This window comes from Arthrobacter koreensis (assembly GCF_035792275.1).
In the GTDB taxonomy this organism is placed as follows: domain Bacteria; phylum Actinomycetota; class Actinomycetes; order Actinomycetales; family Micrococcaceae; genus Arthrobacter_B; species Arthrobacter_B koreensis_A.
Genome location: NZ_JAMWKK010000007.1, coordinates 113,848 through 171,056 on the forward strand (window position 1 = coordinate 113,848; position 57,209 = coordinate 171,056).

At 65.6% G+C, this 57,209-nt stretch carries 50 protein-coding genes and 3 tRNA genes (1 of these 53 running past the window's edge); 31 read left to right on the top strand and 22 right to left on the bottom strand.

Annotated features, from left to right (window positions below):
- The first annotated feature begins 30 nt into the window (after positions 1-30).
- From NGB94_RS09125 to NGB94_RS09145, 5 genes are all read left to right on the top strand, one after another.
- Positions 31-1,017, top strand: coding sequence for an ABC transporter substrate-binding protein (locus NGB94_RS09125; RefSeq protein WP_325790306.1), 987 nt, complete (start codon positions 31-33; stop codon positions 1,015-1,017).
- 39 nt (positions 1,018-1,056) lie between these two features.
- Positions 1,057-1,845: an ABC transporter permease gene (locus NGB94_RS09130; protein ID WP_325790307.1), complete on the top strand. Its 789-nt coding sequence runs from the start codon at positions 1,057-1,059 to the stop codon at positions 1,843-1,845.
- A complete protein-coding gene (locus NGB94_RS09135; protein WP_325790308.1) occupies positions 1,842-2,615 on the top strand; it encodes an ABC transporter permease in 774 nt (257 codons plus the stop codon). The genes NGB94_RS09130 and NGB94_RS09135 overlap by 4 nt, the downstream gene beginning before the upstream one ends.
- Positions 2,605-3,519 carry an ABC transporter ATP-binding protein gene (locus NGB94_RS09140; RefSeq protein ID WP_325790309.1) on the top strand — a complete coding sequence of 305 codons (915 nt, stop codon included), beginning with the start codon at positions 2,605-2,607 and terminating at the stop codon, positions 3,517-3,519. Before NGB94_RS09135 ends, NGB94_RS09140 begins: the two co-directional genes overlap by 11 nt.
- A 157-nt stretch (positions 3,520-3,676) precedes the next feature.
- Complete coding sequence (locus tag NGB94_RS09145) at positions 3,677-3,835, top strand: hypothetical protein (RefSeq protein ID WP_325790310.1); 159 nt, start codon at positions 3,677-3,679, stop codon at positions 3,833-3,835.
- A 26-nt stretch (positions 3,836-3,861) separates the two neighbouring features.
- Here the strand turns inward: NGB94_RS09145 and NGB94_RS09150 are convergent, their stop codons facing one another.
- The 5 genes from NGB94_RS09150 to NGB94_RS09170 form a co-directional block, all read right to left on the bottom strand.
- Entirely contained in the window at positions 3,862-4,806 is a 945-nt protein-coding gene (locus tag NGB94_RS09150; protein WP_325790312.1) for a serine/threonine-protein kinase, read from the bottom strand.
- Between the two features lie 169 nt (positions 4,807-4,975).
- Positions 4,976-5,776 (bottom strand): alpha/beta fold hydrolase, encoded by an 801-nt coding sequence (locus NGB94_RS09155; RefSeq protein WP_325790313.1) that lies wholly within the window; start codon positions 5,774-5,776, stop codon positions 4,976-4,978.
- 3 nt (positions 5,777-5,779) lie between these two features.
- Positions 5,780-6,109 carry a biotin/lipoyl-containing protein gene (locus NGB94_RS09160; protein ID WP_091603573.1) on the bottom strand — a complete coding sequence of 110 codons (330 nt, stop codon included), beginning with the start codon at positions 6,107-6,109 and terminating at the stop codon, positions 5,780-5,782.
- The gene (locus tag NGB94_RS09165; RefSeq protein ID WP_325790314.1) at positions 6,102-7,139 is read right to left on the bottom strand and encodes an alpha-ketoacid dehydrogenase subunit beta; all 1,038 of its coding nucleotides are present in this window, start codon (positions 7,137-7,139) and stop codon (positions 6,102-6,104) included. Before NGB94_RS09165 ends, NGB94_RS09160 begins: the two co-directional genes overlap by 8 nt.
- Positions 7,132-8,175 carry a thiamine pyrophosphate-dependent enzyme gene (locus NGB94_RS09170; protein WP_325790315.1) on the bottom strand — a complete coding sequence of 348 codons (1,044 nt, stop codon included), beginning with the start codon at positions 8,173-8,175 and terminating at the stop codon, positions 7,132-7,134. Before NGB94_RS09170 ends, NGB94_RS09165 begins: the two co-directional genes overlap by 8 nt.
- Before the next feature lie 911 nt (positions 8,176-9,086).
- On the opposite strand from NGB94_RS09170, the gene NGB94_RS09175 reads away from it, so the two are divergent.
- The 8 genes from NGB94_RS09175 (at position 9,087) to NGB94_RS09210 (ending at position 18,395) form a co-directional block, all read left to right on the top strand.
- Positions 9,087-9,584 carry an Lrp/AsnC family transcriptional regulator gene (locus NGB94_RS09175; RefSeq protein ID WP_325790316.1) on the top strand — a complete coding sequence of 166 codons (498 nt, stop codon included), beginning with the start codon at positions 9,087-9,089 and terminating at the stop codon, positions 9,582-9,584.
- A gap of 106 nt (positions 9,585-9,690) precedes the next feature.
- Positions 9,691-10,419, top strand: coding sequence for an NUDIX hydrolase (locus NGB94_RS09180; protein WP_325790318.1), 729 nt, complete (start codon positions 9,691-9,693; stop codon positions 10,417-10,419).
- 1 nt (position 10,420) lies between these two features.
- On the top strand, positions 10,421-11,728 hold the full coding sequence (gene nadA, locus NGB94_RS09185) for a quinolinate synthase NadA (RefSeq protein ID WP_325790319.1): 1,308 nt from the start codon (positions 10,421-10,423) through the stop codon (positions 11,726-11,728).
- Entirely contained in the window at positions 11,725-13,356 is a 1,632-nt protein-coding gene (gene nadB, locus NGB94_RS09190; RefSeq protein WP_325790320.1) for an L-aspartate oxidase, read from the top strand. Before nadA ends, nadB begins: the two co-directional genes overlap by 4 nt.
- Positions 13,357-13,376: 20 nt before the next feature.
- Positions 13,377-14,324: a carboxylating nicotinate-nucleotide diphosphorylase gene (nadC, locus tag NGB94_RS09195; RefSeq protein ID WP_325790321.1), complete on the top strand. Its 948-nt coding sequence runs from the start codon at positions 13,377-13,379 to the stop codon at positions 14,322-14,324.
- Between the two features lie 14 nt (positions 14,325-14,338).
- Positions 14,339-15,493 (top strand): cysteine desulfurase family protein, encoded by a 1,155-nt coding sequence (locus NGB94_RS09200; RefSeq protein WP_325790322.1) that lies wholly within the window; start codon positions 14,339-14,341, stop codon positions 15,491-15,493.
- Between the two features lie 50 nt (positions 15,494-15,543).
- Positions 15,544-16,908: a M20/M25/M40 family metallo-hydrolase gene (locus tag NGB94_RS09205; RefSeq protein ID WP_325790323.1), complete on the top strand. Its 1,365-nt coding sequence runs from the start codon at positions 15,544-15,546 to the stop codon at positions 16,906-16,908.
- The gene (locus tag NGB94_RS09210; protein WP_325790324.1) at positions 16,908-18,395 is read left to right on the top strand and encodes an MFS transporter; all 1,488 of its coding nucleotides are present in this window, start codon (positions 16,908-16,910) and stop codon (positions 18,393-18,395) included. The genes NGB94_RS09205 and NGB94_RS09210 overlap by 1 nt, the downstream gene beginning before the upstream one ends.
- Positions 18,396-18,400: 5 nt before the next feature.
- Here NGB94_RS09210 and NGB94_RS09215 read toward each other — a convergent pair whose 3' ends face one another.
- The 5 genes from NGB94_RS09215 to NGB94_RS09235 all read right to left on the bottom strand — a co-directional run bounded on the left by NGB94_RS09215 (position 18,401) and on the right by NGB94_RS09235 (position 26,784).
- Positions 18,401-18,901: a MarR family winged helix-turn-helix transcriptional regulator gene (locus tag NGB94_RS09215; RefSeq protein WP_325790325.1), complete on the bottom strand. Its 501-nt coding sequence runs from the start codon at positions 18,899-18,901 to the stop codon at positions 18,401-18,403.
- A 4-nt stretch (positions 18,902-18,905) separates the two neighbouring features.
- Positions 18,906-20,018, bottom strand: a complete 1,113-nt coding sequence (locus NGB94_RS09220) for an LLM class flavin-dependent oxidoreductase (RefSeq protein WP_325790326.1) — start codon at positions 20,016-20,018, stop codon at positions 18,906-18,908.
- 188 nt (positions 20,019-20,206) lie between these two features.
- On the bottom strand, positions 20,207-23,353 hold the full coding sequence (locus tag NGB94_RS09225) for an efflux RND transporter permease subunit (RefSeq protein ID WP_325790327.1): 3,147 nt from the start codon (positions 23,351-23,353) through the stop codon (positions 20,207-20,209).
- A gap of 167 nt (positions 23,354-23,520) precedes the next feature.
- The gene (locus NGB94_RS09230; RefSeq protein WP_325790328.1) at positions 23,521-25,017 is read right to left on the bottom strand and encodes a malate:quinone oxidoreductase; all 1,497 of its coding nucleotides are present in this window, start codon (positions 25,015-25,017) and stop codon (positions 23,521-23,523) included.
- A gap of 96 nt (positions 25,018-25,113) precedes the next feature.
- The gene (locus NGB94_RS09235) at positions 25,114-26,784 is read right to left on the bottom strand and encodes an ABC transporter substrate-binding protein (protein WP_325790329.1); all 1,671 of its coding nucleotides are present in this window, start codon (positions 26,782-26,784) and stop codon (positions 25,114-25,116) included.
- Between the two features lie 134 nt (positions 26,785-26,918).
- Here NGB94_RS09235 and NGB94_RS09240 point away from each other — a divergent pair, with 134 nt between their 5' ends.
- On the top strand, positions 26,919-28,640 hold the full coding sequence (locus NGB94_RS09240; protein WP_325790330.1) for an ABC transporter ATP-binding protein: 1,722 nt from the start codon (positions 26,919-26,921) through the stop codon (positions 28,638-28,640).
- Between the two features lie 88 nt (positions 28,641-28,728).
- On the opposite strand, the gene NGB94_RS09245 is transcribed toward NGB94_RS09240, so the two are convergent.
- The 3 genes from NGB94_RS09245 to NGB94_RS09255 form a co-directional block, all read right to left on the bottom strand.
- On the bottom strand, positions 28,729-29,670 hold the full coding sequence (locus tag NGB94_RS09245; RefSeq protein ID WP_325790332.1) for an ABC transporter permease: 942 nt from the start codon (positions 29,668-29,670) through the stop codon (positions 28,729-28,731).
- Positions 29,667-30,671: an ABC transporter permease gene (locus NGB94_RS09250; protein ID WP_325790333.1), complete on the bottom strand. Its 1,005-nt coding sequence runs from the start codon at positions 30,669-30,671 to the stop codon at positions 29,667-29,669. The genes NGB94_RS09245 and NGB94_RS09250 overlap by 4 nt, the downstream gene beginning before the upstream one ends.
- A gap of 95 nt (positions 30,672-30,766) precedes the next feature.
- Positions 30,767-32,461, bottom strand: coding sequence for an ABC transporter substrate-binding protein (locus NGB94_RS09255; RefSeq protein ID WP_418910629.1), 1,695 nt, complete (start codon positions 32,459-32,461; stop codon positions 30,767-30,769).
- A 218-nt stretch (positions 32,462-32,679) separates the two neighbouring features.
- Between NGB94_RS09255 and NGB94_RS09260 the strand changes: the two genes are divergently transcribed.
- The 4 genes from NGB94_RS09260 to NGB94_RS09275 all read left to right on the top strand — a co-directional run bounded on the left by NGB94_RS09260 (position 32,680) and on the right by NGB94_RS09275 (position 34,012).
- Positions 32,680-33,072 carry a hypothetical protein gene (locus NGB94_RS09260; RefSeq protein WP_325790334.1) on the top strand — a complete coding sequence of 131 codons (393 nt, stop codon included), beginning with the start codon at positions 32,680-32,682 and terminating at the stop codon, positions 33,070-33,072.
- A 133-nt stretch (positions 33,073-33,205) separates the two neighbouring features.
- A tRNA-Lys gene (locus tag NGB94_RS09265) sits at positions 33,206-33,278 on the top strand.
- A 198-nt stretch (positions 33,279-33,476) separates the two neighbouring features.
- A tRNA-Lys gene (locus NGB94_RS09270) sits at positions 33,477-33,549 on the top strand.
- A gap of 202 nt (positions 33,550-33,751) precedes the next feature.
- Positions 33,752-34,012 carry a hypothetical protein gene (locus tag NGB94_RS09275; protein ID WP_325790335.1) on the top strand — a complete coding sequence of 87 codons (261 nt, stop codon included), beginning with the start codon at positions 33,752-33,754 and terminating at the stop codon, positions 34,010-34,012.
- Positions 34,013-34,014: 2 nt separating this feature from the next.
- On the opposite strand, the gene NGB94_RS09280 is transcribed toward NGB94_RS09275, so the two are convergent.
- Entirely contained in the window at positions 34,015-34,920 is a 906-nt protein-coding gene (locus tag NGB94_RS09280; protein WP_325790336.1) for a DUF1206 domain-containing protein, read from the bottom strand.
- A 78-nt stretch (positions 34,921-34,998) separates the two neighbouring features.
- A complete protein-coding gene (locus tag NGB94_RS09285; RefSeq protein ID WP_325790337.1) occupies positions 34,999-35,505 on the bottom strand; it encodes a MarR family winged helix-turn-helix transcriptional regulator in 507 nt (168 codons plus the stop codon).
- Between the two features lie 146 nt (positions 35,506-35,651).
- Between NGB94_RS09285 and bcp the strand changes: the two genes are divergently transcribed.
- From bcp to NGB94_RS09300, 3 genes are all read left to right on the top strand, one after another.
- A complete protein-coding gene (bcp, locus tag NGB94_RS09290; RefSeq protein WP_325790338.1) occupies positions 35,652-36,119 on the top strand; it encodes a thioredoxin-dependent thiol peroxidase in 468 nt (155 codons plus the stop codon).
- Between the two features lie 53 nt (positions 36,120-36,172).
- Positions 36,173-36,257: transfer RNA gene (locus tag NGB94_RS09295), tRNA-Leu, on the top strand.
- A gap of 75 nt (positions 36,258-36,332) precedes the next feature.
- Positions 36,333-37,298, top strand: coding sequence for a 2-hydroxyacid dehydrogenase (locus NGB94_RS09300; protein WP_325790339.1), 966 nt, complete (start codon positions 36,333-36,335; stop codon positions 37,296-37,298).
- Here the strand turns inward: NGB94_RS09300 and NGB94_RS09305 are convergent.
- Positions 37,295-37,735 carry a hypothetical protein gene (locus tag NGB94_RS09305; RefSeq protein WP_325790340.1) on the bottom strand — a complete coding sequence of 147 codons (441 nt, stop codon included), beginning with the start codon at positions 37,733-37,735 and terminating at the stop codon, positions 37,295-37,297. The two genes, NGB94_RS09300 and NGB94_RS09305, sit on opposite strands and share 4 nt — an antisense overlap.
- A 159-nt stretch (positions 37,736-37,894) precedes the next feature.
- Here NGB94_RS09305 and ilvD point away from each other — a divergent pair, with 159 nt between their 5' ends.
- From ilvD to metG, 8 genes are all read left to right on the top strand, one after another.
- A complete protein-coding gene (gene ilvD / locus NGB94_RS09310) occupies positions 37,895-39,598 on the top strand; it encodes a dihydroxy-acid dehydratase (protein ID WP_325790341.1) in 1,704 nt (567 codons plus the stop codon).
- Between the two features lie 440 nt (positions 39,599-40,038).
- Positions 40,039-41,943 (top strand): acetolactate synthase large subunit, encoded by a 1,905-nt coding sequence (locus NGB94_RS09315; RefSeq protein WP_325790342.1) that lies wholly within the window; start codon positions 40,039-40,041, stop codon positions 41,941-41,943.
- Positions 41,944-41,948: 5 nt separating this feature from the next.
- Positions 41,949-42,461 carry an acetolactate synthase small subunit gene (ilvN, locus tag NGB94_RS09320; RefSeq protein ID WP_091603654.1) on the top strand — a complete coding sequence of 171 codons (513 nt, stop codon included), beginning with the start codon at positions 41,949-41,951 and terminating at the stop codon, positions 42,459-42,461.
- A 46-nt stretch (positions 42,462-42,507) separates the two neighbouring features.
- Positions 42,508-43,533, top strand: a complete 1,026-nt coding sequence (ilvC, locus tag NGB94_RS09325; RefSeq protein WP_194782432.1) for a ketol-acid reductoisomerase — start codon at positions 42,508-42,510, stop codon at positions 43,531-43,533.
- Positions 43,534-43,692: 159 nt separating this feature from the next.
- Positions 43,693-45,288: a phosphoglycerate dehydrogenase gene (gene serA / locus NGB94_RS09330; RefSeq protein ID WP_325790343.1), complete on the top strand. Its 1,596-nt coding sequence runs from the start codon at positions 43,693-43,695 to the stop codon at positions 45,286-45,288.
- Positions 45,289-45,456: 168 nt separating this feature from the next.
- Entirely contained in the window at positions 45,457-46,167 is a 711-nt protein-coding gene (locus NGB94_RS09335) for an ABC transporter ATP-binding protein (RefSeq protein WP_325790344.1), read from the top strand.
- A complete protein-coding gene (locus NGB94_RS09340; protein WP_325790345.1) occupies positions 46,164-47,525 on the top strand; it encodes an FtsX-like permease family protein in 1,362 nt (453 codons plus the stop codon). Before NGB94_RS09335 ends, NGB94_RS09340 begins: the two co-directional genes overlap by 4 nt.
- A 74-nt stretch (positions 47,526-47,599) precedes the next feature.
- A complete protein-coding gene (gene metG, locus NGB94_RS09345) occupies positions 47,600-49,159 on the top strand; it encodes a methionine--tRNA ligase (protein WP_325790346.1) in 1,560 nt (519 codons plus the stop codon).
- Positions 49,160-49,249: 90 nt separating this feature from the next.
- Here metG and NGB94_RS09350 read toward each other — a convergent pair whose 3' ends face one another.
- The 6 genes from NGB94_RS09350 to NGB94_RS09375 form a co-directional block, all read right to left on the bottom strand.
- Positions 49,250-49,759: a hypothetical protein gene (locus NGB94_RS09350; protein WP_325790347.1), complete on the bottom strand. Its 510-nt coding sequence runs from the start codon at positions 49,757-49,759 to the stop codon at positions 49,250-49,252.
- Positions 49,760-49,897: 138 nt separating this feature from the next.
- Positions 49,898-52,411: an ABC transporter permease gene (locus tag NGB94_RS09355; RefSeq protein ID WP_325790348.1), complete on the bottom strand. Its 2,514-nt coding sequence runs from the start codon at positions 52,409-52,411 to the stop codon at positions 49,898-49,900.
- Between the two features lie 2 nt (positions 52,412-52,413).
- Positions 52,414-53,184, bottom strand: coding sequence for an ABC transporter ATP-binding protein (locus NGB94_RS09360; RefSeq protein WP_325790349.1), 771 nt, complete (start codon positions 53,182-53,184; stop codon positions 52,414-52,416).
- Between the two features lie 69 nt (positions 53,185-53,253).
- Positions 53,254-53,568, bottom strand: a complete 315-nt coding sequence (locus NGB94_RS09365) for an MmcQ/YjbR family DNA-binding protein (RefSeq protein ID WP_325790350.1) — start codon at positions 53,566-53,568, stop codon at positions 53,254-53,256.
- Between the two features lie 14 nt (positions 53,569-53,582).
- Positions 53,583-54,305, bottom strand: a complete 723-nt coding sequence (locus tag NGB94_RS09370) for a response regulator transcription factor (RefSeq protein ID WP_325790351.1) — start codon at positions 54,303-54,305, stop codon at positions 53,583-53,585.
- Positions 54,306-54,310: 5 nt separating this feature from the next.
- Complete coding sequence (locus NGB94_RS09375) at positions 54,311-55,573, bottom strand: sensor histidine kinase (protein ID WP_325790352.1); 1,263 nt, start codon at positions 55,571-55,573, stop codon at positions 54,311-54,313.
- Between the two features lie 189 nt (positions 55,574-55,762).
- On the opposite strand from NGB94_RS09375, the gene NGB94_RS09380 reads away from it, so the two are divergent.
- Positions 55,763-56,827 (top strand): 3-isopropylmalate dehydrogenase, encoded by a 1,065-nt coding sequence (locus tag NGB94_RS09380; RefSeq protein WP_325790353.1) that lies wholly within the window; start codon positions 55,763-55,765, stop codon positions 56,825-56,827.
- 64 nt (positions 56,828-56,891) lie between these two features.
- On the top strand, positions 56,892-57,209 hold the 5' portion of the coding sequence (locus NGB94_RS09385) for a branched-chain amino acid aminotransferase (protein ID WP_325790355.1). It continues 789 nt past the right edge of the window; 318 of the gene's 1,107 nt are visible here — the first part of the coding sequence; its start codon is at positions 56,892-56,894; the stop codon falls past the right edge of the window.

Here is a 57,209-nt window from a genome sequence, read left to right on the forward strand (position 1 = left end):
CGGGGTTCCACCGTACAAGGAGCGCTTTTAGTGAAACGCAATGCCCCCGTCCTCCTGGCCGCAGCGGCCGCTTTGACCCTCAGCGCCTGTGGAGGCGGATCTCTTTCCGGTGACGAGAGCACCTCCGGTGCAGAAGGCACCTCCGGGCTCACCACCCTTTCCGTGGGAATCATGCCCATTGTCGACACCGCACCGATCTGGCTGGGCAAGGAACAGGGTTTCTTTGAGGCAGAGGGCCTGGACCTGGATATCCAGACCACCACCGGCGGGGCAGCCGCTGTCCCCGGCGTGGTAAGTGGGGACTTCGATTTCGCCTTCGGCAACGTCGTCTCCGTCATGGTCGCCAATGACAAGGGACTGGACATCCAGCTCGTCTCCAACGGCAACTCCACAACCGGGGACACCTCCTCGGACTTTGGTGCCGTCGTCGTTCCGGCCGGATCCGATATCCAGGATGCCGCAGATCTGGCCGGCACGACCGTCTCCGTCAACAACCTCTCCAACATCGGAGACACCACCATCAGGAAGCTCGTGGAGAACGCGGGCGGTGACCACGAGAGCATCAAGTTCGTCGAGGTGCCGTTCCCCGATGCCCCGGCTGCGATTGAATCCGGCCAGGTCGACGCCGCCTGGATCCTGGATCCCTTCCTCACCCAGGTCGTCGAAGACGGCGCCCGGGTCATTGCCTACAACTTCGCCGAAACGCACCCGAGCCTGGACATCAGCGGCTACTTCACCACGTCCTCCTATATCGCGGAGAACCCGGAAACCGTTGAGAAGTTCACCCGGGCCATGAAGAAGTCCCTTGAATTCGCTCAGGAGAACCCTGACGCAGTGCGGGAAATTGTTGGCACCTACACCAAGATCGACGAAGAAATGCGCGGCAAGATGGTTCTCCCCGCGTTCCATGCGGACTTCGACCGTGAAGGCCTGACGATCCTCGGCGAAGCCGCAGCGAGCTATGGAACGCTGTCCAAGGCTCCGGACCTGGACGCTATGCTGCCGGCACAGGACTAGCAACGCACCCTCCGCCCGGTTCGAGAAGAACGAGAGCATATGAAATCCGCTAAACGTCTCCCCACGGGGCCGTTGCTGGGGCTGGCAGGAATCCTCGGGTTCCTGCTGACCTGGGAACTGATTCCGCGACTGGGAGTGGTCAACCCCCGATTCCTGCCACCCGCCAGTGAAGTGCTGGGAGTCTTCATTAACAACCTGGGCCTCGGAGCGTTCTGGGCCGCCGTGGTGGACACCATGACGGGCTGGTTCCTGGGCCTGCTGATCGCCACGGTGGCAGCAGTGGTCCTGGGCCTTGTGATCGGCTCCAGCAACTTCCTGCGCAAAGCCACCAACTCCACCATTGAGTTCCTCCGCCCCATCCCCTCGGTGGCACTGATCCCGCTGGCCGTGCTGCTGTTCGGGTTCCGGATCGAATCGACGCTGCTGCTGGTGGTGTACGCCTCCTTCTGGCAGGTCCTGATCCAGGTCCTGTACGGGGTCGCGGATGTGGACCCGGTCGCCAACAACACGGCCAAGAGCTTCGGCCTCGGCCGCCTGGCCCGGATCCGCTACGTGGTGTGGCCAACCACCCTTCCGTACCTGATGACCGGGGTCCGGCTTGCCGCGGCTGTGGCGCTGATCCTGGCCATCACCGCAAGCCTGATCATTGGGTCGCCCGGACTCGGCAAGGAAATCGCCAACGCCCAGTCCGGCGGCGCGATCGCGCAGATGTACGCGCTGGTCCTGACCACCGGTGTGCTTGGCATCCTGATCAACATGGGCATGCGCGTCATTGAGCGCCGCACCTTGTCCTGGCACAGCTCGGTCCGCGGGGAGGTAGTGGTATGAACACGCTCAAGAAAGCCGGCTACCTGGTCGGGCTCCCGGCGCTGCTGATCTTCATCTGGTGGTTCAGCACCCAGGGCAGCACCAACTTCTTCGTCCCGAAGCCGGGAACGCTGGTTGAGAAGTTCGTGACGGTCTGGACCTGGGACCGGATCATGACCGATGTGCTGCCCAGCCTCATCCGGCTGGTAACCGGCATTGTGCTGGCCATCATCCTGGGCACCGGACTCGGCATCCTGGTAGGCACCACCCGCTGGCTGCGGAGCCTGCTCGAACCCGTGCTCGAGTTCTTCCGGGCCATTCCGCCGCCCGTGCTGATCCCGGTGCTGATGCTCCTGATCGGCATCAACGACCAGATGAAGATTGCGGTTATCGTCTCCGGCTGTATCTGGCCGGTGCTGCTGAACACCATCGAGGGTGTCCGCGCCGTCGACGGCGTGCTCAGCGATTCCGCCCGCACCTTCCGCATCGGCGGGTTCGCCAGGCTGCGCTACCTGGTGCTGCCCAGCGCCAGCCCGCAGATCATGGCCGGTATCCGCCAGTGCCTGTCAATTGGCCTGATCCTCATGGTCATCTCGGAGATGTTCGCATCCTCCGAAGGCCTGGGCTTCACCATCGTCCAGTTCCAGCGGTCCTTCGCCATCCCCGAGATGTGGAGCGGCATAGTGGTCCTTGGCCTGATCGGCGTCGCCATGTCATTTTTGTTCCAGTGGTCCGAACGCCGCATCCTCGGCTGGTACCACGGTTTGAGAGAGGTAGAACATGCAGAGTAATCCCACGGAGGGCCAGGTCCAGCCGCTGCTGTCGGTCCGGGGCGTCCAGAAGATCTACAAGGTCGATGCCGGGGAGATCGAAGCTGTCCGCAACCTGACTTTCGACCTCCGTCCCGGCGAGCTCGTCTGCCTGGTGGGTCCCTCCGGCAGCGGCAAGACCACGCTGCTGAAGATCATCGCCGGCCTGATGGCCCCCACCTCGGGCGAGGTTGTCCTTGCCGGTAAGAAGGTCACCGAACCGCCGAAGGACATGGCAGTTGTTTTCCAGGAATACGGGCGCAGCCTTTTCCCCTGGATGACCGTCCGCGGGAACGTGGAGCTTCCGCTCAAGAACGCCGGAATCGCCAAGGCAGAGCGCAACCAGCTGGTGGACAATGCGCTGGAAGCCGTTGGCCTGGCGCACGTTCCCACCAGCTACCCCTGGCAGCTGTCCGGCGGCATGCAGCAGCGTGTGGCGATCGCCCGCGCCGTCGCGTACCAGCCCAAGGTCCTGCTCATGGATGAGCCGTTTGCCGCCGTGGATGCCCAGACCCGTGCGGACCTGGAAGACCTGGTGCGCAGCGTCTGGGAGAAGCTGGGCGTGACCATCCTGTTCGTCACGCACGACATCGACGAATCCGTGTACCTGGGGGAGCGGGTGGTGGTCCTCTCCAGTTCACCGACCGTGGTGCAGGAAGACATCGTGATCGACCTTCCGGAGAAGCGCGACCAGCTCACCACCCGGTCGCTTCCACGCTTCGTGGAGCTGCGCAACCACGTATATGAGCAGATTCAGATTGCAAAGCAGAACAAGGGGCAGGCAGCTCCTGCGGCTTCGGCCGCTCCGCGGACCACTGTCCCGCACGTTCCGGCGACCACCCACGGGGTGCTGGCTGACGGAGGCGGCGCCGGGGACGGTTCCTAGGCCGCAGCCCGTACGGCTGCAGTACAGGGCCGGTGGTTTCCTCCTTGGGGGGAGGAAACCACCGGCCCTGTGCTGTATGCGGCAGGTGGCCTAGTATCGAAAGTCAGGCGCCTGCGGGCCGGACTGGTCCGCAGGCCACCCAAGGGGAGGAAAGACCATGGCTGATGCAGGCAAGGGAACACCCGAGGAGCAGGACAAGAACGACGGCGCCGGGGCGGAGGGCACCATTCCTGAATCAGGCGACGGCGTAGCTGCAGCGAGCACCGAAGAGGCATCCAACTTCGAACCCGAAGAAGATACCGACTCCGGTTCCTGACGCGCCGCCGGAACCGGAGGGCGGGCCTAGCCCAGGCTGGGTGCGTGCGTGGGCGGCAGCGGGATGTAGATGTTTCCCGTTGTCACTCCGCCGGTGCAGACCTCTTCAGCGTCGGCGTCGTTCTCGGCGGTCTGGGGAACAGCTACTTCCGGTTCCGCGGCGAGTACCCGTAGCGCGGCGGCTGCCTCATGGGCAGCAGGGCGGGCGTCGGGAAGCCGGTTGGTCATGGCGCGGAGCAGTTCCACCCATTCAGTCCCGAGGGATTCGGGGATTTCGGGGTCGCGGAGCAGACGGGCAACAGCGGCCTCCACGATCGGGCCCGGGAAGGCCTTTTCGCCGGTCAGGGACTCAAGGAGTACGAGGCCGAGGGAGTAGATGTCAGTGGACGGTGCAACCGTTCCACCCTGCGCCTGTTCCGGGCTGAGGTAGTTGGCGGTGCCGATCGTGGCACCGTGGGCGGTGGCGACGGTCGCCTCAACGAGGCGCGCAATGCCGAAGTCGGTCAGCTTCGGGTACAGCCGCGAGTCGTGTTCCTGGGGGTAAAGCAGGATGTTGGCGGGCTTCACATCCCGGTGGATGACGCCTTTGGAATGGACGTACGCGAGGGCGTCGGCCAGGTCTGCTCCCAGTGAAGCAACGGACACTGCCGGCAGCGGCCCCGACTTCAGCGTGCGGCGCAGGTCGGGGCCGTCCACCAGTTCCATGACCAGGTAGTTCAAGACCTGGCCGTCCTCTGCGTGGTGCAGTCCGGCGTCCAGCAGGGTGACCAGTCCGGGATGGTTCAGGGTTGCCAGCAGCAGTGTTTCAGTGTGCTGGCGGCGGTAGTCGTCATCCTCCTGGACCGAAGGCCGGAAGATCTTAACGGCGACGTCGCGGCCCAGGTTCTCATCCACCGCCCGGTGCACGGAAGCAGCGCCACCGGTGCCGATCAGGTCGGTGGTGCGGTAACGCTGCCCCAGGAATAAGTCCACGGGCGTCCTCACTTAGGGTTTGAACTGCGGGGGATGGAACATGGACGGATCTGCACAAAAAATACAAAGCACACTTAGTAATCTCACTTCAGTGTACGGACTATTTGATCCTATCCTGCGCCGACACCCCTTCAGTCCAGTTTTTGCCCGCCGTAACCAAGTCTTGACCTCAGCGGCCCGGGGCGGAGGTGCCCAGGAACTCCACTGCGGCGTTCTTGAAGGCCCGGGAGGTGACGGCATTGGCATGCCGGCGGCCCGGGAGGAGCAGCAGGTCCGCCTGCCCGTTGAGTGCAGCCAGGCGGGGAGCGGTCACTGCCAGCTCGTCCTGTTCACCGGCGACCAGCAGCAGCGGCATTGCAGGCACTGCCGCTTCAGGCGAGAACGGCTCTTCCTTGATCGCCGCGATCAGCGTGAGGAGAGCATCCAGGTTGTTGCTCGGCACCAGCTGGGCCATCCGGAGCAGATCCGCGCTGACCGGATCCGCAAGGGGAGTCCCGTCGGCAAGCGACTGGCGTGCGCCGTCCAGGTCGAACTCCGCCAGCGGGTCCCCGGCGCCGGGTCCGCCCAGGACCATCCGGTGCACAATATGCGGGGCAGCGGCGCCCAGCTCCCATGCCAGGCGCGAGCCCAGGGAGTAGCCCAGCACGTCCACGCCCGATGACGGATCGCCGTCCGCCAGCGGCCGCACGCCTGCTTCAGAGAGCAGGTCCAGCAGCTGGGCACGGATCCGGCTTGGGTAGTAGTTCTCACGCTCTTCGGGGGAGCTGCTGCGTCCGTGCCCCGGCAGGTCGACCGTGATGACCCGGCGTCCTGCGTCGGTCAGCGCGTTGATCCAGCCGGTGGACTCCCAGTTCAGCTCCGCCGAGGAGGCAAACCCGTGCAGCGCCAGCACCGGACGCAGGGCACTTCCACCCTCAGGCTCGTGGACTTCACTGTGCATGGCGGGGGAGGTGCCGATGCCTGCACCCATGCCTTAGTCCTCGTCCAGGACAGCAGAGAGACGCACCCGGCGGCGGGCCGGGGCTTCCTGGGGGACGGTGCCCACAATCCCGGCTGTGTCGTCGGGGACCTCGAAGACCACCAGCGGCTCGCCGACGTTGATCTTCTCTCCCGCTTCACCGTAGATGCGCGCAACGACGCCGGCCTGGGGGGAGGGCAGCTCAACTGCGGACTTGGAGGTCTCCACCTCCACCAGGGGCTGGTTGCGTTCCACCTGGTCGCCCGGGGCGACGAGCCATTCGAGAACGGTTGCTTCGATCAGGCCTTCGCCGAGGTCGGGCAGGGGAAATGAAATTTCAGCCACGCCGGTACTCCAATACTCGCTGGATCCCAAAGAGGATTCGGTCAATGTTCGGGATGTATTCGTCTTCCAGGTCACCCGAGGGATACGGTACGTCGAATCCGGTGACCCGCTCCACCGGAGCCTTGAGTGTGTCGAAACAGTGCTGTGTGATGAGCGCGGCTACTTCCGCTCCCAGCCCGGCCGTGAGCGGGGCTTCATGCACTACGACGGCGCGGCGCGTCTTCGAGACCGAGGCCGCCAGGCCTTCGGCGTCGATGGGCTTGAGCCAGCGCAGGTCGAGCACCTCGATTTCGATCCCGTCCTCTGCCGCCAGTTCGGCGACCTGCAGGCAGCGGGCTACCATGGCGCCCCACGCCACCAGTGTGAGGTGCTTGCCGGGCCGGACCACCCGTGAACCCTGCAGGTTTCCCGGCGCTGCGGTATCAACGCTGTCCTTCTGCCAGTAGCGGGACTTCGGTTCCATGAAGATGACCGGATCCGGCTGCGCGGCGGAGTGCCTCAGCAGGTGGTAGGCCTGATGCGGACTGGACGGCGAGACAACCTTCAGACCGGGAACATGGGCGAACAGCGCTTCCAGCGACTCCCCGTGGTGTTCCGGTGCCCGGATTCCGCCGAAGCTCGGCACGCGCAGGGTCACCGGCATGGGCATTGTGCCGCGGCTGCGGTAGTTCATGCGGGCCAGCTGGGTGATGATCTGGTTCACGGCCGGGTAGGCGAAGCCGTCGAACTGCACTTCGGGAATCGGGTGGAAGCCGGCCATGGCCAGACCCACGGACATGCCCAGAATGCCCGATTCGGCGAGGGGTGTGTCGAAGACCCGGTCAGCGCCGAAACGCTTCTGCAGGCCGTCGGTGATGCGGAAGACGCCGCCCAGGCGCCCAACGTCCTCACCAAGCACTACGGCCTTGGGATCTTCGGCCAGGATCTCGGCCAGCGCACGGTTGAGCGCTGCCTGCATGGACATGGTTTCGGCGGTGTCCGCGGAGCCGGCCTCCACGGGGCGTGCTCCTTCGGCCAGTTGGCTAGACATGCTCGGATTCCTCCCGCCAGGCACGGGCCTGGGCCTTAAGTTCTTCGGTGGGTTCAGCGAAGACGAAGTCGAACATTTCCTGTCCGGGACGCGGCTGGAGAGCCTGGACGCCCTCGCGGACGGTATCCGTGTGCGACTTGGCTTCCGCGGCTGCGCCGTCCAGGAATGCCTGGTCAGCGGCTCCGGTTTCCAGCAGCAGTGCTGCCAGGCGTGCCACGGGGTCTTCGCCGCCGTCGCGCCGTTCTTCGTCGAGGGTGCGGTAACGTCCCGGATCATCACTCGTGGAGTGCGGGCCGCGGCGGTACGTCATCGCCTCAATGAGCACCGGGCCGTTGCCTGCCCGGGCGTGGGCAAGGGCGGCGCGCGTGGCACGGACGACCGCGGGGGCATCGTTGCCGTCCACGGTTATGGATGCCATTCCATATCCTGCGGCCCTGGCGGCGACAGTTCCGCCGGCTACCTGTTCCTCGGTGGGCAGGGAAATTGCCCAGCCGTTGTTCTGGACGAAGAACACCACGGGTGCCTTCAGCACTCCGGCGAAGTTCATCGCTTCGTGGACATCACCCTGGGAGCTGGCTCCGTCACCGAAGTAAGTGATTGCGGCCGGGAGATCTCCTGCGGCTGTGCCGTGGGATGCAGCGAGGCGCTGGCCATGGGCCCAGCCGACAGCGTGCAGCACGGAGCCGCCCACCACGGCCTGGATCGGCGCGAGGCGCGTGGTGACCGGGTTGTAGAGACCGCCGTGCCAGCTGGCCTTGTGGGTGGACATGTACTCAACCATGTCCACGCCAAGGGCCAGGGCAACGCCCATCTCGCGGTAAGTGGGGAAGGCGAAGTCTCGGGAACTGTCCAGGGCGAAGGCACTGCCCACCTGGGCTGCTTCCTGTCCCAGTTCCGGTGCGTAGCCTGGAAGGATGCCCTGCCGCTGCCAGGCCACGGCTGCGACGTCGAGGTCGCGGGTGGCAACCAGCAGTTTGTACAGCCGGCGCAGCTCCTCGGCTGTGAGCTCCGGGGTGCTCGTTGTATCTAGGTCCATGGGGAGAACGTAACCGGCATCACTCAACCCTGCAAACAGCTAACGCTCGAATGGACACACTGCACAGATAGTCCACCGGAAGGCGCGACTACCTGTACAAATTGCACACTCTTCCACGTGTGAAATCGTCGCCGCGGGCGGCACGGGGAGGCGTGCCCTGTCCTCCGCTTTCCGGCGCATCACGCCGGGGGCTCCGAGTGTCCGGGATGGAGTCCGCGCGCAGGACTGGCATTTATTTTATTTACGGGTATGGTCTGAATAACCGGGTTTTCTGCAAATGCAGGAAAACGGTATGGATAAAAGTTGTGCGGCCGGGGGAACCCGAAAGCCGCTGGCCAGACGCCAAGGAGGGCAAGTTGTCCGGAAATGCCAAAAAGCCAGGTAAGTCCATCAAGGAGAAGCGTGCGGAGAAGCGCGCCAAGTCTGCAGGAGCGGAGCCCGCTCCGCGGAAGCGCAAGGGCCAGTAAGGCCCCCGGCAGCCAGGCCGTCCTGCCAGCGGTCGCCCGATCGGGCGTAGCTGCGGGCAGGGCGGCTGCATGCCTGGTTGCCAACGGTCCTGCCGGGAACGTCCCGTTCCCGGCAGCAGCCGGTTTTTTGCGGAAGTAATTCCACTGCGGCACGAGTGGATTAATTGCTGAATGCATACCTGCTAAATGCATAATTGATTCATTCATAGTTCCGCGGAGATTTTTTTCCGCCGTCCATCCGGACGGCTCCGTTTGCATTAACGGGAATGCCCTTTTGAGCGGCGCACATGCTCCAGCTTCGGCTGCCACCTGCGCCTTTACTGTGCGTGGCGCAGTGCAGTGAAAGCATCTCTGCCGCTAAAGTTCCCTCAGGGGTGGCAATGGCATCCCCCGTTCCGGGCTGATGCCCGGTTTCGCCCGGATCTCCTGCAGGGAAAGGTTGCCATGGCAACAGATCGGCTCGACGCCCGGATTGTGTCCCTTTTTACCGACGACCCCCGGATGTCGGTTCTCGAAGCATCCCGGACCCTCAAGGTGGCCCGCGCCACTGTGCAGGCGAGACTGGACCGGATGCAGCGCAACGGGGTCATAGCCGGGTGGGGTCCGCGTCTCGATCCTGCTGCCCTGGGATATGTCGTGACCGCCTACTGTTCCCTCACCATCCGCCAGGACATGGGGCACGACGCCGTCGTTGCTGCCCTGGCCGAAATCCCGGAGATCCAGGAAGCTCACACCGTGTCCGGGGAAAGCGATCTCATCGCGCGCGTCGCGGCCCGCTCCAACTCGGACCTGCAGCGGGTCATCGACTCAATGGTTGCCACCGGTGCGGTACTGAGGTCCTCTTCCGTGATCGTGCTGAACACCCACTTTGAAGGGCGCATGCTGCCGCTGCTGCACGCCGCGGCCGGCGCCGAATCGGGGGAGCCCGAAAAGAGCGCGTAACTTCAGCCGGCGAAAGCATCCTTTTCCTCTATTGTGAGTTAGAGTCAGCCTGACTCTTACTAGGAAATTCGGCGTGCCAACGGGAACGCCGGCCAGGAAGGCCACGATGAGCCCCAGATATGCCAACGTTTCGGAGCGGGAGCAGGAACCGCCGTCGCTGGCCATCTCCACCGTTATATTCGCCCTGCGCCCGGACCCGGAGACCGGCGTGCTCACTCTCTGGCTTCCCCTGGTGCGGCGCATCCGGCAGCCCTACCTGGATCTTTGGGCTCTTCCCGGAGGGCCGCTGCGAGCCACCGAATCGCTCCAGGATGCTGCAGCGCGGAACCTGCAGGAGACCACGGCCCTGACGCCGCGCTACCTTGAACAGCTTTATGCCTTCGGCGGGCCGGACAGATCGCCGTCCCCGCGCGTGGTCTCCATTGTGTACTGGGCGCTGGTGCAGCCGGATGAGGCGGCCCTGGCCCGGCAGGATGAGAACGTTGCCTGGTTCCGGGCAGACCGGGTAGGCGCCCTGGCCTTCGACCACAACCACATCGTGGACTACGCACTCTGGCGCCTGCGGAACAAGCTGGAGTACGGCTCCGTGGCCTACGCGTTCCTGGGCTCCACCTTCACCCTCGCGCAGGTCCGGGAAGTCTACGAGGCTGTCCTGGGCCGGGCCCTGGACCCGGCCAATTTCCGCCGCCAGCTCCAGGCGTCCGTGCACATCGAGCCAACCGACGACTATCTGCAGGGCGGCCGGCACCGGCCGCCGCGCCTCTACCGCTACACCGGCCCGGATCCCCGGGAGAGTTCATTCCCCAGCCAGCGACGAGAAGCAACGGAGCACTGACATGACTGAAACCATTCCGGCCCGGGGCGGCAGTGTTGCCTCCCGGATCGCCTTGCTGTCCGGCCCGGAGGAAGCCCTGGCGCTCGCCCAGGCGTCAACCTGCGCGCCGGGCCTCGCCGCCGAACCGTGGAACTTCGACGCCGCCCCGGGGTACGGTCCGGGCGCGTCCCTCACTGACGCAGTTCCGGCCGGCACGCCGCGCCAGGGTGAGCTGCCCGCAGACTACCGCGAAGCAGGGGAAGCCGAGCTGGAAGAGCGGATCATCCGGGCCAGGGCCGTCCTCGGGGACCGTGCAGTGATCCTGGGGCACTTCTACCAGCGGGACGAGGTAGTCCGGCACGCAGACTTTGTGGGGGACTCCTTCCAGCTGGCCCGTGCCGCGAAGAGCCGCCCCGAGGCAGAAGCCATCGTGTTCTGCGGTGTGCACTTTATGGCTGAGACTGCGGACCTGCTCTCCGGGCCTGGGCAGGCCGTTGTGCTGCCGAACCTGGCGGCCGGGTGCTCCATGGCGGATATGGCCGACGCCGATTCGGTGGCCGAATGCTGGGAACAGCTCTGCGCTCTCTACGGCGAGGCACCGGATGAGGGCGGACGGCAGCCGATCATCCCGGTCACCTACATGAACTCATCCGCGGCGCTGAAAGCGTTCTGCGGGGAGAACGGCGGAATCGTCTGCACGTCCTCGAACGCTGCAGCGGTACTCGAATGGGCGTTCGAGCGCGGGCAGCGGGTCCTTTTCTTCCCGGATCAGCATCTGGGCCGCAACACCGCCAAAGCCATGGGCATACCGCTCGAAGCGATGCCTCTGTGGAATCCGCGCCTGCCGCTGGGCGGGAACACCCCGGAGACCCTGCAGGATGCCAGGGTCCTGCTCTGGAACGGCTTCTGCTCCGTCCACAAGCGCTTCACCGTGGGCCAGATCGAACAAGCACGCAAGGAACACCCCGGTGTCCGGGTAATCGTGCATCCTGAATGCCCCATGCCGGTGGTGGACGCCGCAGACGAGTCCGGATCCACGGACTACATCCAGAAGGCAGTCGCAGCGGCTCCGGCCGGAAGCACCTTTGCCATCGGCACCGAGATCAATATGGTCAACCGGCTGGCCGCGCAGTACCCCCAGCACACAATCTTCTGCCTGGACCCGGTGATCTGCCCCTGCTCAACCATGTACCGCATCCACCCGGGCTATCTCGCCTGGGTGCTGGAAGGACTCGTGGCAGGCCAGGTCCACAACCGGATCACTGTGCCCGACACCACGGCCGCGGCGGCCCGCACCGCCCTGGAACGGATGCTGGCGGTACGCCCGTGAGCATCGCCGTCGTCGGCGGCGGCATTGCCGGACTGTATGCCGCGCTGTGTGCGGCGGAGTCTGCAGCGGAAGCCGGCGTAGTGCTTCTTTGCAAGTCGGCGCTGCGGCACAGCAACACCTGGCATGCCCAGGGCGGGATCGCCGCTGTTCCGCACGGCACGCCTGCCTTCCGGGATTCCCCGGAGGCACACTGCGAGGACACCCTGGCTGCCGGCGCCTGGAAGGGAAGCCGTGCCGCAGCGGAGGTACTGTGCCGTGAAGCCGGCTCTCACATCCGCCGGCTCCAGGCACTGGGAACCGCCTTCGACGCCAACCCCGACGGATCCCCCGCATTAGGCAGGGAAGCGGCGCACGCCGCCCGGCGGATCCTGCATATCGGGGGCGATGCCACCGGAGCCGGCATTGCTTCAGTGCTGATCGGCGCGGTCCAGGGCCATCCGCGCATCACCGTGCTGGAGCACGCCGCCGCAGTTCGGCTGGTCCTCGCCGAAGGCCGCATTTCCGCGCTGGACATCCTGTCCAGCGGGAGGCAGCACAGGCTCCCCACGGACGCCGTCATTCTTGCCACAGGCGGTGCGGGGGAGCTCTTCCGCCACACCACCAACCCGTCCGGAGCCACCGGCGACGGCGTCGCCCTGGCAGCCCGGGCCGGCGCGCAGACCGCGGATGAAGAGTTCTTCCAGTTCCATCCGACCTCCCTGGCAGTGCCCGGCAACCCGCTGATCTCCGAAGCCGTACGCGGGGAAGGCGCGGTGCTGCGCGACGGACAGGGCGAACGCTTCCTGCTCCGCTACCACGACGCCGCCGAACTGGCACCGCGCGACGTCGTCTCCCGCTCGATTGCCCGGCACCTGCAGGCCACGGGGGAGAGGACCGTCTGGCTGGATGCCGCCGTGGCCGCACGCCGCCGGGGCCCCGGTTTCCTTGCCCGCCGCTTTCCCGGCCTGGCCGCCGCAACCGCTGCGCACGGATTCGACTGGGAGCGCGAACTGCTGCCCGTAGTCCCGGCCGCGCACTACTGGATGGGAGGCGTGGCCACAGACCTGGCCGGGCGGACCTCCATTCCAGGCCTCTACGCAGCCGGCGAAGCGGCCTGCACGGGAGTCCACGGCGCCAACCGCCTCGCCTCAAACTCCCTGCTCGAGGGACTGGTCTTTGGTGCCCGGGCTGCAGCCGCAAGCACTGCCCCGGACGCCGGGCGGGCATGGGAAGCCGGGCTTCCCTCCGGGCTGTGGGCCGGTATTTCCCGGGAATCGGAGCAGGCAGCCGAGCCCATGCCGGCCGGCGGCAGCACTGCGGGACACAAACCCCTTGACCGCCTGTCGCTGCAGTCCCTGATGTGGGAACAGGCCGGAATACTGCGCAGCGGGAGCGGACTGCGCCAGGCCGCATCCCGGCTGGGCCCAGTGTCCGCCGGCCCGGCAGTTCCCTCCGGTACGGACGAATCCCCTGCCGCCTTGGAGGACGCGAACCTGTTCACGTGCGCCCGCCTGGTGGTGGCTGCCGCGCTGCGCCGCAGCGCTTCGACCGGTGCGCACTTTCGCCTCGATGCCCCTCCCGGTGCATCCGGACAGGAGCCTGCATCACCCGTTCGCCCGGACCCACTGTCCTTCGCCGAAACCGCATGACCCAAGAACGGAATCCCCAGATGACGAACACGCAGCTCCAGCCCCGCCTCGAATCCGCCAGGGCCGCCAGACCGCTGCCGCAAACCGCCGGGGCATCACCGCTGCCGCTTCCTGCTTCAGCCGTGGACCAGCTGGTCTCCGCTGCGCTCGCAGAGGACGCACCCTGGGGAGACCTCACCTCGCACGCGCTGATTCCCGGGGAAGCCACCGCTACCGCTTTCCTGACCGCCCGGGAAGAGGGCATCTTCTGCGGGGAACAGGTCATCGAAGCAGCCTTTCGGCTGGCCGGTCCCGGCACCGCCGTTATTCCGCTGGTCCGGGACGGGGAAAGGTTCGACGCCGGTGGAATCCTTGCTGAAATCAGCGGACCGGCCCGGACCATCCTCACCGCTGAACGCGTGGCCCTCAACCTTGTCCAGCGGCTTTCCGGGATCGCCACGCTGACGGCCAGGTTCGTGGCGGAAACCGATGGGACTGCCGCCCGCATCACCGATACCCGCAAGACCACTCCCGGCCTGCGGGCACTCGAACGCTACGCGGTGCGCTGCGGGGGAGGGTTCAACCACCGCCACTCCCTCTCCGATGCGGTCATGGCCAAGGACAACCACCTGGCAGTCCTGGCTGCCGCAGGACTGGACCTGGCCACCGCGCTCCGGACTGCCAGGGACAAGCTTTCCCACACCGTGCATTTTGAGGTGGAGGTCGATTCCCTGGACCAGATCGAACCCGTCCTTGCCGGGGGAGCGGACACAGTGCTCCTGGACAATTTCAGTGTCGGGGACCTGTACCGCGCAGTGGAGCTGGTGGCAGGAAGGGCGCTGACGGAAGCCAGCGGAAACGTCCGGCTGGATACCGTTGCCGGCATCGCCGCCACCGGAGTGGACATCATCTCCGCCGGTGCCCTGACCCACAGCGTGAGGGCCCTGGACCTGGGCCTGGACATCAGTACCTCCCTCTCCGCCCAGTAGGAGCGCCAGCACGCATGATGTACTTTGACGCCGCTGCCACCACCCCGGTCCGCCCGGAAGTGCTGGCGGCTCTCGCGCCGCTCTACACCAGCGACTTCGGCAACCCCTCCAGCACACACTCCGCAGGAGAAACCGCGGCCAGGGCCCTGGACTACGCCCGCCGCACGGCCGCAGACGTGCTCGGCTGCCGTCCGGGCGACCTCGTCTTCACCTCCGGCGGAACCGAGGCGGACAACCTCGCCATCAAGGGCCTGGCGCTGGCATCGCCGCAGGGCCGCCACATTGTCTCCAGCGCCGTCGAGCACCCGGCCGTGCTGGAATCCCTGGCTTACCTGCAGCGCTTCCACGGGTTCAGCATCACGCTGGTCCCGGTGGACGGTACCGGGCGGGTCGACGCCGCCGCCGTCGAGGCCGCATTGACGCGCGAGACCACGCTGTGCACCATCATGACGGCCAACAACGAAGTGGGAACCCTCCAGCCGGTGGCGGAGATCGCCGAAGCCTGCCGGACCCGCGGCATACCGTTCCATACGGACGCAGTGCAGGCAGCGGGCTGGCTGCCCGTGTCCGTGGCAGGCACCAGCATCGACGCCATGAGCCTGTCCGGGCACAAGCTGGGCGCTCCCAAGGGCTGCGGGCTGCTCTACGTCCGCGGGGTGCTGCCTCTTGAGCCGCTTATCCACGGGGGCGGACAGGAACGGGGCCGCCGGTCCGGAACCGAGAACGTTGCCGGGGCTGTAGCCCTGGCCACTGCGCTGCAGCTTGCTGAGCAGGAACGTGCGGCCGCCGCGCCCAGGGCCGCCAAGCTGCGTGACTACCTCATCGACACAGTCCTCCAATCGGTTCCCGGCGCCCTGCTGACCGGGCACCGTACTGAAAGGCTTCCCGGCCACGCGTCGTTCTGTTTCCCTGGAACCAGCGGGGAATCGGTCCTGCTGGAAGCCGAACGGGCGGGGGTGCTCTGTTCCTCGGGTTCTGCGTGCGCGGCCGGCTCGGACGAACCCTCCGCGGTGCTCACCGCCATGGGGGTGGAAAGAGAAACGGCACAGACCGCCGTGCGGCTCAGCTTTACGCCCGGCGTGCGGGAGAACGAGGTTGCCCTGGCAGCCCGGGCCCTGGGCACCGCGGTGGCACGGGTCCGGGGTCTGGCGCAGGCACCGCGCACGTAGCATTGGCGTCGCAAAACCCGCCGGTAACATAGCGGCCCTACACTGCTGCCATGTACACGAGCACACCGGCAGACGCGCTGCCCCGGGACAGAGGAGATGCTGCGGCTGCCAAACTGGCCCGGCTCATCACCTGCCGCACAGTTTCCTCCCGCATTCCGGAAGACGTGGATGCCGCCGAGTTCGCCCGTTTCCGGACAGAACTCGCAGCGCTCTTCCCGGCGGTCCATGAACAGCTGGCACTGGAAGAAGCCGGCGGCGGACTCCTGTTCCACTGGCAGGGCAGGGAACCGGAACTCGATCCCGTGGTGCTGATGGCCCATTACGACGTGGTGCCGGTCCAGGACGAGTCCACGTGGGAGCACCCGCCCTTTGCCGGGGTACTGGCGGATGGATACATCCACGGACGGGGAGCACTCGATGACAAGGGTTCCCTGGCTGCGATCCTCGAGGCAGTGGAGACCCTCCTGGCGGAGGGCTTCGTTCCCGCCCGCAGCGTCTACCTGTCCTTTGGCGACAACGAGGAGACCGCGGGAGACAGCGCCGCCCAGGCCGCCGCTCTGCTGAAGGCCCGGGGAGTCCGTCCGTGGCTGGTGCTGGATGAAGGCGGTGCAGTCGCCGGCCAGGCGTTTCCTTTCGTGAAATCCCCGGTCGCCGTCATCGGGGTCTCCGAGAAGGGGATCCTCGACGTCGAGCTGGCGGTGGATGACCCCGGCGGACACGCTTCGACGCCGAACCGGCTCGGCGCCGCGGCCCGGCTGGCCCGCGCCGTCGTCCGCCTTGACCGGCGGCCTTTCCCGGCCGCGCTGCACCCGGTCACGATCGAAATGCTGAGCCGTCTGGCCGCCGGGGCGTCCCCGCTGCCTGCGGCGCTCTTTGCCCGCGCGGGATCCCTGCGGCTCCCGCTGACCCGCATCTTCGGTGCCCTGGGCGGGGAGCCCAACGCCCTGACCCGCACCACGGTAGCCCTCACGCAGCTGGCGGGGTCCAAGGCCTCCAACGTGCTTCCCACACGCGCCACGGCAACCGCGAATGTGCGGATTGCGCCGGGGGAGAGCATCGCGTCCGTCCTGGAGCGCATGCGCCGGACCGTCCGGGACCGGAAGGTAACCCTGCGGGTAGTGGAAGGCACCGAACCCTCACCGGTCTCCTCGACGTCGAACGCCCAGTTCGCTGCGCTGGAAGCGGCGATCGGCGAGGTGTTCCCCGACGCCATCCCCGCGCCCTACATCATGCTTGGCGGCACTGACTCCCGGCGTTTCACCGCGATCTGCGACGCCGTCTACCGCTTCGCGCCGTTCCGGATGGACAAGGCAGCCCGCGCCTCCATCCACGCGGACAACGAGAAGCTCTCCATAGCTGCGTTCAGCGAGGGCATCCGGTTCTACCGCTGCCTGCTGCAGAAGCTGGTGCCCTGATGCGCGCGCTTGGCCCCGTGGTGTTCTTCCTGGTGCTGGTCGAAATCACCAGCGGCATCCTGCAGGGGTACTACACGCCGATCCTCACCGACATTGCCCGGAACCTGGGTATCGCCGACGGCGATGTCAACTGGTTCGAAGCCGCGCAGCTGATGTTCAGTGCCCTGGCCGTACCAGTGCTGGCCCGGCTGGGTGACATGTACGGACACAAACGCATCCTGCTGATCTCCACCGTGCTCACGGCTGCCGCGTCCTGGGGCGTCGCCTTCGCACCGGACTTCTGGACGTTCCTGGTGGCGTGGTCCCTGCAGGGTTTCTATGTGGTGTGGCTTCCGCTGGAAGTCGCCCTGATCTTCGCACGCGCCCAGGCTGCTCCCAACCGGGCAGCGCTCACCCGTAAGGCCGCGGGCGTGCTGGTGGGCGGACTGCAGTTCGGAGTCATCGCCGGGGCGCTCGCCGCCGGAGCACTGGTGGAAGTCTTCGGCGGGGACCTTCGCCTGACCCTGATGGTGCCGGCAGCGGCGGCTACGCTGTGCATTCTTGTCATCTGGTTCGGTGTGCCGGAATCCGGCCTGCGGTCCCCGGGTGCCCTGGATATCCGCGGCTTCACCATGCTGGCCGTTGGACTGCTGCTGCTGACCTCCGGACTGACGTTCCTGCGGATCAACGGGCCGGACACCTGGTGGGTGTGGGCGGTTCTTGCCGCTGGACTGGCAGCTTTCATTCCCTTTGTGCGCTACCAGCTGCGCCTTTCGGAACCCCTGGTGGACATCCGCATGCTGTGTGCCCCCACCATGTGGCCGGTCCAGCTCACCGCGGGCCTGTTCGGCATCTCCGTACTGGGGGCCCAGGCTCCCATGTCCACCTTCGCCAGGACCGACCGGGACCTGCACGGCTACGGGCTGGGCCTGGAAGCAGGATCGGTGTCGCTAATCATTGGCGCCTACGTTCTTGCGGTGCTGGCCGGTGCGCTGCTGTTCCCGCTGGCGGCACGGCTGACGACGCCGCGAATCACCCTTTCCGGTGCTGCGGCCGTGGTGGGCATTGGGTACGGACTGTTCCTGCCCTTCCACGATTCCCTGGCCCAGACCCTGACGAACATGGTCATTGCAGGTCTGGGCTCGGGTGCCCTGGTCGCAGCGCTGCCTTCTGCCGCTGCTGCTGCTGCGCCGCTGAACCGGACGGGCATGGCCACCGGGCTGACCAACACCACCAAGACCATCGGCGGGTCCTTTGCCTCGGCGGTCTTCGGAATCGCCCTGCTCAGCGCAGCCGGAGCTTCACTGGGCGATGTGGCCGGAGCGGCAACAGCGGCTCCGCTGTCGGGTTACCTCACCGTATGGTCGGTCTGCTCTGTGACGGCGTTTGCCGCCGCGGCTGCGCTGCTGCTGGTTCCCAGGCTGGCGTTTGCTGACCCGCCGGTCCTTCCGGAGAGCGGCATTGCCGGCAATGACGGTGCGCCGGCCGGCGGTGCCGCAGCCAGGTAGGGCGCCTAGGCCTCTCCGGGCCGGGTGCCGCTGCCGGGAGCGGTGTCGCCGTTGAGGCTGGCCAGAAGCTTGTCCATCAGCTCCTTGACCTGTGCCAGCTCCTGGGCGTCCAGGGCCGGGGCCAGCAGGTCGTGGATGCCCCGGACATGGATCCGGCCCAGGCGCTTCTGCACCGCACGGCCTTCTTCGGTCAGGGAAAGCTCCACGCCGCGCTGGTCGTTCCGGGCCGGCCGGCGCTGGACCAGGCCCTTGTTTTCAAGCCGTTCCACCATCCGGCTCAGGCTGGGCTGGCTGATCAGCAGGTGCTCATTGAGCTCATTGAGGCGGGTCCAGCCGGACGGGCAGCGGCTGAGGTTGAACAGCACGTCATACTCCCGCATGGTCAGTTCCTTGAACTCAGGATCGCGCTGCAGCCTGCGCATGACGCCCACCTGCGCCCGGAAGAGCGATTCCCAGGCCTCTGCGGTCTGTTTCATGGTGGTCAGCTGGCTGGTCTCGGAGCTCATTGCTTTAGCCTACTGAAGTTGCGGCATCTGCGCTGGTCAGGGACGCTTCGCGAGCCGCAACCCGGGAGGCGTGCGTCGGGCCGTCGGGCACGTGCGCCGGGCGGCGTGAATCGAGTTCCCGGCGCAGTTCCGGCAGGACGTATTCGCCAAAGAGGTCCAGCTGTTCCAGCACGGTCTTCAGCGGCAGCCCGGCATGGTCGATGAGGAAGAGCTGGCGCTGGTAGTCACCGAAGTACTCCTGGAAGGTGAGGGTCTTCTCCAGCACCTCCTGCGGACTGCCTACGGTCAGCGGGGTCTGGGCCGTGAAGTCCTCCATGGAGGGGCCGTGGCCGTAGACCGGCGCGTTGTCGAAGTACGGGCGGAACTCGTTCACTGCTTCCTGGGAGTTTTTCCGCATGAAGAACTGTCCGCCCAGGCCCACGATCGCCTGGTCGGCAGAGCCGTGGCCGTAGTGCTCGTAGCGTTCGCGGTACAGGCCGATGAGCTGCATGTAGTGCTCCTTCGGCCAGAAGATGTTGTTGGCGAAGAAACCGTCGCCGAAGTACGCGGCGATCTCCGCGACCTGCGGCGTACGGATGGAACCGTGCCAGACAAAGGGGGCAACGCCGTCGAGCGGGCGGGGCGTGGCGGTGAAGTTCTGCAGCGGGGTGCGGAACTTGCCCTGCCAGTTGACGGTTTCCTTGTCCCAGAGCTGGCGCAGCAGGTTGTAGTTCTCCACCGTGAGATCCACGGAGTCCTGGGTGTTCTTTCCGAACCAGGGATAAACGGGGGCTGTGTTTCCGCGGCCAAGGACCAGGTCCGTGCGTCCGTCAGAGAGGTGCTGCAGCGTGGCGAAGTCCTCGGCGATCTTCACCGGGTCATTGGTGGTAATCAGCGTGGTCGCCGTCGAAAGGATGATGCGCTCGGTCTGGGCGGCAATGTAGCCCAGCAGCGTGGTGGGGGAGGAGGCATAGAACGGCGGGTTATGGTGCTCGCCGGTTGCATAGACATCCATGCCGATCTCTTCGACCTTGCGGGCGATGGCTACCGCGGCCTTGATGCGTTCGCCTTCCGTGGGGATCCGGCCGGTGACCGGGTCACGGGTAATGTCGCTGACGCTGAATACGCCGATCTGCATGGTGTCCTCCTGTTGGCAACGCTTCTTCGGCAGCGGTTCACCGTTCCGAAAGGTAGATGCATTTGCATCTAGTACGAGTCTACAACAGGAGGCCCGCGCTTTTCATTCCCTTCTGCGGTCCGGCCACAACGCGGCAGTGCCGGCACCTCGAAAGGTGCCGGCACCGCCGTCCGCCATAGTGAGTGGATTCAGCCGGCGGATTCCGCCTGCAGGCGTTCGCGTTCCTGCCGGGCGGCCTCGTCGCGGGCGTTGGCCCGGCGTTCGCGGGGCGCTTCGATCAGCTGATAGAGCACCGGCACCAGGACCAGTGTCAGCGCCGTCGAGGAGATCAGGCCTCCGATGACCACGACTGCCAGCGGCCGGGAAATGAATCCGCCTTCCCCGGTCACGCCGAGGGCCATCGGCGTGAGCGCCAGGATCGTTGCCAGGGCTGTCATCAGGATTGGCCGCAGCCGCTGGCGTGCGCCGCGGACGATTGCATCCCTGACGTTCATTCCCGCCCGGCGGCCGTGCGGTCTGCGGTACTGGTTGATGAGGTCCATCAGGACAATCGCGTTGGTCACCACGATGCCCACCAGCATCAGCAGGCCAACCAGGGAGGGCAGGCCCAGCGGGACGTTGGCGATGAGCAGCGCAATGATCGCGCCGGTCGCCGCGAACGGGACCGATACCAGCAGGATCAGGGGCTGGATGAGGGACTTGAAGGTGGCAACCATGATCACGTAGACGATCGCGATGGCTGCCAGGAGCGCCCAGCCCAGCTGGGTAAAGGACTCGTTCTGCTGGGTTGCGGCTCCGCTGAGGGTAGCGGTTACCGAGGTTGGCAGATCCACGTTGGCGAGCTCAGCCTGGACTTCGGCAATGACGCCGCCGAGGTCGTCACCGGACGGGGTCACGGAGACCAGGGCGGTGCGTTCGCCGCCCGAGGAGGAAACCGACGTCGGTACCTGGACTTCTTCCACGGTGGCCAGGTCGCTCAGCGGCACCGGTCCGTTCGCCGTGGGGACAACAATCCCCGCCAGCTGCTCAAGCGTGGTGACTTCGGTGCCTTCACCGATGAGCACGGGAAGGTCGTCTGTGCCCAGCCGGACCGTTCCAGCCGGAAGCGGGCTCAGGGTGGAAGCCAGGATGCCGGCCACCTGCTGTTCGTCCAGGCCTGCCGCTACGGCCTTGGCCCGGTCAATGCTGACCTGGACCACGGGATCGGAACCGGCGAGGTTGGATGTGGCCTCAGCTACGCCGGGCAGGTCCGACATGGCCGCGACCAGCGCATCCGAGGCGGGCTGCAGTTCCGCCGGGTCGCCTGCGGAGATTTCGATGTCCACGGTGTTGGAGGTGCCGAAGCCGCCGCCCTGGGTGCCCAGCGAAATGGTCCCGGCGTCCTCGCCCAGGTCCTCGAGTTCGCGCCGGACCGTATCCCGCAGCTGGACCTGGTCAACGTCCTGCTCGGTGATGACGGTGAAGTTGGCCACCGAGGCGCCGCCCGCGGTGAACGCGGCGATCCCCGACGTCGAGGTGCCCATGGTCACCTGGACGTCCTTGATGCCTTCGGTGCCGCTGAGCACCTCCTCGACGGACTCCGCAGCTGCCGATGTTGTCTCCAGCGAACTGCCGGCCGGAAGCTCCTGGCGGACACTGAACGTGTTCTGTCCGGTGTCGCCCAGCAGGTTGGTCTGCAGCAGCGGGGTCAGCGCTGCCGTACCGCCCAGGATCAGCACTCCGGCAAGGAGCGTGAAGACGGGATGGCTCTGGGTTCCGCGGAGGACCGGCAGGTAACCGCGCTGGAGGAAGGATTTCTCCTCCCGCGCTTCGGCCTCGGCCCGGTACGCCTCCGGATCGCTGACCGGCTTGGAGGACTTCAGGAACCAGTAGGCAAGGACGGGAACGATTGTCAGGGACACCAGCAGCGAGGCGATAAGCGCCAGGGACGTGGTGACGGCGAACGGGCGGAACAGTTCTCCTGCCAGGCCGCCCACGAGCGCAATGGGAGCGAACACAGCGACGGTGGTCAGGGTGGAGGCTGTCACAGCTGCGGCGACTTCACGGATGGCAGTAAGGATGGCGGTGCGTTTTTCCTCGCCGTAGCCCAGGTGCCGCTTGATGTTCTCGATCACCACAATTGAATCGTCGACCACCCGCCCGATCGCGATCGTCAGCGCACCGAGGGTCAGGATGTTCAGGGAGTAGCCGAACGCCAGCAGTCCAATGAAGGTGACCAGCAGCGACAGCGGAATCGATACGGCGGTCACGAGGGTGGAGCGAACCGACAGCAGGAACACCAGGATCACCAGGACGGCGAAGCCAAGACCCAGCAGCCCTTCGGTGGTGAGGTCGGAGATTGACTTCTCGATGAACGGTGCCTGGTCGAAGATCACGGTGAACTTCGCGCCGTTGCCCAGTTCATCCTGCAGGGACGGAATCAGGTCCAGGACTTCGTGGGAGATCCCCACCGTGTCTCCGGCCGGTGTCTTGGTGATGGAGATGGCCAGTGTGGCTTCGCCGTTGGTCCGCGTGATGGAGGTTTGCTCGTCGTCGGTAATTTCCACCGTGGCGACGTCGCCGATGGTCGGCGGAGCGGCCCCCGGTGCTGCGCCTTCGGCTTCGATGGGCAGGGCGGAAATCTTCTCGAGCGAGTCCAGCGGGCTGCCCACCTGGATGGAAAGCGTACGGCTCTCCTCCTGAACGGTTCCGGCGGGAATCAGCGCACCGCTGTTTTCAAGTGCCGAGGCAATGGCCGACGGCGAGGCGCCCAGGGCGGCCAGGGCCGCCTGGTCCGGCGAGATGGCGATATGACGCTGGGAACCGCCGGTCACCTCGGCCGTGCGGACGCCCTCGATCTTCTGCAGCCGCGGAACGGTCAGACGCTGCAGCTCGGAGTTCAGCTCGCTCAGTGACTGGTCGCTGGAGACCGCGAGATAAACGATGGGGAAGTCGCTGATGCTGCCGGCGAGGGACTGCGGGTTCGCATCCTCCGGGAGCGTCTGGCGTGCGTTGGAAATGGCCCGGTCAACCTGGCCGCGGGCGCGGTCAAGGTCCGTACCGTAGGCGAAGGTGAGGGTGATGGCAGAGATGGATGACCGCGACGTCGCTGAGGAAGACTCCAGCCCTTCGACGGCGGTCAGCGCGGCCTCAAGGGGTTCGCCGATCTGTGCGTCCACGACTTCGGGGGAGGCACCCGGAAGGGCGGTGATCACGCTGATCTGGGGGAATTCAAGTGCAGGGATGAGTTCCTGCTTGAGGGAGTTCAGCGAGATCACGCCGAAGACCGCCACAAAGACTGTAATGAGGGCAATGAGTGCCCGGTTGGAGAGGGAGAGCTTGGCCAGACGATCCATGAACCTGCCTTTATTCGTAGACGGATTCATCATACGTGCGCATGAACGCTCACCCGTCCGCGGAGCGGGGGCCGCACGGGTGCCCGGCGGCCCCTGGCCGGAGATAAAACACGGGTGTCCCGGACCGCTGCTGCAGTCCGGAACACCCGTGGAAGGTGCAGCGGCTCCTAGGCCAGCTTCAGCACCCGGTTGGTCTCGGCGATGATCTCGTCCGCCAGGGACTCGTTCTCGTTGAGCTTGATGCCGTAGCCCGGGACCATTTCCTTGATCTTGGCTTCCCATCCCGGGAACTCAGCCGGGAAGCAGCGCTTCATCAGGTTGATCATGATGGGCGGGGCCGTGGATGCTCCGGGGGAGGCGCCGAGCAGTGCGCCGACCGTTCCGTCAGCTGAGGTGATGAGCTCGGTGCCGAACTGCAGCACGCCGCCGCTCTTCGGGTCCTTCTTGATGACCTGGACGCGCTGTCCGGCAGTGATCAGGTCCCAGCCTTCGGTGACGGCCTCCGGGTAGAACTCCCGCAGTGCCTTGGTCTTGCCTTCCCGGGACTTCAGGACCTCGGTGACCAGGTACTTCACCAGGGACATGTTGTCCTTGGCAACGGCCAGCATCGGCACCAGGTTGTGCGGACGGACGGAGAACGGCAGGTCCGTGAGGGCGCCGTTCTTCAGGAACTTGGGGGAGAAACCGCCGTACGGGCCGAACAGCAGGGACTTCTTGCCGTCCACGAACCGGGTGTCCAGGTGCGGAACGGACATGGGCGGTGCGCCCACGGAAGCCTGGCCGTACACCTTGGCGTTGTGGGCGGAGATGATCGACTCGTCAGTGGAGCGCAGGAACTGGCCGGAGACGGGGAAGCCGCCGAAGCCCTTGCCCTCGGGAATGCCGGAGCGCTGCAGCAGGTGCAGGGCGCCGCCGCCGCCGCCGATAAAGACGAAGCGGGCCGAAACGGTGCGGGAGGCCTTGGTGGCGCGGTTGCGGACCGTGACATCCCAGCCGCCGCCGGAGTTCCGGGTGAGGTTGGTGACTTCGTGGCCGAAGTTGAGTTCGGCGCCGTTGTTCCCGAGGTAGTTGACCAGTTCGCGGGTCAGGGCACCGAAGTCGACGTCGGTTCCTCCGGCGACGCGCGACGCTGCGACCCGCTGGCCTGAGTCACGGCCCTGCATCAGCAGCGGAGCCCACTCGGCGATCTTGCCGTGGTCCTCGGAGAACTCCATGGTCTTGAACAGCGGCTGGGCGCTGAGGGATTCGTAGCGCCTGCGCAGGTATTCGGAGTGGGCGTCTCCCCAGACGAAGCTCATGTGGGGCAGCGGGTTGATGAAGCCGCCGGAGATGTGGCCCTGGCCCACCAGATGGGACCAGAACTGCCGGGAGACCTGGAACTGTTCGTTGATGCCGATCGCCTTGGCCGGATCAACCGTGCCGTCCGGGCCGGCGGGGCTGTAGTTCAGCTCGCACAGCGCCGCATGGCCGGTGCCTGCGTTGTTCCAGGGGTCGGAGCTTTCGGTCCCGGCGCGGTCCATCCGCTCATAGAGGGAAATGTCCCAGTCCGGTGCCAGCTGCTTCAGGAACGCCCCGAGGGTCGCGCTCATGATGCCGCCGCCGATCAGCAGTACATCAGTTCTGTTTGCGGACTTCTCCGCCGGGCTCTCAGCAGTCAACTTCATATCTCCAGTCACGTGGACGCTAGCCCTAGAAGACTATCTCTCCCAGTGGTCCTTACTAAAATTCCCGCCGGGATACCGCCCGCCGGAAGTTCCACGCTAGTCCGTGAGGCGGATGTTGTTGAAGACCTCGTTGAGGACCGGCGAGGTCGGGTACTGCGAGACCCTGGGCGACACGGTCAGGGTCGAGATGGGGAAGGCCAGCGGAACTGCCGGTACCCGGGTGGATATCCGGTCCGAAATCGAGCGGTATGCCTCGGCCCGTTCCTCGGAGTCAGCCAGGGTCCGGGCACGGTCAACCTTCGTGAAGAGCTGGGCATCGTCGTAACCGAATTCCTCCGTGTAGGAACCGAAAAGCGATCCGACGAAGTTGTCTGCGTCCATGTAGCTGCCTGAGAGGCCCGAGAGATGCAGCGCCCGGTCACCGTTCTTGGAGACGGCCTCCAAGTAGCCTTCGGACCATTCCATCGGCACCGGGCGGATGTTGAACCCTGCTGCCGTCAGCTGGCGGCTGAGCTCGGCGTAGACCTTCTCCGGATTGGGCAGGTAGGCGCGGGTGACGCGGCGGGGGTAGTAGAACGGCAGCTCTTCGCCTGCGTATCCCGCCTCTTCCAGCAGCTCCTTGGCACGCTCCGGGTTGTGGCCGTAGTTGGTCACATTCTCCGAGCGCAGCCCGAGCTTTTCGGGAAGGAACTGGTTAGCCGACTTGCTGCCGTTCAGGAACAGGCCCTCCAGCAGTGCCGGCTTGTCGATGGCATGGGCAATGGCCTGGCGCATCTTGGGCTCATCCAGGCCCGGGAAGTTCTGGTTGATGCCCAGGTACAGGATTGAGTAGGGGTCGCGCTGCAGGATTTGCATGCCCGCGCGGGCCAGTTCGCCGACGTCGGAAACGGTCACCAGGTCATAACCGTCCACTTCGCCGTTCTTCAGTGCCCGAAGCCGGGACTCCGGGCTGGTGATGGTGTGGAACACCAGGTCGCGGATCTGGCCGGACTCACCCCAGTAGCCGGGGTAGGAGACCAGCGTGAGTTCGTCTTCTTTCCAGCTGGAGAACATAAACGGGCCGGTACCCACCGGATGCTGGGCATAGGCCGAAAGCCGGGTTCCGTTCCGCTCTTCGGTGAGCTCATCGGCCTTTCCGCCGGCGAGTGCCTTGGGGGAGGAGATGGCGAATTCGGGGGAGGCCAGTGCGGGAATGAGTCCGGGGAGCCGGGTGTTGAGCTCCAGCCGGACCGTGTACTCGCCGGAAGGAACGCAGGATTTGTAAGCAGAAAGGTCCGGAGCGTCGGCGAATCCCCTGAAGACGGAGCTGAACATCAGCACCTCCGGGCCCCGCGCCGAGGCAGGAAGGTTGTACCAGCGTTCGAAGTTGGCGCACACGGCCTCGGCATTGAACGGGGTTCCGTCATGAAAGGTGACGCCGCGGCGCAGAGTGAATTCGTAGGTCCGTCCGTCGTCGGATTCGTCCCATTCTTCGGCCAGTGCTGCTACCGGAGCTGAGGTCAGGGGATCCACGCCAACCAGGGTTTCGAGGACCTGCCGGGTCACGCGGTGGGATTCAGTGTCCACGGCCAGGAACGGGTCCAGCCCCGAGGGGCGGGCCGCAGTGGCGAAGGTGAAGGCGGCAGCGGGACCCGCCGTGCTGGAGGCCGAGGGCGAACCGCTCGGGGACTCTTCCTCCGGCCGCGCAGCGGTGCACCCGGTGAGGGCGAGCGCGGCGGCTATGGCTGACGCTTTGATCACTGAGCGCCGCGTGGCGGATTTAGTCACAGCTGCTGGGTTCTCCTTGAGGCACGCACCTTCCCGGCCTGGGGCGGTGGATTTCTTAGTCTAAATGATAAAAAACCGGTAAAGGCGGGTGAGAGTTGCCTCACAACAGGGCTTTGGTAAGGCAGGATATGGAAATGACTGAAACCAGCCCTGAATCTCCGCTGCTCCAAGTGATCGATCTCGCTGTCGGCTTCCAGACCATGGACGGCCCCGTGCAGGCGGTACGCAAGGCCGGATTCAGCCTCGGTGCCGGGAAAACCCTGGCGATCGTGGGCGAATCCGGATCCGGTAAATCCACTACGGCCATGGCGGTGATCGGACTGCTGCCGGGCAATGGAAAAGTTTCCTCGGGCAGCATCCGCTTCGACGGCCAGGAGCTGGTGGGACTGGCTGAGTCCAAGATGCGCGCGATCCGCGGCCGGTCGATCGGCCTGGTGCCGCAGGACCCCATGTCCAACCTCAACCCGGTAACCAAGATCGGAACCCAGGTGGCAGAGACGCTCCTGGTGCACGGCATGGCAACCTCGAAGGACGTAGACCGCAAGGTTATCGAGGTGCTGACCGCGGCTGGGCTGCCCGACGCCGCCGAGCGCGCCAAACAGTACCCCCACGAGTTTTCCGGCGGCATGCGCCAGCGCGCCCTGATTGCCATTGGACTGGCCTGCCGGCCGCGGCTTCTGATCGCCGACGAACCGACCAGCGCGCTGGACGTCACCGTGCAGCGGACCATCCTGGACCAGATCGGCCGGATGACCGATGAGCTCGGCACCTCCGTGCTGCTTATTACCCATGACCTGGGCTTGGCCGCGGAGCGTGCCTCGGACCTGGTGGTGATGCACCGCGGTGAAGTCGTCGAAACCGGCCCGGCACGCCAGCTCCTCGAGGACCCCCAGCACCCCTATACCCAGTCACTGGTCAGCGCCGCGCCGAGTGTCGCCGCTGTGCGGCTGCGTCCCGGAGCCTTCGCTGCACCGGCTGCCGAGCGGCTCGCCGCAGTGGTGGACGCGCCGTCGTCCGCTGATACCGAGGCGAAGGGAAACGCAGACAACAGGGCCACTGACAACATTGTCGAAATCCGCGACCTTAACAAGGTGTACAAGATCCGCGGCAAGTCCGGGGATTTCCATGCCGTCCGGAACGTGAGCCTGGAGATTCCCCGCGGCCGTACGGTCGCGATCGTGGGGGAGTCCGGGTCCGGCAAGACCACCACGGCCCGGATGCTGCTGAAGCTGATTGAACCGACCAGCGGTTCCATGACGTTCGACGGCGTGGACATCGCTTCCCTGCAGAAGGCGAACCTCAGCGATTTCCGCCAGCGGGTACAGCCGATCTTCCAGGACCCGTATTCCTCGCTGGACCCGATGTTCACCATTGAGCGCATCCTCGAGGAGCCGCTCAAGACGTATAAGCGCGGCGACCGCTCCGAGCGTTCTGCCCGGGTTCGTGAGCTGATGGAGCAGGTGGCGCTCCCGGCGTCGATGCTGCGCCGGTATCCGGCGGAACTGTCCGGCGGGCAGCGGCAGCGTGTGGCGATCGCCCGGGCGCTGGCCCTGAAACCCGAACTGATTGTCTGCGACGAGCCGGTTTCGGCACTGGACGTGCTGGTGCAGGCACAGATCCTCAAGCTGCTCGGCGACCTGCAGCGGGACCTTGGCCTGAGCTACCTCTTCATCAGCCACGACCTGGCGGTGGTCCGGCTGATCTCGGACTACGTGTGCGTCATGAAGGACGGTGAACTGGTGGAGGCCGCGACGTCGGAGGAAGTCTTCCAGAACCCGCGCCACCCCTACACCCGCAAGCTGCTGGCCTCCATTCCGGGCAACGAGCTGAACATCCAGGACGAAATGGCGTCCTAGCGGCTGCGCGGCAGATCCGCGCAGGACGCCAAAAAGGTCCGCTTCCCCGGAAAGGGAAGCGGACCTTTTTGGTCAGCGGAAGACGGCGCTACTTGCGCCGTGTCTTCGGATCCAGCGCCTCGCGCAGGGATTCACCCAGCAGGGTGAATCCGAGGGCCGTGACGGCGATGCAGATGCCGGGCAGGAACGCGAGCTGCGGTGCCACAGCCAGCTCGTTCTGCGCGTACGTCAGCATGCGTCCCCACTCGGCGCTTTCCGGCCGTCCGCCGCCGAGGCCCAGGAAGGACAGTGCAGCGGCGTCGATGACGGCGGTGGCGAGCGTCAGGGTTGCCTGCACGATGACCGGGCCAACGCTGTTGGGCAGCAGATGGCTCATGGTGATGGTCCTGGTGCTCAGGCCCAGTGCCTGGGCGGAGAGGACATAGTCCGCGCCGCGCTGGCTGATCATCGAGGAACGCAGGAGCCGGGCAAAGATGGGCACCTGGGAAACCCCGATGGCAATCATCACCGCCGTAGGCGTCTGTCCCAGCACGGCTGCGATGCTCACGGCCAGCAGCAGGTTCGGGACGGAGAGCAGGATGTCCACGAACCGCATGATCACGTTGTCGATCCAGCCGCCGAAACCGCCGGCTATGACTCCGAGCAGCATGCCGCCGGCAAGGCCCAGAGCCGTTGAGATGACACCGATCAGCAGTGAAGCCCGGGCTCCCCAGATGAGCTTTGAAAGCACGTCTCCGCCGAAGCGGTCCAGGCCCAGCGGATAGCCGTCGATCTCGCCGGGGCCGGGGATCGACGTCGGCGTGATTTCGGTACGCCCGGGCAGGTCCTCGCCGCCGTACGGGGCGAGGATCGGAGCAAAGATGGCGACCAGCAGGAACAGGCCAACAATGACGGCGCCGGCGATCGCCGCGGGATTGCGCCGCAGCCTCCGGAAGGCATCGCGCCACATGCCGCTGCCCCGGGTATCCGGTGCCGAGGGCTCGTCGGGCCGGACGGCGCCGCCGGCCGGTGGAGGAAGAACTGTACTCATTGCACCCTCACCCTCGGGTCGATGAAGCCGTACGACACGTCAACCAGCAGGTTGATCAGCGAATACGCGACGGCAATAAAGATGATGAACCCCTGCAGCACCGGATAGTCCAGGTTGAAGATGGCGTCCCGCAGGAACCTGCCGACCCCGCTGAAGGCGAAGACTGTCTCGGTCAGCACCGCTCCGGAGATAAGCAGGCCGGTCTGCAGGCCCACCGTGGTGGTGACCGGGAGCATGGCGTTGCGCAGCACAAAGCGGTTCCGGATAGTGCGCTCCATCAGGCCCTTCGCCCGTGCGGTACGGACGTAGTCTGCGCCCTGCACCTCAAGGACGGAGGCACGGGTGATGCGCACGATGATGGCCAGCGGAATGGTGCCCAGGGCAATGCCGGGAAGCACCAGGTGCATGAGCGCATCCCAGGAAGCGTCCCATTCCCGGGTCAGCAGCCCGTCCAGGACGTAGAAGTCCGTGACGTGCGTGGCGTTGATCCTGGGGTCCTGCCGCCCGTCCGTGGGGAAAAGCGGGATCTGGATGGCGAACAGCCATTTGAGGATGAAGGCAAGGAAGAAGACTGGCACGGTGATGCCGATAAGCGACAGGACCACGGAGGAATGGTCCCAGAAACGGCCGTAGTGCCGGGCCGCCAGGTAGCCAAGGGGAATGCCGATGCCGATCGCGAAGATGAGCGCGACGGCAGCGAGTTCCAGGGTGGCCGGGAACCTGGTGGCGAATTCTTCAAGGACCGGGCGGCCGGTAACGGTCGAGACACCGAAGTCGCCCTGCAGGAGCTTCCCCACGTAGGTGAAGTACTGCTCGATCAGCGGACGGTCGAAACCGTACGCCTCATTGATCCTGGCGATGGCCTCGGGCGTGGCTTTGTCTCCCAGGAGGGCGGTCGCAGGGCCGCCGGGGAGGCTGCGGACCCAGATGAACAAAAGGATGGACAAGCCGATCAGGGTCGGGATCAGCATTAACAGGCGCTTGCCTATAACTCGCAGCACGAGTGTCCTTTCTCAGCCGGTTGTGCGGCTGGGGAAAAGGTAAGGACAGAACGGACCGGGACCCAGCGCACGCTGGATCCCGGTCCGTTTCGCCGCTACTTGTTGAGCTTGATCTGGTTGAAGACTTCGTCGTTTACGGGGGAGGCCGGGTAGGAATCCACACGTTCCGAGAAAGCGAGCGACGGCGCCGGGTGCGCCAGCGGCACAGCCGGGACGTACTTGGCGATGTCGTCGTTGATCTTCTCGTACATCGGGGTCTGCTCCTCCAGGCTGCTCACCTGGCGGGCGGCCTCGAGCTGGTCGAAGATCTCCTGGTTGGTGAAGCCGAACTCAGGCTTCTCCTGGCCGAAGAACACGCCCACGAAGTTGTCCGTGTCGTTGTAGTCGCCGGTCCAGCCCAGCAGGTGGATGCCGTGGTCTTCAGTGGCCTGAACGCGGTCGAGGTAGTCCGGGGACCACTTGCTCGGCTGCGGGTTGACCTTAATGCCCACTTCCTCCAGCTGTGCGGAGATGTTGGAGAACACCTGCTCCGGAGTCGGCATGTACGGGCGGGAGACACCGGTCGGGTAGTTGAAGTCCACCGTGAAGCCATCCGGGTAGCCGGCCTCTGCCAGCAGTTCCTTGGCCTTCTCGGGGTCGTACTCGTACGTGGTGACATCTTCGTTGTAGCCGTTGACGACGTCGGGAATGAACTGGGTGGCAACCTTGGTGCCCTCGGGGAGGGTCTGGTTGACCAGTGCTTCCTTGTCGATCGCGTGCGCAATAGCCTGCCGGACCAGCGGATCAGCGAGCTGCTCCACCTTCTGGTTCATGCCCAGGTAAAGGATGGTGAAGGGATCACGCGGAATGACCTTGAATCCGGCGTCGGCCAGGGCCTGGGTATCGGCCGGAGCCACCAGGTCGTAACCGTCGATGTCGCCGGACTGAAGGGACTGGCGGCGGGAGTTCGGATCGTCGATCACGCGGAAGATGATGTCGGTGACCTGGCCCTGGTCGCCCCAGTAGTCCTCGTAGGCGGAAAGGGTGATCTGGTTGCCCACTTCCCATCCTTCGAACTTGAAGGGGCCGGTACCGGTGGGGTGTTCCTTGGCGTACGCGGTCAGCGTGGGAGCCTCGGCGGTGCCGGAGGCTTCGTTGGCTGCGTACTCTTCCATCGCCGTCGGGCTCTGCATGGAGAAGGCCGGGAGTGAAAGCGCGGCAATGAACCCGGCGAACGGCTTGGCCAGGGTGACGACTGCCTGGTTCTCGGCCGGAGCCTCACACGACTCGTACGTGGCGGTCTCCGGGCTGTCAGCGAAGCCCTTGAACAGCTTGCTGTAGTAGTAGGCCTGGCTCTCGGCCTGCTGGATGCCGGTGAAGTTGTACCAGCGGTCGAAGTTGGCGCAGACAGCTTCCGCGTTGAACGGCGTGCCGTCGTGGAAGGTCACGCCTTCTTCAAGATCAAACGTGTACGTCAGGGCGTCCTCGGAAGTCTCCCAGGACTTGGCCAGCAGCGGAGCGGGATCGGCGGTGCCGGGCTCCACGCCCACGAGGCCTTCGAAGATCTGGCGGCTTACCCGGAAGGACTCGCCGTCGGAAGCGAAGGCAGGGTCCAGGGTCTTGGGATCGGAGGAAGCGGCGAAGACGAAGGTGCCGTCAACCTCGGAGGCTGTTGCGCCGTCGTCTGCTGCGTCCCGGTTGCTTTCGGCGCAGCCGGAGAGCACCAGGGCGCTCATGGCCAGCCCGGCAGTCAGGGCGGCAGCCCGTCGCCGGGCCTGCCGGCTGAGAGTGAATCTGCCAGCAAGGGTCATTTTTCTATCTCCTCTGGGCGTGAGGTGAGTTCCTGCCGGTTGGCCGGAAACGTCTCGTGTGTTGTAGAACACATGTGTAGTCCCAGAGCCTAGCCGCACCGGCGGGATGGTTTGGGACGCTAAGCGTGTCCTGTGCGGTCACAATTCGGTTACACAGTCCGGCCTGGTTTTGCTTCGATCGTGTGGACAGCCGCGCGGGGCGGCCGTAGCGTCGAATAGTGGGCACCTCTTCGGCGGGAAACGGACGGCCTGCGCTGGCGGCGCTCGCTGCCGGGGCTGTCCTGGGGCTGGGCGCAGCGGCGGCGGGAGCGATCCTGGAAAGGCTGCGCAGGAATCCGGTGGTCTCCAGGGCCAGCCGCACGTGGACCGGAGCCGGGGCCGGGCAGTCCGGGCGGCAGGCGGTGCCTATCAGTGCCCGCAAGGACCCGGCCCTGCCGGACTGGAGGCACGGGATGCCTGGCCAGGCGGAAACAGTAACGGTGGAGGTCAGTTCCCTCGACGCCGCCACCGGCAGTCCGCGCCGCACCTGGATCGTCCACAACGGACCCGAGTGGCAGTCCAGCCCGGGAGAGCTGATGGTGCCTCCGGAGCGCCCCGCCGCCGGCCACTGACGCGCCTGTCTGTGAAACAGCTCTCACTTGGGCCGTTTGGTTTTTGCAAGCCCAAAAGTGCTGGTAGAGTTTCATGTCGTTGCCGGGCGCAGACAACTGGTTTCACCAGTACTGATGCTCTCAGCGACAGCCAGCACCTCTAGCTCAATTGGCAGAGCAATTGACTCTTAATCAATGGGTTCCGGGTTCAAGTCCCGGGGGGTGCACAGCACAGGGTCCGCCGTTCCAGTCACTGGAACGGCGGACTTTTTTGTGCCGGCGCCAGGCTGCTGTCCTGTCCCCGCCGGGTTTTTCGCACACGGGCACTGCCCGTGCCTGCGGTTTAGGTATGGCGAAGAAAGGATGGTAGAGTATTTTCCCGGTGCTGATCGCCGGGGAAGTCCATCCCGCAGGATCACCGCCACGCACCTCTAGCTCAATTGGCAGAGCAATTGACTCTTAATCAATGGGTTCCGGGTTCAAGTCCCGGGGGGTGCACAGTTGAGGAAAGCCCCGTTCACGCCGGCAGCAGCCGGCATGGACGGGGCTTTTCGTTGGTCTGTTCCCGGAGTTCCTGCCCGTTTGCGGCTGCTGCCAGGCGGAATAGCCTTACGGCAGCCAGTCCGTCTCCCGTAGCATCGCTGGGAGTAAGGAGCCGCCACTTTGCGGCTCAGCATGCCGCGAACAACGGGAGACTGCCATGAGCGGTGAAGTCCGAATCGAGAATCCGGCGAAGGATACCTACGTGCTTCGCAACACCAGCGGCAAGGCACTTGATGAGGTGATGGTGGACCTTGCCCGGACGGGCGCGACCTCCCAGGACCTTCCCGCGGGAATGGACCTGGCTCCCGAAGAAGGAGTTGAGTTCCACCTGCACCACCACGGCGGCTACCATCCGCCGGCAAGCATGCACGTCCGGTGGCAGGGCGGCCCGGAATGGGTTGAAGTGCCCGTCAGCTAGCTCTACATCTTTCCCCACCGCGCACGTACCAGCGCGAAGAGGCCATAGCAGATAAGCCCCGCCGCAATTGCGAGGATGAGCGGCGCACCGAAGGGGTAGCCCAGCAGGGCCTGCAGGCTGCCGTCCAGGCCGGTCGATTCTTCCGCCCGGTGATTAACGGCAGCAGCGATGAAGAGCAGCCCCACCAGTGCCAGGGCAATTCCCTTCCCAATGTGGCCCGCTACGCCGAGGGCATTGAGCAGATGCCCGCGCCGGGTGTCCTCGAAGTAATTCAGTTCAGGCCTGAACCGCCGGGCAGAGCCTTTGAAGACGAAGTAGCCGCCAACGCCCAGGACCAGCGCACCAACCGCAGCGAGTGCGGGCGCGCCGGCCGGTGATGCCAGGAGCACTGCACTGAAGTCGGAAGTACTGTCCCCGGAGTCCCGGCCCCTGCCGGAGGCAAAAGCGGCGAAAGTGGCCGCCACGCTCCCGTAGATAAAGACGAGGGCACCGGACGAGACACCTTTCACCAGGCGTTCCCGCGGAGGCCGGTGGCGCACCCGGACGGTAGCTTCGGCGAGCTGCCACAGAGCCAGCGATGCACAGGCTATGCACCCGCCCCACATCAGCAGCGGACCGAACGGTTCCGAGCGTGCAAGCGGTCCGATGGCGCCGCTGGTCTCTGCCTGTCCATAGCCGCCAAAGGCAATGCCTGCCGCGATTGAGCCGATAAGGATGTGCAGCACTGCCAGGACCGCGAAACCGGACCGTGCCAGGACGTCGAGTCCGGTGCTGTCGGCTGCCTCTTCAAGTGCTTCGGCAGTTTCACTGCCTGCTGCATCCCGGTCCGGTTCGGCGGTCATCACCCCGTCCTCCTGCAGATCCGTCGTCGTGGACCCAGAGTAGTACCAGCCGGGGCTGCGGGGCATGCCCGCGGATTAAACGCCTAAGGGCGCACCGCATCGGTGCGCCCTTAGTCGTTCAAGACAGAAATCCGGCTGCGCTGCTCAGGCGGTCCTGGAGGCAGTGTCAACGGGAACTTCCAGGGGTGCGTCCAGCGGTACGGGAAGTCCCGGTACGTCGACGGCCATGTGCCAGCGCGGATTGCCGAGTTCGCGGATGACTGTGCGCAGCTGGCTGCGGAGGTCTTCGGAGAGCAGTTCCCCGCCGTCAAGCAGCGTGCGCTCAATGTCCTGGGCTTCGTGCAGGGCTTCAATGCCCGCCGGAGTGATTGAAACCATGTGGCTGCGCTTATCCAGGTCGTTGCGGACCCGGGTGACGTGCCCGTGCGATTCCAGGCGGGCAAGCGTCTTACCCATTGTCTGTGCCTGCACGCGGACCAGCTGCGCAAGGTGCGCCTGTGTCATGGGGCCCTGGGAATCCAGAACTCCAAGGGCGATAACGCCCGCGTGGGTCACTCCTATTCGCACAAGCCGCTCATTCCACGCATGTTCAACCAGGCGGGCGGCTGTTGATAAGAGGCGACCGGTGGGCCAATGCTCCATATCCGGCATAAAACTGAACTCTTCCTTTCGAGTGCGGATTCACGCGGCCTAATCGGATAGCCTACAAATCCAGTGTCTAGGATAGCCAACCACAAGCCTGCTGTCGTCCTGTGACACAGCCTTTGCTCAATTGATACCTAAGGAGCCTGTCTCTTATGTCGAAACTCACCCCCGGTGACAAGGCGCCCGATTTCACCCTGACGGCTTCGGACTCCTCTGCCCAGTCCCTGGCGGACCTGCGCGGCCGCAGCGTCATTGTTTACTTTTACCCCGCAGCAGCAACTCCGGGATGCACCAAGGAAGCCTGCGACTTCCGGGACAACCTGAACTCACTTGCTGCTTCCGGGTACTCCGTCCTCGGCATCTCGCCGGACAAGGTGGAGAAACTGGCCAAATTCGCCGCCGATGAAGCCCTGAACTTCCCGCTGCTCTCCGACCCGGACCACGCCGTGGCCGAGGCCTACGGAGCGTGGGGCGAGAAGAAGAACTACGGCAAGACCTACGAAGGGCTCATCCGCTCCACCGTCGTCGTCGACCCCGAGGGCAAGGTTTCCCTCGCCCAGTACAACGTGCGTGCCACCGGCCATGTTGCCAAGCTGCGCCGTGATCTCGGTCTCGACTGAACCTCGGGTACACTAAAGGCTGGCTTTCGCCGGGAAACCGGTGAGCCTGCCGCGCGCGAGTGGCGGAATTGGCAGACGCGCTGGATTTAGGTTCCAGTGTCTTCGGACGTGTGGGTTCAAGTCCCTCCTCGCGCACCAGAGCAAAAGCACCCCGTCCTGATGGACGGGGTGCTTTTCTGTGCCCGGAGGGCACCGCGGCTAGGCTATGGAAGCATGTCAGCCGAACCAGAAGTGCGCACCATCACCGTGCCCACGCACCAGCTCCTCGATTCCCTCCACCCACTTCCCGCAGGAATGCGGGCCGCGCTGTGGGACTTCGACGGCGACCCCGAGGGCGTTGACTACGCAGACATCGACGCAGTGGTTGCTCCCTACGCCGGGGGCAGCTCCTGGCAGAAGTGCATAGCCCGGGTGCCTAACCTCAAGCTGCTGCAGGCGCAGACCACCGGCTACGACGGCCTGCCGGAGCTCGCGGGGGAGGACACCGCCGTCGCAAGCGCTGCCGGGGTCCATGCTGCTGCCACGGCGGAACTGGCCGTAGGACTGGTGCTCGCTTCGCTGCGCGGAATCGATGCCGCCGTGCGTGACCAGCAGCACGGCAGGTGGAACCCGCAGCGGCATCCGGGGCTCGCGGACCGGAAGGTCACCTTGGTCGGTGTGGGCGGAATCGGCAGGGAGATCGCCGCCCGCCTGGAACCCTTCGACATCAGGCTCACCCGTGTGGGCAGCACGGCACGCAGCGACGACGCCGGCCGGGTGCACGGCACGGAGGAACTCGAAGAGCTTGCCCCGGATACCGAGGTGCTGGTGGTCATCACGCCGCTCAACGAACAGACCCGCGGCCTCATTGGCGCCCGTGTCCTGGCTGCGCTGCCGGACGGTGCGCTGGTGGTCAACGTGGCGCGCGGTGCCGTAGTGGACACGGAGGCGCTCACGCGGGAGGTTGTGTCCGGGAGGCTGCGCGCGGCGCTTGACGTTGTTGATCCCGAGCCGCTGCCGGCGGACCACCCGCTGTGGAAGTGCTCCAACGCCATCATTACCCCGCACGTGGGCGGAAACTCCGAAGCGTTCACTCCCAGGATTGAAGGCTTCCTGCGCCGCCAGGTGGAGCGGCTTGCCGCCGGGAAGAAACCCCTGAACCTGGTCCAGGCAGGCCCCTGGGCGGCCAGCGAAACCTAGGCGAGCTCGAGGAAAACGTCCAGGAACGAGTGGAAGTCGGTCCGGTCGCCGTGCTGGCGCAGGGTTCGGCTGCCGCCGTCCGGCGCAGCCGGAAGCTGCGCTTCCGCTTCGACGCCGAACCTGAAGACCCGTCCGGTGCTGGTGCCCACTTCATAGCTCCCGGGCGAGACTTCATCCGTGTGGGAGAGATTGGTGGTGTTGACTGCCGTCGGCGCTTCCAGGCTTTCAAGGGTGTCTGCCGCAAACGGTGCGAACACCAGCTCCGGCGGGCTCCAGCGGTAGCCCAGGACGAAGTACGCCGAGGAATCCGGCAGGGGAGTGGCGCAGACAAGGTTGTAGTCGCCGTAGTTGGGCATCTGGGAGTCGAAGACCCGGCGGAGGGAGGATTTCAGCTCATCGCTGGAGTAGGCGTCTTCCGATCCTGTTTCCGCAGTCATGTCCCCCAGTGTATGGACTCGCACCCCCATAGGGGGAAGTGGCTCCGGGAGGCAGGGAAAGTTCACCGGCCTGTGCACAACGCGTAACCGGCGCGTAACAAGGACCCGGGGCCGGCGGCGGATGCGCCGGGCCGGACGCGAAAGGAATAGGATTTTGCTATGACCACGGAGAGCACCCCTGACATCAAACCCCGCAGCCGAGTCGTCACCGACGGTATCCATGCAGCGCCTGCGCGCGGCATGTTCCGCGCGGTGGGAATGGGTGATGACGATTTCGCCAAGCCCCAGATCGGCATCGCGAGTTCCTGGAACGAAATTACTCCCTGCAACCTCTCCCTGAACCGGCTGGCCCAGGGTGCCAAGGAAGGGGTACACGCCGGAGGCGGGTTCCCCATGCAGTTCGGCACCATTTCCGTCTCTGACGGTATTTCAATGGGCCACGAAGGCATGCACTTCTCACTGGTTTCCCGCGAAGTCATTGCCGACTCCGTCGAGACCGTGATGATGGCCGAGCGCCTCGACGGTTCCGTCCTGCTGGCCGGCTGCGACAAGTCCCTGCCCGGCATGCTGATGGCTGCCGCCCGCCTCGATCTGTCCAGCGTGTTCCTCTACGCCGGCTCGATCATGCCCGGCTTCGCCAAGCTTGAAGACGGAACCGAGAAGGAAGTCACGCTGATTGACGCCTTTGAAGCCGTTGGAGCCTGCGCCGCCGGGAAGATGAGCCTGAAGGACCTGGACACCATCGAACGTGCCATCTGCCCCGGCGAAGGCGCCTGCGGCGGCATGTACACGGCCAACACCATGGCCTGCATCGGTGAGGCCCTGGGCATGTCCCTGCCCGGCTCGGCCGCCCCGCCCTCGGCAGACCGCCGCCGCGACGAATTCGCCCGCAAGTCCGGCGAAGCCGTCGTGAACCTGCTGCGCAAGGGCATCACTGCCCGCGACATCATGACCAAGAAGGCCTTCGAGAACGCCATCGCCGTGACCATGGCATTCGGCGGCTCCACCAACGCCGTCCTGCACCTGCTGGCAATCGCCCGCGAAGCCGAAGTGGACCTCACGCTGGAGGACTTCAACCGCATCGGCGACAAGATCCCGCACCTGGGCGACCTCAAGCCCTTTGGCCGCTACGTGATGTACGACGTCGACAAGATCGGCGGCGTGCCGGTGATCATGCGCGCACTGCTCGACGCCGGTCTCCTGCACGGCGACTGCCTCACCGTCACGGGCAAGACCGTTGCCGAGAACCTCGAAGCCATCAACCCGCCGGACCCCGACGGCAAGGTGCTCCGCGCCATTGACAACCCGATCCACAAGACCGGCGGCATCACCATCCTGAAGGGATCGCTGGCTCCGGAAGGCGCCGTCGTCAAGTCCGCAGGCTTCGACGCCGATGTCTTCGAGGGCACGGCGCGCGTCTTCGAACGTGAACAGGGCGCACTCGACGCGCTCGACGCCGGGCAGATCCATGCCGGCGACGTCGTCGTCATCCGCTACGAGGGCCCCAAGGGCGGCCCCGGCATGCGTGAGATGCTCGCCATCACCGGCGCCATCAAGGGCGCCGGCCTCGGCAAGGACGTGCTCCTGCTGACCGACGGCCGCTTCTCCGGAGGCACCACCGGCCTGTGCATCGGCCACGTGGCACCGGAAGCAGTCGACGGCGGCCCCATCGCCTTCGTCAAGGACGGCGACCGCATCCGCGTGGACATCGCAGCCCGCACCTTCGACCTGCTGGTGGAGCCCGAAGAGCTCGAAGCCCGCAAGGTCGGCTGGGAGCCGCTGCCGGCCAAGTTCACCAAGGGTGTCCTGTCCAAGTACGCCAAGATGGTCAACTCGGCTTCCACCGGGGCTTACTGCGGTTGAAACCCTTCCCCAGCCGCAAGGCGCTGAGCGCCTTGCGGCTGGGGCCCCTAAAGGGTTTCAACCTTATTAAGCCCTGCCGCCTTGGGTGGGCGGGTTCTGGAGACCCGCTAGCGCGTCCTGAGGCCAGGCTGCCCGAAGGTTGTCGTGTCCGGAGAGTGGGACGGTTTGTCCATATAATGAGATGGAATCGGCTTCGGTTGACACCGTTAGCGCACGAGGGGAACACTGATCTACATGCAGATCGTAACCGTCGTCCTTAGCAAGCGCGTGGCGTAACAGCCCGACTTGAAAAAGACGTCACGCGCGGACCCCTACGGAGCCAACAGGCACGAGGGGTTTTTTTATTGGCTTCAGAAAGCACAGAGACCGCTCCGGGCTTACCCCCCGGGCGGCCGCCGCATCAGAACAAAATGGATATGTATCCGCAAAGGAAGTTTCCAATGAGTAAGGGATCGCCAGTCAGCCCGTCGCTGATGGCACACAAGACCGGCCCGGCACGCTCCGCGCCGTCCAAGCACAAAGATGCAGCTTTTTCTGTCAGCACCGCTGAAGCCGTGGACACGCGCGTCCAGGGACCCAACAACGCAGTACCTCCCACGGAGATGACCGGTTCGCAGGCCATCGTCCGTTCGCTGGAAGAACTCGGAGTCGAAGACGTCTTCGGTCTGCCCGGCGGAGCGATCCTGCCGACCTACGACCCCCTGATGGACTCCACCAAGCTGCGGCACATCCTGGTCCGTCACGAACAGGGCGCCGGCCACGCAGCCGAAGGCTACGCCATGGTCACCGGCCGCGCCGGTGTCTGCATTGCGACGTCGGGCCCCGGCGCCACCAACCTGGTGACCGCCATTGCCGACGCGCACATGGACTCGGTTCCGATGGTCGCCATCACCGGGCAGGTCAACAGCTCCGTGATCGGCTCCGACGCCTTCCAGGAAGCGGACATTGTCGGCATCACCATGCCGATCACCAAGCATTCCTTCCTCGTAACCAATGCGGACGAGATCCCCCGGGTCCTCGCTGAAGCGTTCCACATCGCAACCAGCGGCCGTCCCGGTCCGGTCCTGGTGGACATCACCAAGGACGCGCAGCAGGCGCAGACAACGTTCTCCTGGCCGCCGAAGATCGACCTGCCCGGCTACCGCACCGTGGTGCGCGGCCACTCCAAGCAGGTCCGCGAGGCAGCCCGGCTGATCGCAGCCTCCCAGCGTCCGGTGTTTTATGTTGGCGGCGGAGTGCTGAAGGCCGACGCGTCGGCTGAACTGCTGGAGCTGGCCGAAGCGGTAGGCGCGCCCGTGGTCACCACCCTGATGGCCCGCGGCGTGTTCCCCGACTCCCACCAGCAGCACGTGGGCATGCCCGGCATGCACGGCTCCGTCTCGGCTGTGACCGCCCTGCAGCAGTCCGACCTGCTCATTACTCTCGGTGCCCGCTTCGACGACCGCGTGACCGGTGTGCTGTCCTCCTTCGCGCCCGGTGCCAAGGTCATCCACGCAGACATCGACCCGGCAGAAATCTCGAAGAACCGCACCGCTGACGTGCCGATCGTGGGTTCGGTCAAGGAAATCATCCCCGAACTCACAGAAGCTGTCCGCAGCCAGTTCGAGTCCACCGGTACCCCGGACATCACCGCCTGGTGGGCCGTCCTGAACCGGATCCGCGAAACCTACCCCACGGGCTGGACCGAACCCGAAGACGGCCACGTTGCTCCGCAGCAGGTCATCAAGCGGATCGGTGAGCTGACGGGTCCCGAAGGCGTGTACGTTGCCGGCGTGGGCCAGCACCAGATGTGGTCCGCCCAGTTCATCAACTACGAGCGTCCCCGCGCGTGGCTGAACTCCGGAGGCCTGGGCACCATGGGCTACTCGGTGCCGGCAGCCATGGGTGCCAAGGTCGGCAATCCGGACCGTGTGGTCTGGGCGATCGACGGCGACGGCTGCTTCCAGATGACCAACCAGGAACTGGCCACCTGCCTGATCAACAACATCCCGATCAAGGTCGCCGTCATCAACAACTCCTCGCTGGGCATGGTCCGCCAGTGGCAGACCCTGTTCTACGAATCCCGCTATTCCAATACGGACCTGAACACCGGGCACGACACGGTGCGCGTTCCGGACTTCGTGAAGCTCGCCGATGCCTACGGCTGCGTGGGCCTGCGCTGCGAACGCGAAGAGGACATCGACGCGACGATCGAGAAGGCGCTGTCCATCAACGACCGTCCCGTCGTCATCGACTTCGTGGTCAGCCGAGACGCCATGGTGTGGCCGATGGTTCCCTCCGGAGTCAGCAACGACCTCATCCAGATTGCCCGCAACATGACACCCACCTGGGAAGAGGAGGAGTAGGGAACATGGCACGCCACACCCTTTCCGTGCTGGTCGAAGACGTTCCCGGTGTCCTGACCCGGGTCGCGTCCCTGTTCGCCCGAAGGGCGTTCAACATCAATTCTTTGGCTGTCGGGCCGTCGGAGGTCGCGGGCCTGTCCCGCATCACCGTGGTCGTCGAGGCTGAAGGCGACCTGCTGGAGCAGGTCACCAAGCAACTGAACAAGCTCGTCAACGTCATCAAGATTGTCGAACTTGTTCCCGAGTCTTCCGTGCAACGCGACCACATCTTGGTCAAGGTTCGCGCGGATGCCGCAACCCGGCTGCAGGTAACCCAGGCAGCCGAGCTGTTCCGTGCTTCAGTGGTAGATGTGTCTACAGACTCCCTGATCGTTGAAGCAACTGGCACCGCCGAAAAGCTCAACGCACTGCTCTCAGTGCTGGAGCCCTTTGGCATCCGCGAAATTGTTCAATCCGGAACGTTGGCCGTTGGCCGCGGCGCAAAGTCGATGTCCGACCGCGCACTGCGCAGCGCCTAGTTCCACCCGCAAACCTTTATCCAAGACCCAAACAGGAGATATTGAAGTGACTGACATGTATTACGACGACGACGCAGACCTGTCGATCATCCAGGGACGCAAAGTCGCCGTCATCGGCTACGGCAGCCAGGGCCACGCACACGCCCTGAGCCTGCGCGATTCCGGTGTCGATGTCCGCGTTGGCCTGAAGGAAGGCTCCAAGTCCCGCGCCAAGGCAGAAGCCGAAGGCCTGAAGGTCCTCAGCGTTGCCGACGCCGTTGCCGAGGCCGACCTGATCATGGTCCTCACTCCGGACCAGGTCCAGCGCTTCGTCTACGCCGAAGAAATCGCCCCGAACCTGAAGTCCGGTGACGCGCTCTTCTTCGGCCACGGCTTCAACATCCGCTACGGCTACATCCAGCCGCCGGCCGACGTCGACGTCGCACTGGTTGCTCCGAAGGGCCCGGGCCACATTGTCCGCCGCGAATTCGAAGCAGGCCGCGGCGTTCCCGACCTGATCGCCGTCGAGCAGGATGCCTCGGGCAAGGCCAAGGACCTGGCACTTTCCTACGCCAAGGCCATTGGCGGTACCCGCGCCGGCGTCATCGAGACCACCTTCACCGAAGAGACCGAAACCGACCTGTTCGGCGAGCAGGCTGTCCTTTGCGGCGGTGCTTCCCAGCTGATCCAGTACGGCTTCGAAACCCTGACCGAAGCCGGTTACAAGCCGGAGGTCGCCTACTTCGAGGTGCTGCACGAACTCAAGCTGATCGTTGACCTGATGGTTGAAGGCGGCATCGCCAAGCAGCGCTGGAGCGTTTCCGACACCGCTGAGTACGGCGACTACGTCTCCGGCCCGCGCGTCATCACCCCCGAGGTGAAGGAAAACATGAAGGCTGTCCTTGCGGACATCCAGAACGGTGCCTTCGCCAAGCGCTTCATCGATGACCAGGACGCCGGCGCTCCGGAGTTCAAGGAACTGCGCCAGAAGGGTGAGGACCACCCCATCGAGGCCACCGGCCGCGAACTGCGCAAGCTCTTCTCCTGGATCAAGTCCGACGACGATTACACCGAAGGCTCCGTCGCACGCTAATTCCGCCAGTAACAAAGACACGGATTGCCCGTGTCCGTAACCGCGGCGTTACGCTTGAAAAGCAAGCCGTTTCGGTAAGGAGGCCGGGCCCTGCACAGGGTCCGGCCTCCGGCGTGAAATACCCAAAACCACATCGACACACAGCTAAAGAGGTCATCGGTGACTGCCACCAAACCAGTAGTACTTCTCGCGGAGGAACTCTCCCCGGCCACGGTTGAGGCCCTGGGCCCCGATTTTGAGATCCGCCAGACCGACGGCGCAGACCGTTCCCAGCTGCTTTCCGCCATCGCGGATGTCGACGCGATCCTGGTGCGTTCCGCCACCCAGGTGGATGCCGAAGCAATTGCCGCAGCCAAGAACCTCAAGGTCATCGCCCGCGCAGGCGTCGGGCTGGACAACGTGGACATCCGCTCCGCCACACAGGCCGGCGTCATGGTGGTCAACGCCCCGACGTCGAACATCATCTCCGCAGCCGAACTGACCGTCGGCCACATCCTTTCCCTGGCACGCCACATTCCGCAGGCCTCCAGCGCCCTCAAGGGCGGGGAATGGAAGCGTTCCAAGTACACCGGCACCGAACTGTTCGAAAAGAAGGTCGGCATCATCGGCCTGGGCCGCATCGGCGCCCTGGTGGCAGCCCGTGTCCAGGGCTTCGGCACCGAGGTCCTGGCCTACGACCCGTACATCACCTCCGCCCGCGCGGCCCAGCTGAACGTCAAGCTGGTCACCCTGGATGAGCTGCTGGAACAGTCGGACTTCGTGACCATCCACATGCCCAAGACCCCGGAGACGCTGGGCATGCTCGGCGCCGAGGCGTTCGAGAAGATGAAGGGCACCGCCTACGTGGTGAACGTGGCCCGCGGCGGCCTCGTGGATGAAGATGCGCTCTACACCGCCCTGACCGAAGGCAAGATCGCCGGCGCCGGCGTCGACGTCTTCGTAAAGGAACCGAGCACCGACCTGCCGTTCTTCGCCCTGGACAACGTCATCGTGACCCCGCACCTGGGTGCCTCCACCGACGAAGCACAGGAAAAGGCGGGCATCTCCGTCGCCAAGTCGGTGCGCCTGGCACTGGCCGGTGAACTGGTGCCCGACGCCGTGAACGTCGCCGGCGGCGTGATCGCCGAGGACGTCCGCCCGGGTATCCCGCTGATCGAGAAGCTGGGCCGGATCTTCACCGCCCTGGCCCACGATTCAATGACCGCCATCGACATCGAGGTGGCCGGCGAAATCGCGGCACTGGATGTGAAGGCGCTTGAACTGGCAGCGCTGAAGGGCATCTTCACCGACATCGTCTCGGAGCAGGTTTCCTACGTGAACGCTCCCGTGCTGGCTGAGCAGCGCGGCATCGCCGTACGCCTCATCACCACGCCGGACGTCGACGACTACCGCAACCTGCTGACCATCCGCGGCGCGCTTTCCGACGGAACCCAGCTTGAAGTAGCCGGTACCCTGACCGGCCCGAAGCAGATCCAGAAGCTGGTTGGCGTCAACGGCTACGACCTGGAAATCCCGATCAGCGAGCACCTGCTGGTACTGCTTTACCAGGACCGTCCCGGCGTCATCGGCGCCCTGGGCCGCATCCTGGGCGAAGCGGACATCAACATTGCCGGCATGCAGGTTGCCCGCAACGCCGAGGGCGGCCAGGCCCTCTCCCTGCTCACGGTGGATTCCTCCGTGCCGCAGGAGGTCCTGGAAACCGTCCGCGAAGCCATCGGCGCAACCGTGGCACGCGAAGTGGACCTGCAGGACTAACCTGTCCCACAGCGCAGAAAGGCCGGCACCCGCACGGGTGCCGGCCTTTCCTGCGTCCGGGGATGCACTTTGCGCAGCAGCGCCTCCACCCGCAGTACGACGCCGCTGTGCCCAGGTTCAGGCCCGAAGCTGATGTGGGGGAGACCTGCCCCGGGACAGGATGGATCCATGAGTGAATCCCTGCCCGGCACGCCCCTGCTCGCTGCCGTCAACCTGACAAAGTCCTACGGTAATTCCCCGGCGCTGGCCGGTGTCAGTCTTGAGGTGCGGCCCGGTGAAGCCACGGCTGTCATGGGTGCTTCCGGTTCCGGCAAGACCACGCTCCTGCACTGCCTGGCGGGGATTGTGCTGCCGGACGCCGGAAGCGTCCGATACTCCGGCGCTGCACCGGTGGAAGTCACCTCGCTGGATGACGAGGCGCGGTCGGCACTGCGCCGCACCGAGTTTGGTTTTGTATTCCAGCAGGGCCTGCTGATCCCCGAGCTCACCGCCGGAGAGAACGTGGCACTGGCCCTGATGCTCAACGGCACAGCACGCCAGGTCGCCGAGCAGCAGGCGGCGGCCGCCCTTGCCGCGCTGGGACTGGCCGGGATGGAGGGGCGCCGGATCGGTGAACTGTCCGGTGGCCAGGCGCAGCGGGTGGCAATTGCCCGGGCCCAGGTGAACGGGGCGCGCGTGCTGTTTGCAGATGAACCGACCGGAGCGCTGGACTCACGCACTTCCGCTGATGTGATGGCCCTGCTGCTGCAGTCGGTTGCAGGCACGGGGCGGTCGCTGGTGGTGGTCACCCATGATCCTGAGGTTGCGCGCTGGTGCGGCCGGGTAGTGACGCTGGCAGACGGACGCATCGTTGCGGACACCGCCGGAGTTGCCCGATGAGCGCCTCCTCCGCCGTGGAGCGTGCCGTGGATTCTTCCCCGCTGGCGGTACCCCTGCGGCTCACCTGGCTGCTGAACCGGCCCGGAACCTCCGGATCGGCGGCCGCACTGCTTCCAGCCGCATCCTTCGCCGTCGTCACCACCCTGCTGCTGACGGTGCTCGCCGGAGCCCTGTCCTTCACCCAGTGGGGAGACGACGAAGGGTCCATATACCTGCTGCTGGCCGGCTTTGCCCTGATCCTGCTGGTGCTTCCCCTCATGACGCTGGGCGGTTCAGCAGCACGCCTGTCAGCCCGCCGCCGCGATGAGCACCTCTCAACCCTCCGGCTGCTGGGTGCCTCTTCTCGAACCGTCCGGCAGGTAACAGTCCTGGAAGCGGCGGCACAGGCCCTCGCCGGAGCCGCCGCCGGTGTACTGGGCTACATGGTGCTCGCCCCGTTCGTGCAGCTCTTCCACTTCCGCGGAGCACCGCTTGGCAGTGCCTACTGGCTGCATCCGGCTGCTGTCGCCGCGGCTGTTGCCGCCGTCGTCGCCCTCGCGGCGGTCAGCTCCGTGATCAGCCTGCGCCGGGTCGTCATCTCACCGCTTGGCGTGCGCACCCGCGCCGACGCGCAGAAAGTCCATTGGTCACGTGCCGGCATCGCGGTCCTGGTTGTGGTGCTCTGCGTGGCGGCCCTGCTGACTCCCGTCGGTATTGCCGCGCTGGCGCTGGCTATTCTGTTCGGTGCGTTCGCGGCAGGACTTGCGGTACTGAACCTGGTGGGGCCGTGGCTGGTGGCCCTTTCTGCGAAGTGGCGCCTGCGCAGGGCGGCCACCCCGCAGGCACTGCTTGCCGCCCGCATTGTGCTGGATGCGCCGAAGGCCGCCTGGAGGCAGGTCAGCGCACTCTCAATGGTGTGCTTCACGGCAGTTGTAGCCGGTGCCGGCGCCGCCCTGCTGCAGACCGCGCAGGCCGAAGGGCCGGAAGACTTCCTGCTCACAGACATGATGACGGGGGTCATCATTACCGTCATCGCCGGGTTCCTGATGGTGGCCTGTTCGGCCGGCATCAACCAGGCAGCCACGGTCCTGGACCGGGCTGAGCTGTACCGCGGCCTGCACCGCATGGGGATGCCGCGGGACGTCATCGACGCTGCACGCATCGGCGCCGTAATGCAACCGGTGGTCCTGGTCAGCACAGCGTCCGCCGCGGTTTCCGGTGCACTGGTGTTTCCCGTGACCGGAGCAGCGATACTGCTTAATCCGGTGGCGATGGTGTTCCTGGCCGCTTCCGTCGCAGCCGGCATTTTCCTGGTGCGCGCCGGGCTCGCAGCCACCTCTCCGGTGCTCACCTCGGTGCTGGAGGCCGACGCCGGCTGACACACGCTGCTTCGGGCCGGGGCCGTGCACGGCCCGAAGCGACAAGCCCAGCCGAAACAGGGTAATTTTCTAGTGTGACTTCTTCCGATTCCAAGACCCCGTTCTACATCACCACCGCCATCTCCTACCCCAACGGCCAACCGCACATCGGGCACGCCTATGAGCACATCGCCACCGATGCCATGGCCCGCTTCAAGCGGCTGGACGGTTACGACGTTTTCTTCATGACGGGTACGGACGAACACGGGCTGAAGATGCAGCAGTCCGCGGACAAGGAAGGCATCACTGCCAAGGAGCTGGCGGACCGCAACTCTGCCGCCTTCAAGCAGATGGAAGCGGACATGGGCACCTCCTATGACCGTTTTATCCGCACCACTGACGCCGACCATTACGCCGCAGCCCAGGCCATCTGGAAGCGCATGGAAGAGAACGGCGACATCTACCTCTCCAAGTACGCGGGCTGGTACTCCGTCCGCGACGAGGCGTACTACAGCGAGGACGAGACCGAACTCCGCGAAGACGGCGTGCGCTACTCGCGGGAAACCGACACCGAGGTGACGTGGACCGAAGAGGAAAGCTACTTCTTCCGCCTCTCGGCCTACCAGGACAAGCTCCTGGCCCTGTACGAGTCCCAGCCGGACTTCGCCGCACCGCGTTCCCGGTTCAATGAGGTCATCAGCTTCGTCAAGGGCGGGCTGGAGGACCTCTCCATCTCCCGCACCACGTTTGACTGGGGCGTACCCGTGCCCGGCAACCCGGATCACGTGATGTACGTGTGGGTGGATGCGCTGACCAACTACCTCACCGGCGTCGGCTTCCCCGACACCGAAAGCGAAACTTTCAAGAAGTACTGGCCGGCGGACGTGCATGTGATCGGCAAGGACATCTCCCGCTTCCATGCCATCTTCTGGCCGGCGTTCCTGATGTCGGCCGGGCTGGACCTGCCGCGGCGGATCATGATCCACGGTTTCCTGCACAACAAGGGCGTGAAGATGTCCAAGTCGCTGGGCAACGTGGTGGCACCGAAGGACTGGGCTGACCAGTACGGGCTGGACTCCGTCCGGTTCTTCCTGCTGCGCGAAGTGCCGTTCGGTGCCGACGGTTCCTATAACCACGAGGCCGTAGTGGGCCGGATGAACTCCGACCTGGCCAACAATCTGGGCAACCTTGCCCAGCGCTCCCTGTCCATGGTGGCCAAGAACTGCGGCGGCGCCGTTCCGCAGCCGGGAGAATTCACGGCCGAGGACAAGGCCCTGCTCGAAGCGGCCGGGAAACTGCTGCAGGTCTCCCGCGAGGCCTACGACGTGCAGGACTTCCACGGTGCGCTCGAAGCGACCTGGAAGGTCCTCGGCGACACCAACGCCTACTTCGCGGAGCAGGCTCCCTGGGTGCTGCGGAAGACCGACGTCGAGCGCATGAACACCGTGCTGTACGTGACCCTGGAAGTGCTGCGGATCGTTGCCATCCTCATCCAGCCGGTCATGCCCGGCAGCGCCGGCAAGCTGCTGGACGTGCTGGGCCAGCCCGACGGCGATGCCCGCACCTTCGCGGCGCTGGGCACCCCGCTGGTTCCGGGCACTGAGCTGCCGGCTCCGGCTCCGATCTTCCCGAAGTACGAGGAACCTGCCGAGTAACCCCGCCCCCTCCCGCCGAGAGGCCAGTTACGGCTCGTATGGACCTCCAAACGAGCCGTAACTGACCTCTCGATGGTTTTTCGGGGGGGGCTAGGTAAGGAAACGGGCCGGAGCGGTTTCCTCCATGACCTGCGCGACGGCGTCCTGCTGCTTCTGTGCCAGCTCAAGCAGTTCCCGGATCCGCGGGGCGTGGAACCGGTGGTCGTGGGCGGAGAGCACCAGCAGGGTCCGGTACAGGCATTCCTTGGCCCGGACGATCGACTGCAGTGTCTCCAGTTCCAGCTGTCCGGTTGTGCCCTTGCCGGTGCTCAGCGGGTTGATGGGTCCCAGCCGTCCGCCGGCTGCGCCGACCAGCGCCAGTGCCTTCTTGAACCGGCTGCGCTGGTAGCCCAGCGCCAGGATCAGGGTTTCCAACTCGTCGCGCTCATCTGAAATCTGCTGGACGAGGTCCGCAAAGACACTCTCGTACTCGGTGCCCTGCCAGGTTTCCCGCGCTGCCTTGAAAAGCCGCACCCCGGTCTCCGCGCCCAGCAGGTGGTCATCCAAGTAGGCTGCCAGCGACTCGTGGCGGGGTGTGCGGCCGGGCTCTGTCTGCGGCATGGCGGCTCCTTCTCTGCTCCTGGCACGGCGGAAAATCGCCGGCACGGTTATCAGTATGCTTTGTATCTTTGCAGATCAGACGCAGAAAGCGCGAGGCGCGCGTCCATCGGACACCGCCCCGCGCTTTCTGTTCAGCTGCTAGTCTGCGGCCAGCCCCGCGACGGGGGAGAGGCGCGCGGCCCGGCGGGCAGGAAGCAGCGAGGCTCCCAGGCCGGCGACCAGCGCCACGGCTAGCACTCCGCCCAGCTGGGCCCACGGCAGCGCCGGAACCACGGCCGCGAAGGACCCCAGTGCGGACTGGGCGCCCAGCCAGCCGTACACCGCCCCGAGCGCAATCCCGAATAGGGCCGCAACGCCGGCGATCAGCACTGCTTCCAGCGCCAGCATGCCGCGCAGCTGCCGCTTGGTCAGCCCCAGGGCCCGCAGCAGGGAGGATTCCCGGGTGCGTTCCAGGACAGACAGAGAGAGGGTGTTCGCTACGCCCACCAGGGCGATGACGACGGCGACGCCCAGCAGGCCGGTGACCACCATGAGCAGTACGTCGATGACCTGTTCAAAGGCTGCACGTTCAATGGCGGCACCCATGATCTGGTAGTCCTCAATATTCAGCGCCTCGGCCAGTGACGACTGCAAACCCCGGATTTCGAAGCTGCTCATGCCGTCGGCCACAGCGAGCCACAGCAGCGGCTGCTGCTGGAATTGTTCCGGCCCTGCCTGCTCGGGCACTCCGCCAAGCGCCCGCATCGTGTCGGTTGATACCAGCGCGGGGAAGGTGCGGCTTTCCGACGCCACAACGTCCAGTTCAAGTTCACCGGCGGTTCCCCGGACGGTGACGGTTTTGGCCTCGGTACCCTGCGGCATCATGATGCTGCCCGCGGCCGGTGCCATGGACGCGTCCTGCAGCACATTGCTGTCTGCGTCGCTGAGGGCGTAGACGGGTGTTTCCCCGCCGTCGTCGTCAATGAGTCCCGCGAGCGGCAGGAAGGCGGCCTGGTCCACGTTCTCTACGGCAGCAGCGGCAGCAGCATCCTTCTCCGTGAACGGCTCTTCGACCGGAATGGCCCCGCGGATGGTGACGTCCACCGGGAACTCCCCGGCCAGCGTGTCATCGAATGCGTTTCTGGCCGTAGCCGCGCCCGTCATCATCATGACCACCAGGGTCACGCCGATGAGGAGGGCGGACGCCGTTGCTGATGTCCGCTGCGGGTTGCGCACTGCATTTACGGCTGCCAGTTTGCCGGGAACTCCCAGCGGTGAGGCGAGGTAACCCACTGCGCGCACCAGCGGCGGGATGAAAAGCGTGGAGCACATCAGAATGCCGACAAAGCTAAGGATTCCGCCGGGAAGGGCGATGATCAGGTCGCCGTCCCAGGCCCCGTAACCGAGCAAAGCGGCACCCGCGGCAGTCAGCAGCAGGCCGGCAATGAGCCGGATACGGCCCTTGCGGGTACCTGCCCGAACGTCCTCGGCAGGGCGCAGGGCAGCCAGCGGCGCAACAGCGGTCGCGGCACGTGCCGGCACCAGGGCGGCGACCATAGTGAGGATGACACCGGCAGCGATACCTGCCACGACTGCCAACGGGGGAACGTCGAGAGTGGCGAAGCCGCTCTCCGGCAGTGTCTGGAGGTAGGCCACGATTCCGCCCACGAGTCCGATGGCACCGAGCACACCGATAATGGAGGACACGGTGCCTACCAGGAGCGCTTCGACCAGTACAGACCGGCGGATCTGCGACCGCCCGGCGCCAATGCAGCGCAGCAGCGCCAGTTCACGGGTGCGCTGGGCTACCAGAACCGAGAAGGTGTTGGAGACCACCAGTGCACAGACGAGGAGGGCGACGGCGGCGAAAGCCAGGAGGATGACGGTCAGGCTGTCCTGCCCGCCGGTGAATCCAGCCATCAGTTCGGTGGTTTCTTCCGCTACGGTCCGCACCGTTACGGCCCGGATACCTGCGTCAGCGAATGCCTGGGTGACGTTGGCCTGGACACCCTCCAGCGAGGCGCCCTCGGCAACTGAGATCAGGATCGTCTGGAAGCCGAACTCCAGGTTGGCGAACTCGGCGGCGGTGCGTTCGACAGCGTAGAGCTGCGACACTCCGAGCGTGGACGGATTCGAGGACGACTCGACGAATCCGGTGACGGTGAGGGGAGTTTCGCTGCCTTCCATGTCCTCGGAAGAAACTACGGGCAGTACCGAGCCGAGAGTGATTCCGCGGCGCTCCGCGGTCTCCTCGTCAACCGCTACCTCGCCCGCCGACGTGGGCAGTGTTCCCTTCACCACGTCCACCGGCAGCAGCGAGGTATCTGCCGGAATGTTGCTCAGCGCAGCGAAGGACGTGCCGCGCCCGTCGCGCACTGCAACGGATCCTCCCAGTACAGCGTAGGTGGCCTCGACGCCGTCCGCACCGGTGGCGGCGCCGGCAGTACGCTCATCAAGGACAGCGTAGGACTCTGCCTCCTCGTCGTATTCAGACGAAACCACCAGATCCGCGTTCCGGAAACTTTCCCCCACACTCTGGGTGAGGGATGCCTTGGATGACGCGTTGATGATCAGGGTGGCGGTGAGGAAGCCGACGGCGATCATCACGGCAACGCCGACGGCGACGAAGCGGCGGGCATTCAGGCGCACCTGCGCCAGGGCTACCTGCAGCACTGTTATGCCCCCAGCTTCGTCAGTGCTGCCAGCACGCTCTCAGGCGTGGGGCTGGAAAGCTCGCCCACCAGAGCGCCGTCGTTCATCAGCACCACGCGGTCTGCGTAGGACGCGGCCACCGGATCGTGGGTGACCATGATGATGCTCTGGCCCATTTCGCGGGACGACCGGCGGAGCAGGGAGAGAACTTCGGCACCCGAGCGGGAATCCAGGTTGCCGGTGGGCTCGTCCCCGAAGATGACGTGTGGGCGGGTCAGCAGGGCACGGGCGACGGCGACGCGCTGCTGCTGGCCGCCGGAGAGTTCGTGCGGACGGTGCTTGAGCCGGCCCTCGAGGCCAAGGGTGCGAGTGATCTCGGCAAGCCACTCAGAGTCGACCCTGCCGTTGGCCAGGGATACCGGGAGGGTGATGTTCTGCTCGGCAGTCAGCGTGGGAACCAGGTTGAAGGACTGGAAGACAAACCCGACGCTGTCCCGGCGAAGGCGGGTGATTTCGGCGTCCTTGAGCGCGGTGATCTCGGTTCCGCCGATCCAGATATTGCCGGAGTCCGCGGAATCCAGGCCCGCCAGGCAATGCATCAGCGTGGACTTGCCGGAACCGGAGGGCCCCATGATGGCAGTGAAGGTGCCGGTTTCGAAGCGGACGTCGACGTCGCGGAGCGCGTGGACGGCGGTGTCGCCTTTTCCGTAGGTCTTGTTCAGGGCCTGTGCGGCGGCGGCAGCCGTGGAGCTGCCGGGGCCGGGCACGGAGGAGTGCTCAGTAAGGGTTGTCATGCCTTCAACGCTATTCGGGGCACCTAGCCCGGCACATCGGAGGAAGGGCGGGTTGTTGCGGGCCCGGACTCATCCCGTGGGTGGAACCGGGCCTGCCAGGCGGTAGGACTCCAGCAGCAGTTCCTGCAGTTCGTCCGGGTCCAGGTTCTCCAGCCGCACCAGGACCAGCAGCGGAGACCTGTCGTGGTGCGGGGTCCAGAAGAACGTCTCGGGGTCCGTCCCGGCAAGACCCTCCCGTTCTTCGGTCTTGACGGTCAGCACCCCGTCGTCCCACATGCGGGCCATGAGGGAGCGGGCGAACCAGGCCGGCTGCTGCCAGCTGAGCCGCTCGGTGACACCGGGAAGGGCGAGGCAGCGGGAACGGACATCGTCAATGGTTGCCACGGGCACCTCCGGTTTTACGGGGTGACGATACCCGTCTCGTAGGCGATGACAACAGCCTGTACCCGGTCCCGTGCGCCGAGCTTTGCCAGGATGTGCCCCACATGGGTCTTGACCGTCGCTTCGGACAGGAAGAGCTTCGCGGCGATTTCCGGGTTGGAGAGTCCGCCGGCAATGAGCGCAAAGACCTCGCGCTCGCGGGGGGTGAGGGTCTCTACGCTGGCGGCATGCCGGCTGACCTCGGGGGTGGGCTCGCGCAGCATGGGCGCCACATGGTCCAGCAGCCGGCGGGTTGTCGACGGCGCGATCACCGCATCGCCGCGGTACACGGTGCGGATGGCTTCAAGCAGTTCCTCTGGCGGGGCGTCCTTGAGCAGGAAACCGCTGGCCCCGGCGCGGATGGCCGAGAGCGCGTACTCATCGAGGTCGAAGGTCGTCAGGACCACGACCTTCACCTCGGTCTCCCGGGAGCCTGCCTGCTCCAGGATCCTGGCGGTGGCTTCAATGCCGTCCATGCCCGGCATCCGGACATCCATGAGGACGACGTCGGCGGGTGTCCGGGAGAGCACCTGCACGGCTTCGGCGCCATTGCCGGCTTCAGCAGTCACCGTCAGGTCCGGCTGCGAGTTGATCAGCATTTTGAAACCGCCGCGGACCAGCTGCTGGTCATCGACGAGCGCAACCCGGATGGGCGCGGAGGTATCAGTCTCCCCGGGAACACCGGGGGAGGGGATGGTCATGCCTGTCAGGCCTCCGTGTAGGGAATGAATGCGGCGACGCGGAATCCTCCGCCGGGGGCGGGTGCGGCTTCCAGGGTTCCATCGTAGAGCGCTACGCGTTCCGTCATGCCGACGATCCCCTGGACCGCGCCGGGGGTCCGGGCAGCGGCGTCGTTCTGCCTGGGCCCGTCCGGTGCCGGATCGGCACCGGCACCCCGCCCGTCGTCGGTCACCGTGATGCCCAGCCCCCTGGCGGTCCAGTCCAGGTCCACCTTGGCACGCGCCTGGGGGCCGGCATGCTTCAGCACGTTGGTCAGGGCCTCCTGGACTACGCGGTAGGCGGTGAGTTCAGCGCCCGCCGGGAGGGCCCGCCTCATGCTGCCCGTAACGAGTACCTGGACGTCCAATCCTGCCCGCTTGACGCCCTCCACCAGGTCACCGATGTCCGCGAGAGAGGGAAGAGGGCGGGTGGAGGCGCCGTCATCCCCGCGCAGGACCCCGAGCAGCCGGCGCATTTCCCGCAGTGATCCCCGGCCGGTTTCGGCAATGGTGCCGAGCGTCGCCGTCGCAATTTCCGGGTCCTGGGCGCTCGCATACCTGGCGCCGTCGGCCTGCGTGATGATTACTGACAGTGAATGGGCCACGATGTCATGCATTTCGCGGGCAATGTGGGTGCGCTCGTCTGCGGCCGCGAGGTCCCTCTCCTGCTGCCGTTCGACCTCCAGGCGGCGGGCGCGGTCGCGGAGCGATTCCATGGCCAGGCGCCGGGTCCGGGTCAGGTCACCGAACGTCCAGCAGACGAGGACAACCGCTTCGATGGCGATCAGCGCGATGAGCCAGAACCAGATCATCCCGGAACTGGGGCTGGAAGCCAGCCCGGGGCCGGAGAGGGACAGCGCCGGCCGGACGATGTACTGGAAGAGTGCCAGCCCACCGCCGGTCAGGGCGAGTGCCAGCCCGCCCAGGCTCGCCCAGCGCGGTGCGTATGCAGCCAGTGCGTGCACCATTACCAGGACGAAGATGTCAGCCGGCAGCCCGCTCACCGGCACCACAACAAGCTGGAGCAGGCAGGCAGCAGCCATAACCGCTGCAGCCGGAACGGGCCGGGTGCGGCGCCAGGCCAGCGGGAGGCAGATGGCGTTGGAAAGGATGAATCCAATCAGCGCTTCGGCGTCTCCCATCAGCAGGAAGGGAAACGCGAAAAGCAGGCTCGCCAGAAGTGCCCCGGCCAGGTCAACCTTGAACGGGTTGGCCTGGGTCCAGGCGTAGAGGCGTTGGTGCAGGAGCATGGACAGCAATATTAGGCCCCGACCGGGTTGCCGCGCGTCATGCCGTGGTCTGAACTCCGGGGGTCTCGCCCCCTGCGGCGGGTGGAGCCGGAGGCAGCGCACGGACGCGGCCAGTTTGCGGCGCCGTCGGGCGTCTCAATATGTGATACGTGTTGACCGCTATCTGGACACCGTTCCTAGAATTGGAACATGAGCGAAGAAGCGTCGAAGGTCATTTCCCTGGCAGTCATTCCCGGAGACGGAATCGGCCCTGAAGTCACGGCAGAGGCCGTCAAGGTGCTCAAAGCCGTCACCGCGTCCGGTCCGGCCCGGTTCGACCTCACGGAATACCGGCTCGGTGCCGAACACTGGCTGCACACCGGCGAAACGCTTCCCGACGAGACGCTGGAGTCCCTCAAGGCACACGACGCGATCCTGTTCGGCGCCGTCGGCGCCGCACCGGGCGACACGAAGATGCCCTCCGGCCTGATCGAGCGCGAGATGCTGCTGAAGCTGCGCTTCAGCCTTGACCACTTCGTCAACCTGCGCCCGTCCAAGCTGTACCCGGGTGTCGCCAGCCCGCTGGCCAACCCCGGTGACATCGATTTCATCGTTGTCCGGGAAGGAACCGAAGGGCCCTACGTCGGCAACGGCGGATCCCTGCGTACCGGGACCCCGCATGAAATCGCCACCGAGGTGTCGCTGAACACCGCCCACGGCGTCGAGCGCGTGGTGCGCGACGCGTTCCGGCGCGCAAGCGAACGCCCGCGCCGCAAGCTGACCCTTGTCCACAAGCACAATGTCCTGGTCTATGCCGGCAGTCTGTGGAAGCGGACCGTGGAAGCAGTTGCCGCAGAGTTCCCCGAGGTGGAACTTGACTACCTGCACGTCGACGCTGCCACGATCTTCCTGACCACCGATCCCTCACGCTTCGACGTGATCGTCACCGACAACCTGTTCGGAGACATTATTACGGACCTGGCTGCTGCCATCACCGGCGGAATCGGGCTGGCAGCGTCCGGCAACATCAACATGGAGGGAACGTTCCCGTCCATGTTCGAGCCGGTGCACGGCTCCGCCCCGGACATCGCCGGCCAGCAGAAGGCGGATCCCACCGCGGCGATCCTCTCGGCGGCGCTGCTGCTCGCGCACCTGGGCTTCACCGACGAGGCAGCGCGCGTGGAGCGGGCAGTGGAGGCCGACGTCGCATCCCGGGCAGGAAAATCGCGCACCACCGCGGAAATCGGCGATGCGATCGCCGCAGCAGTGTCATAAGCTCAACAGTGACCCGATCAATAGGAAGACGAACGACGGCCGCGCCGTTCACCGTGGAGGAATAATGTCTGTCAGCGCTCTGGAGTTCACCCAGAAGCTATCCACCCAGCCGAAGTCGGAGCAGGAACGCGCCGCGATCCTGGCCGACCCGGGTTTTGGAAACCACTTCACGGACCACACCGCAGTCATTGACTACCGCGTCACCGACTCGGGTGAAGGGGCGTGGGAGAACGCGCGCATTGAGCCCTACGGGCCCATCGCCATGGATCCCGCAGCCTCCGTGCTGCACTACGGCCAGGAGATTTTCGAAGGACTGAAGGCCTACCGGCATGAGGACGGGTCTATCTGGACCTTCCGTCCCGAAGCCAACGCCGCCCGGCTC

Excerpts from the sequence above, each read along its gene's own strand:
- NGB94_RS09130 (WP_325790307.1), top strand. The coding sequence starts at position 1,057 with ATGAAATCCGCTAAACGTCTCCCCACGGGGCCGTTGCTGGGGCTGGCA.
- NGB94_RS09135 (WP_325790308.1), top strand. The coding sequence starts at position 1,842 with ATGAACACGCTCAAGAAAGCCGGCTACCTGGTCGGGCTCCCGGCGCTG.
- NGB94_RS09140 (WP_325790309.1), top strand. The coding sequence starts at position 2,605 with ATGCAGAGTAATCCCACGGAGGGCCAGGTCCAGCCGCTGCTGTCGGTC.
- NGB94_RS09145 (WP_325790310.1), top strand. The coding sequence starts at position 3,677 with ATGGCTGATGCAGGCAAGGGAACACCCGAGGAGCAGGACAAGAACGAC.
- NGB94_RS09155 (WP_325790313.1), bottom strand. The coding sequence starts at position 5,776 with ATGGGTGCAGGCATCGGCACCTCCCCCGCCATGCACAGTGAAGTCCAC.
- NGB94_RS09165 (WP_325790314.1), bottom strand. The coding sequence starts at position 7,139 with ATGTCTAGCCAACTGGCCGAAGGAGCACGCCCCGTGGAGGCCGGCTCC.
- NGB94_RS09170 (WP_325790315.1), bottom strand. The coding sequence starts at position 8,175 with ATGGACCTAGATACAACGAGCACCCCGGAGCTCACAGCCGAGGAGCTG.
- NGB94_RS09175 (WP_325790316.1), top strand. The coding sequence starts at position 9,087 with ATGGCAACAGATCGGCTCGACGCCCGGATTGTGTCCCTTTTTACCGAC.
- NGB94_RS09180 (WP_325790318.1), top strand. The coding sequence starts at position 9,691 with ATGAGCCCCAGATATGCCAACGTTTCGGAGCGGGAGCAGGAACCGCCG.
- nadA (WP_325790319.1), top strand. The coding sequence starts at position 10,421 with ATGACTGAAACCATTCCGGCCCGGGGCGGCAGTGTTGCCTCCCGGATC.
- nadC (WP_325790321.1), top strand. The coding sequence starts at position 13,377 with ATGACGAACACGCAGCTCCAGCCCCGCCTCGAATCCGCCAGGGCCGCC.
- NGB94_RS09200 (WP_325790322.1), top strand. The coding sequence starts at position 14,339 with ATGATGTACTTTGACGCCGCTGCCACCACCCCGGTCCGCCCGGAAGTG.
- NGB94_RS09205 (WP_325790323.1), top strand. The coding sequence starts at position 15,544 with ATGTACACGAGCACACCGGCAGACGCGCTGCCCCGGGACAGAGGAGAT.
- NGB94_RS09210 (WP_325790324.1), top strand. The coding sequence starts at position 16,908 with ATGCGCGCGCTTGGCCCCGTGGTGTTCTTCCTGGTGCTGGTCGAAATC.
- NGB94_RS09215 (WP_325790325.1), bottom strand. The coding sequence starts at position 18,901 with ATGAGCTCCGAGACCAGCCAGCTGACCACCATGAAACAGACCGCAGAG.
- NGB94_RS09220 (WP_325790326.1), bottom strand. The coding sequence starts at position 20,018 with ATGCAGATCGGCGTATTCAGCGTCAGCGACATTACCCGTGACCCGGTC.
- NGB94_RS09225 (WP_325790327.1), bottom strand. The coding sequence starts at position 23,353 with ATGGATCGTCTGGCCAAGCTCTCCCTCTCCAACCGGGCACTCATTGCC.
- NGB94_RS09230 (WP_325790328.1), bottom strand. The coding sequence starts at position 25,017 with ATGAAGTTGACTGCTGAGAGCCCGGCGGAGAAGTCCGCAAACAGAACT.
- NGB94_RS09240 (WP_325790330.1), top strand. The coding sequence starts at position 26,919 with ATGACTGAAACCAGCCCTGAATCTCCGCTGCTCCAAGTGATCGATCTC.
- NGB94_RS09245 (WP_325790332.1), bottom strand. The coding sequence starts at position 29,670 with ATGAGTACAGTTCTTCCTCCACCGGCCGGCGGCGCCGTCCGGCCCGAC.
- NGB94_RS09255 (WP_418910629.1), bottom strand. The coding sequence starts at position 32,461 with ATGACCCTTGCTGGCAGATTCACTCTCAGCCGGCAGGCCCGGCGACGG.
- NGB94_RS09275 (WP_325790335.1), top strand. The coding sequence starts at position 33,752 with ATGAGCGGTGAAGTCCGAATCGAGAATCCGGCGAAGGATACCTACGTG.
- NGB94_RS09280 (WP_325790336.1), bottom strand. The coding sequence starts at position 34,920 with ATGCCCCGCAGCCCCGGCTGGTACTACTCTGGGTCCACGACGACGGAT.
- NGB94_RS09285 (WP_325790337.1), bottom strand. The coding sequence starts at position 35,505 with ATGCCGGATATGGAGCATTGGCCCACCGGTCGCCTCTTATCAACAGCC.
- bcp (WP_325790338.1), top strand. The coding sequence starts at position 35,652 with ATGTCGAAACTCACCCCCGGTGACAAGGCGCCCGATTTCACCCTGACG.
- NGB94_RS09300 (WP_325790339.1), top strand. The coding sequence starts at position 36,333 with ATGTCAGCCGAACCAGAAGTGCGCACCATCACCGTGCCCACGCACCAG.
- NGB94_RS09305 (WP_325790340.1), bottom strand. The coding sequence starts at position 37,735 with ATGACTGCGGAAACAGGATCGGAAGACGCCTACTCCAGCGATGAGCTG.
- ilvD (WP_325790341.1), top strand. The coding sequence starts at position 37,895 with ATGACCACGGAGAGCACCCCTGACATCAAACCCCGCAGCCGAGTCGTC.
- NGB94_RS09315 (WP_325790342.1), top strand. The coding sequence starts at position 40,039 with ATGAGTAAGGGATCGCCAGTCAGCCCGTCGCTGATGGCACACAAGACC.
- ilvN (WP_091603654.1), top strand. The coding sequence starts at position 41,949 with ATGGCACGCCACACCCTTTCCGTGCTGGTCGAAGACGTTCCCGGTGTC.
- NGB94_RS09335 (WP_325790344.1), top strand. The coding sequence starts at position 45,457 with ATGAGTGAATCCCTGCCCGGCACGCCCCTGCTCGCTGCCGTCAACCTG.
- NGB94_RS09340 (WP_325790345.1), top strand. The coding sequence starts at position 46,164 with ATGAGCGCCTCCTCCGCCGTGGAGCGTGCCGTGGATTCTTCCCCGCTG.
- NGB94_RS09350 (WP_325790347.1), bottom strand. The coding sequence starts at position 49,759 with ATGCCGCAGACAGAGCCCGGCCGCACACCCCGCCACGAGTCGCTGGCA.
- NGB94_RS09360 (WP_325790349.1), bottom strand. The coding sequence starts at position 53,184 with ATGACAACCCTTACTGAGCACTCCTCCGTGCCCGGCCCCGGCAGCTCC.
- NGB94_RS09370 (WP_325790351.1), bottom strand. The coding sequence starts at position 54,305 with ATGACCATCCCCTCCCCCGGTGTTCCCGGGGAGACTGATACCTCCGCG.
- NGB94_RS09375 (WP_325790352.1), bottom strand. The coding sequence starts at position 55,573 with ATGCTCCTGCACCAACGCCTCTACGCCTGGACCCAGGCCAACCCGTTC.
- NGB94_RS09380 (WP_325790353.1), top strand. The coding sequence starts at position 55,763 with ATGAGCGAAGAAGCGTCGAAGGTCATTTCCCTGGCAGTCATTCCCGGA.